Origin of the sequence: Micromonospora sp. C97 (assembly GCF_018070385.1) — a bacterium.
GTDB lineage: Bacteria > Actinomycetota > Actinomycetes > Mycobacteriales > Micromonosporaceae > Micromonospora > Micromonospora parva.
In genome coordinates this window covers 57,672-115,342 of sequence record NZ_JAGPXU010000001.1, presented here as the reverse complement: position 1 = coordinate 115,342, position 57,671 = coordinate 57,672, and the positions used below count along the sequence as shown (strand labels likewise).

At 70.8% G+C, this 57,671-nt stretch carries 47 protein-coding genes and 1 pseudogene (2 of these 48 cut by a window edge); 27 read left to right on the top strand and 21 right to left on the bottom strand.

The annotated features are described in order from the left end of the window. Positions 1–27: the 3' end of a discoidin domain-containing protein gene (locus KBX26_RS00470; RefSeq protein WP_210864389.1), read on the top strand. The gene continues 4,008 nt to the left of window position 1, outside the view; the window shows 27 of its 4,035 coding nt (coding positions 4,009–4,035); the start codon falls outside the window, past its left edge; its stop codon occupies positions 25–27. A 58-nt stretch (positions 28–85) separates the two neighbouring features. Here KBX26_RS00470 and KBX26_RS00465 read toward each other — a convergent pair whose 3' ends face one another. Continuing rightward, a complete protein-coding gene (locus tag KBX26_RS00465) occupies positions 86–781 on the bottom strand; it encodes an NAD(P)-dependent oxidoreductase (protein WP_210864388.1) in 696 nt (231 codons plus the stop codon). 64 nt (positions 782–845) lie between these two features. Here KBX26_RS00465 and KBX26_RS32645 point away from each other — a divergent pair, with 64 nt between their 5' ends. From KBX26_RS32645 to KBX26_RS00430, 7 genes are all read left to right on the top strand, one after another. Continuing rightward, on the top strand, positions 846–1,427 hold the full coding sequence (locus KBX26_RS32645) for a TetR family transcriptional regulator (RefSeq protein ID WP_210864387.1): 582 nt from the start codon (positions 846–848) through the stop codon (positions 1,425–1,427). Positions 1,428–1,506: 79 nt separating this feature from the next. Further along, entirely contained in the window at positions 1,507–3,183 is a 1,677-nt protein-coding gene (locus KBX26_RS00455) for an ABC transporter substrate-binding protein (protein WP_081884111.1), read from the top strand. 6 nt (positions 3,184–3,189) lie between these two features. Beyond that, a complete protein-coding gene (locus KBX26_RS00450) occupies positions 3,190–4,146 on the top strand; it encodes an ABC transporter permease (protein WP_030337089.1) in 957 nt (318 codons plus the stop codon). Continuing rightward, positions 4,143–5,030, top strand: a complete 888-nt coding sequence (locus tag KBX26_RS00445) for an ABC transporter permease (protein ID WP_030337087.1) — start codon at positions 4,143–4,145, stop codon at positions 5,028–5,030. The genes KBX26_RS00450 and KBX26_RS00445 overlap by 4 nt, the downstream gene beginning before the upstream one ends. Next, positions 5,027–6,034 carry an ABC transporter ATP-binding protein gene (locus KBX26_RS00440; RefSeq protein ID WP_210864386.1) on the top strand — a complete coding sequence of 336 codons (1,008 nt, stop codon included), beginning with the start codon at positions 5,027–5,029 and terminating at the stop codon, positions 6,032–6,034. Before KBX26_RS00445 ends, KBX26_RS00440 begins: the two co-directional genes overlap by 4 nt. Continuing rightward, the gene (locus KBX26_RS00435; RefSeq protein ID WP_210864385.1) at positions 6,031–7,032 is read left to right on the top strand and encodes an ABC transporter ATP-binding protein; all 1,002 of its coding nucleotides are present in this window, start codon (positions 6,031–6,033) and stop codon (positions 7,030–7,032) included. The genes KBX26_RS00440 and KBX26_RS00435 overlap by 4 nt, the downstream gene beginning before the upstream one ends. Beyond that, entirely contained in the window at positions 7,029–8,819 is a 1,791-nt protein-coding gene (locus KBX26_RS00430) for a gamma-glutamyltransferase family protein (RefSeq protein ID WP_030337084.1), read from the top strand. The genes KBX26_RS00435 and KBX26_RS00430 overlap by 4 nt, the downstream gene beginning before the upstream one ends. Positions 8,820–8,842: 23 nt before the next feature. Here KBX26_RS00430 and KBX26_RS00425 read toward each other — a convergent pair whose 3' ends face one another. After that, the gene (locus KBX26_RS00425; RefSeq protein ID WP_036412443.1) at positions 8,843–9,523 is read right to left on the bottom strand and encodes a GntR family transcriptional regulator; all 681 of its coding nucleotides are present in this window, start codon (positions 9,521–9,523) and stop codon (positions 8,843–8,845) included. 70 nt (positions 9,524–9,593) lie between these two features. Here KBX26_RS00425 and KBX26_RS00420 point away from each other — a divergent pair, with 70 nt between their 5' ends. Beyond that, positions 9,594–10,310 (top strand): YoaK family protein, encoded by a 717-nt coding sequence (locus tag KBX26_RS00420; protein ID WP_210864384.1) that lies wholly within the window; start codon positions 9,594–9,596, stop codon positions 10,308–10,310. A gap of 169 nt (positions 10,311–10,479) precedes the next feature. Next, positions 10,480–14,346, top strand: a complete 3,867-nt coding sequence (locus KBX26_RS00415) for a S8 family serine peptidase (RefSeq protein WP_210864383.1) — start codon at positions 10,480–10,482, stop codon at positions 14,344–14,346. 52 nt (positions 14,347–14,398) lie between these two features. Here the strand turns inward: KBX26_RS00415 and KBX26_RS00410 are convergent, their stop codons facing one another. From KBX26_RS00410 to KBX26_RS00390, 5 genes are all read right to left on the bottom strand, one after another. Then, positions 14,399–15,364: a helix-turn-helix domain-containing protein gene (locus KBX26_RS00410; RefSeq protein ID WP_210864382.1), complete on the bottom strand. Its 966-nt coding sequence runs from the start codon at positions 15,362–15,364 to the stop codon at positions 14,399–14,401. Between the two features lie 112 nt (positions 15,365–15,476). Beyond that, a complete protein-coding gene (locus KBX26_RS00405; protein WP_210864381.1) occupies positions 15,477–16,103 on the bottom strand; it encodes a response regulator transcription factor in 627 nt (208 codons plus the stop codon). After that, a complete protein-coding gene (locus tag KBX26_RS00400; RefSeq protein WP_307857717.1) occupies positions 16,100–17,341 on the bottom strand; it encodes a histidine kinase in 1,242 nt (413 codons plus the stop codon). Before KBX26_RS00400 ends, KBX26_RS00405 begins: the two co-directional genes overlap by 4 nt. A gap of 5 nt (positions 17,342–17,346) precedes the next feature. Further along, a complete protein-coding gene (locus tag KBX26_RS00395; protein WP_030337073.1) occupies positions 17,347–17,799 on the bottom strand; it encodes an ABA4-like family protein in 453 nt (150 codons plus the stop codon). Continuing rightward, positions 17,796–18,719, bottom strand: a complete 924-nt coding sequence (locus KBX26_RS00390) for a hypothetical protein (protein WP_210864380.1) — start codon at positions 18,717–18,719, stop codon at positions 17,796–17,798. The genes KBX26_RS00395 and KBX26_RS00390 overlap by 4 nt, the downstream gene beginning before the upstream one ends. A gap of 166 nt (positions 18,720–18,885) precedes the next feature. On the opposite strand from KBX26_RS00390, the gene KBX26_RS00385 reads away from it, so the two are divergent. Beyond that, complete coding sequence (locus KBX26_RS00385; RefSeq protein ID WP_030337071.1) at positions 18,886–19,635, top strand: glyoxalase; 750 nt, start codon at positions 18,886–18,888, stop codon at positions 19,633–19,635. A gap of 188 nt (positions 19,636–19,823) precedes the next feature. Further along, entirely contained in the window at positions 19,824–20,996 is a 1,173-nt protein-coding gene (locus KBX26_RS00380; RefSeq protein ID WP_051708823.1) for a beta-propeller fold lactonase family protein, read from the top strand. A gap of 94 nt (positions 20,997–21,090) precedes the next feature. Here KBX26_RS00380 and KBX26_RS00375 read toward each other — a convergent pair whose 3' ends face one another. After that, positions 21,091–21,393, bottom strand: a complete 303-nt coding sequence (locus KBX26_RS00375) for a helix-turn-helix domain-containing protein (protein ID WP_210864379.1) — start codon at positions 21,391–21,393, stop codon at positions 21,091–21,093. Positions 21,394–21,455: 62 nt separating this feature from the next. On the opposite strand from KBX26_RS00375, the gene map reads away from it, so the two are divergent. Further along, the gene (gene map / locus KBX26_RS00370) at positions 21,456–22,229 is read left to right on the top strand and encodes a type I methionyl aminopeptidase (protein WP_030337068.1); all 774 of its coding nucleotides are present in this window, start codon (positions 21,456–21,458) and stop codon (positions 22,227–22,229) included. 8 nt (positions 22,230–22,237) lie between these two features. Here map and KBX26_RS00365 read toward each other — a convergent pair whose 3' ends face one another. After that, entirely contained in the window at positions 22,238–22,582 is a 345-nt protein-coding gene (locus tag KBX26_RS00365; protein WP_030337066.1) for a DUF1330 domain-containing protein, read from the bottom strand. A gap of 126 nt (positions 22,583–22,708) precedes the next feature. Between KBX26_RS00365 and KBX26_RS00360 the strand changes: the two genes are divergently transcribed. The 4 genes and pseudogenes from KBX26_RS00360 to KBX26_RS00345 all read left to right on the top strand — a co-directional run bounded on the left by KBX26_RS00360 (position 22,709) and on the right by KBX26_RS00345 (position 27,238). Beyond that, the gene (locus KBX26_RS00360; RefSeq protein WP_030337064.1) at positions 22,709–23,527 is read left to right on the top strand and encodes a helix-turn-helix domain-containing protein; all 819 of its coding nucleotides are present in this window, start codon (positions 22,709–22,711) and stop codon (positions 23,525–23,527) included. Between the two features lie 184 nt (positions 23,528–23,711). Continuing rightward, positions 23,712–24,404: pseudogene (locus KBX26_RS00355) on the top strand (CDP-alcohol phosphatidyltransferase family protein); the annotation flags it as partial. A gap of 305 nt (positions 24,405–24,709) precedes the next feature. Beyond that, entirely contained in the window at positions 24,710–26,383 is a 1,674-nt protein-coding gene (locus KBX26_RS00350) for a sulfatase-like hydrolase/transferase (protein ID WP_247680063.1), read from the top strand. Positions 26,384–26,416: 33 nt separating this feature from the next. Further along, on the top strand, positions 26,417–27,238 hold the full coding sequence (locus KBX26_RS00345; RefSeq protein WP_210864377.1) for an FkbM family methyltransferase: 822 nt from the start codon (positions 26,417–26,419) through the stop codon (positions 27,236–27,238). Positions 27,239–27,284: 46 nt separating this feature from the next. Here the strand turns inward: KBX26_RS00345 and KBX26_RS00340 are convergent, their stop codons facing one another. After that, positions 27,285–31,484 carry a DUF11 domain-containing protein gene (locus tag KBX26_RS00340; protein WP_210864376.1) on the bottom strand — a complete coding sequence of 1,400 codons (4,200 nt, stop codon included), beginning with the start codon at positions 31,482–31,484 and terminating at the stop codon, positions 27,285–27,287. Between the two features lie 169 nt (positions 31,485–31,653). Next, positions 31,654–32,154 carry a VWA domain-containing protein gene (locus KBX26_RS32005; protein ID WP_374224175.1) on the bottom strand — a complete coding sequence of 167 codons (501 nt, stop codon included), beginning with the start codon at positions 32,152–32,154 and terminating at the stop codon, positions 31,654–31,656. A 38-nt stretch (positions 32,155–32,192) separates the two neighbouring features. Between KBX26_RS32005 and KBX26_RS00330 the strand changes: the two genes are divergently transcribed. From KBX26_RS00330 to nrfD, 7 genes are all read left to right on the top strand, one after another. Next, positions 32,193–32,612, top strand: coding sequence for an ASCH domain-containing protein (locus tag KBX26_RS00330; protein WP_210864375.1), 420 nt, complete (start codon positions 32,193–32,195; stop codon positions 32,610–32,612). A gap of 70 nt (positions 32,613–32,682) precedes the next feature. Continuing rightward, positions 32,683–33,447, top strand: coding sequence for an ABC transporter ATP-binding protein (locus tag KBX26_RS00325; RefSeq protein ID WP_030337046.1), 765 nt, complete (start codon positions 32,683–32,685; stop codon positions 33,445–33,447). Then, the gene (locus KBX26_RS00320; protein WP_210864374.1) at positions 33,444–35,309 is read left to right on the top strand and encodes a hypothetical protein; all 1,866 of its coding nucleotides are present in this window, start codon (positions 33,444–33,446) and stop codon (positions 35,307–35,309) included. The genes KBX26_RS00325 and KBX26_RS00320 overlap by 4 nt, the downstream gene beginning before the upstream one ends. Before the next feature lie 164 nt (positions 35,310–35,473). After that, positions 35,474–36,271: a PrsW family intramembrane metalloprotease gene (locus tag KBX26_RS00315; protein ID WP_210864373.1), complete on the top strand. Its 798-nt coding sequence runs from the start codon at positions 35,474–35,476 to the stop codon at positions 36,269–36,271. Positions 36,272–36,414: 143 nt separating this feature from the next. Next, positions 36,415–39,690, top strand: a complete 3,276-nt coding sequence (fdh, locus tag KBX26_RS00310) for a formate dehydrogenase (protein WP_210864372.1) — start codon at positions 36,415–36,417, stop codon at positions 39,688–39,690. A 3-nt stretch (positions 39,691–39,693) separates the two neighbouring features. After that, on the top strand, positions 39,694–40,737 hold the full coding sequence (locus tag KBX26_RS00305; RefSeq protein WP_210864371.1) for a 4Fe-4S dicluster domain-containing protein: 1,044 nt from the start codon (positions 39,694–39,696) through the stop codon (positions 40,735–40,737). Continuing rightward, positions 40,734–41,807, top strand: coding sequence for an NrfD/PsrC family molybdoenzyme membrane anchor subunit (gene nrfD, locus KBX26_RS00300; protein ID WP_210864370.1), 1,074 nt, complete (start codon positions 40,734–40,736; stop codon positions 41,805–41,807). Before KBX26_RS00305 ends, nrfD begins: the two co-directional genes overlap by 4 nt. Positions 41,808–41,899: 92 nt before the next feature. On the opposite strand, the gene KBX26_RS00295 is transcribed toward nrfD, so the two are convergent. The 8 genes from KBX26_RS00295 to KBX26_RS00260 all read right to left on the bottom strand — a co-directional run bounded on the left by KBX26_RS00295 (position 41,900) and on the right by KBX26_RS00260 (position 50,280). Beyond that, a complete protein-coding gene (locus KBX26_RS00295; RefSeq protein ID WP_210864690.1) occupies positions 41,900–43,459 on the bottom strand; it encodes an OFA family MFS transporter in 1,560 nt (519 codons plus the stop codon). A 272-nt stretch (positions 43,460–43,731) separates the two neighbouring features. Further along, positions 43,732–45,312 (bottom strand): MDR family MFS transporter, encoded by a 1,581-nt coding sequence (locus tag KBX26_RS00290; RefSeq protein WP_210864369.1) that lies wholly within the window; start codon positions 45,310–45,312, stop codon positions 43,732–43,734. A 72-nt stretch (positions 45,313–45,384) separates the two neighbouring features. Continuing rightward, positions 45,385–46,005 (bottom strand): TetR family transcriptional regulator, encoded by a 621-nt coding sequence (locus KBX26_RS00285; protein ID WP_210864368.1) that lies wholly within the window; start codon positions 46,003–46,005, stop codon positions 45,385–45,387. 76 nt (positions 46,006–46,081) lie between these two features. After that, a complete protein-coding gene (locus tag KBX26_RS00280; RefSeq protein ID WP_210864367.1) occupies positions 46,082–46,909 on the bottom strand; it encodes an alpha/beta fold hydrolase in 828 nt (275 codons plus the stop codon). Continuing rightward, positions 46,906–47,781, bottom strand: coding sequence for an SDR family oxidoreductase (locus tag KBX26_RS00275; protein WP_210864366.1), 876 nt, complete (start codon positions 47,779–47,781; stop codon positions 46,906–46,908). The genes KBX26_RS00280 and KBX26_RS00275 overlap by 4 nt, the downstream gene beginning before the upstream one ends. Beyond that, positions 47,771–49,264, bottom strand: a complete 1,494-nt coding sequence (locus KBX26_RS00270) for an NAD(P)/FAD-dependent oxidoreductase (protein ID WP_210864365.1) — start codon at positions 49,262–49,264, stop codon at positions 47,771–47,773. Before KBX26_RS00270 ends, KBX26_RS00275 begins: the two co-directional genes overlap by 11 nt. Continuing rightward, the gene (locus KBX26_RS00265) at positions 49,265–49,564 is read right to left on the bottom strand and encodes a DUF4873 domain-containing protein (protein WP_030337027.1); all 300 of its coding nucleotides are present in this window, start codon (positions 49,562–49,564) and stop codon (positions 49,265–49,267) included. Next, positions 49,561–50,280, bottom strand: a complete 720-nt coding sequence (locus KBX26_RS00260; protein WP_210864364.1) for a TetR family transcriptional regulator — start codon at positions 50,278–50,280, stop codon at positions 49,561–49,563. Before KBX26_RS00260 ends, KBX26_RS00265 begins: the two co-directional genes overlap by 4 nt. A 48-nt stretch (positions 50,281–50,328) precedes the next feature. Here KBX26_RS00260 and KBX26_RS00255 point away from each other — a divergent pair, with 48 nt between their 5' ends. Next, positions 50,329–51,225 (top strand): diiron oxygenase, encoded by an 897-nt coding sequence (locus KBX26_RS00255; RefSeq protein WP_210864363.1) that lies wholly within the window; start codon positions 50,329–50,331, stop codon positions 51,223–51,225. An 83-nt stretch (positions 51,226–51,308) separates the two neighbouring features. Here the strand turns inward: KBX26_RS00255 and KBX26_RS00250 are convergent, their stop codons facing one another. Further along, positions 51,309–51,812 (bottom strand): winged helix-turn-helix domain-containing protein, encoded by a 504-nt coding sequence (locus KBX26_RS00250; RefSeq protein ID WP_245233752.1) that lies wholly within the window; start codon positions 51,810–51,812, stop codon positions 51,309–51,311. Between the two features lie 302 nt (positions 51,813–52,114). Between KBX26_RS00250 and KBX26_RS00245 the strand changes: the two genes are divergently transcribed. Beyond that, a complete protein-coding gene (locus KBX26_RS00245; RefSeq protein WP_307857715.1) occupies positions 52,115–56,497 on the top strand; it encodes a S8 family serine peptidase in 4,383 nt (1,460 codons plus the stop codon). A 74-nt stretch (positions 56,498–56,571) separates the two neighbouring features. Here the strand turns inward: KBX26_RS00245 and KBX26_RS00240 are convergent, their stop codons facing one another. Then, positions 56,572–57,078, bottom strand: coding sequence for a winged helix-turn-helix domain-containing protein (locus tag KBX26_RS00240; protein WP_210864361.1), 507 nt, complete (start codon positions 57,076–57,078; stop codon positions 56,572–56,574). A gap of 268 nt (positions 57,079–57,346) precedes the next feature. Here KBX26_RS00240 and KBX26_RS00235 point away from each other — a divergent pair, with 268 nt between their 5' ends. Further along, on the top strand, positions 57,347–57,671 hold the beginning of the coding sequence (locus KBX26_RS00235) for a phosphatase PAP2 family protein (protein WP_210864360.1). 653 nt of this gene lie beyond the right edge of the window; the window shows 325 of its 978 coding nt (coding positions 1–325); the start codon lies at positions 57,347–57,349; its stop codon lies beyond the right edge, outside the window.

Here is a 57,671-nt window from a genome sequence, read left to right as displayed (position 1 = left end):
GTGACCGCGCAGGCGTACAACTCCTAGGAGGACGGTGGGAAGCGGCGCTGAGCGGGCCGCTTCCCACCGGGGCCCGGCCGTCGGGTCACTTCTTCTTCAGCACGGCCTCGCGCCAGATCAGACCCGCGATGCTCGGCCTGACCGCGGTGGTGACCACCGCCATCGCCCGCCGGACGTACCGCTCGTCGGTCAGCTGCGCCAGCATGCTCGCCGCCAGGTCCGCGCGTGCCGTGAAGAGGCCGTCGGCGACGTCCTCGGCCACCTGGTAGCGGGTGACGGTCGGGTGGTCGAACAGCCCGGACGGTCGGGCGATGGTCCAGTCCAGGTCGCTCTCGCGGACGAGGGACTCCATCCGCCGCATGTCCTCGTGCGCGGTGCGGCCCGCCCTGCGGTTGAACAGCGGGTCCAGCACGTTGTTGAAGAAGAACTCGCCGGTCGGTCGCCAGGTGGGGTCGAGCACGCTGGAGCTGACGGTGATCAGGCGCTTGACCCCGTGGCGGTGCATGGCGGCCAGGATGTTCGCGTTGCCCGTCGAGTAGACGGTGATCGGCTTCGGGGTGAGCGGGACGCCCAGGCTGGACAGGACGGCGTCGCCGCCGGCCACCGCCCGGTCGACGGCCTCCGGGTCGGCGACGTCGGCGCTGACCACGGTGAGGCCGGGGCGCGGTGGCCCGGCGGGCGGGCGGCGGGTGACAGCGACGACCTCGTGGCCGGCGGCCAGAGCCTGTTCGGTGATCTGACGGCCGGTGGGGCCGGTGGCGCCGAAGACGACAGTGCGCATGTGTTCGCTCCTCGCTGGGGTTGACGGCGTTGACCGTGCCAGCGGGGAAGCGCAGTATTCAACCGTGTTGAATAAAACTCGGGGCCGGCCCCGCGGCAACCCCCACACCAAGGCCCGCATCGGGCGGGCCGCCCGCGAGCTGTTCCTGAAGCACGGTTATCCGGGCACCACCCTGCGGGCCGTCGCCGCCGCCGCTGGCGTCGACGTGGCGCTGATCAGCTACCACTTCGGCTCCAAGCAGGGCCTCTTCAGTCAGTCACTGAACCTGCTCTGCGTTGATCCCACCGCTCTCGACCAGGCGTTGCGGGGCAACCGGGAGCAGTTGGCCGACCGTCTGCTGGACTCGGTCACCGGCCTGTGGGACGCCGCCGGGCCCGCGCAGAACCGGATGGCGGTGCAGGATGACGCCACCATGCGCGCCCTGAGGGACTACCTGGACGGTGAGCTGCGCCTCCGCATCGCTGAATTTATCGGCGGGCCGGACGCGACGCGACGGGCCACCGCAGCGGTCGGTGTGCTGGGTGGGCTGATCTTCACGCGGTACCTGAACCCGATCCGCTCGGTCGGTGCGCTGTCCCCGGCCGATGTCCGGCGGGTCTTCCGGCCGGCGCTGCGCGCGGCCCTGTACGGCCGCACGCCGGCCTGAGAAGCCCCGTCACGGAGGTCTTGCGGCGGTCATCGTATACAACATACGCTCCCCGAATCGCCCACTTGAGGAGCTCTCCATGACGAACCTCTCCGTCCGCGAAACGACACTGCCCCGCCGTCGGGTGCTCCGGGCCGCGGTGGCGGCGGTTGCCGTCGTCTGCACGGCCGTCGCCTGCTCACCGGTGTCGAACAGCGATGGCGGCAACCCGTCCGGCGGCGACCAGTCGGCCGGCCAGGACGCCTTCGGCACGCCCGCGGACCCCGCCTCCGTGAAGCAGGGCGGCAACCTGGTCATCGCCCTCTCCGCCGAACCCGACGCGCTGGACCCGACACTGTCGAGAAGCCTCTACTCCCGCTACGTCTTCCAGGCGATGTGCGAGAAGCTCTACGACGTCAACGAGCAGGCGCAGGTCGTACCGCAGCTCGCGACTGCCCTGCCCACCACGAGCGACGACGGCCGGACGGTGACCATCCCGCTGCGGCCCGGCGTGCGCTTCGCGGACGGGACGGCGTTCGACTCGGCCGCGGTGAAGGCCACCCTGCAACGCCACCTCACCAACGCCCGGTCGGCGCGCAAGAGCGAACTCGGCCCCATCGACGGCGTCGACACCCCGGACGCGCAGACCGTCGTCCTGCGACTGAAGCAGCCGTTCGCGCCGCTGCTCGGCGCCCTCGCCGACCGGGCCGGCATGATCATGAGCGCGCAGGCACTGCAGGCCCGGGGGGACGACTTCGCCTCGGCGCCGGTCTGCGTCGGTCCCTTCAAGTTCGCCAAGCGGGTGCCCCAGAACTCGATCGAGGTGGTGCGGGACCCGAACTACTACGACGCCAGCAAGGTGCACCTGGATGGCATCTCGTGGCGGATCCTCACCGACGCGAGCATCCGGGCCGCCAACCTGCGCTCCGGTGACGCGCAGGTGGCCGACTCCGTCTCCACCCAGGACGTCGCCTCGCTCCGGCAGGACGCCGCGGTCTCCGTCCTTCAGTCGCAGTCCCTCGGATACCAGGGCCTGACCATCAACGTCGGCAACGTCGACGGTGTCGGCACCACTCCCAAGCCCATCAACCGCCCGCTCGCCCAGAACGCCAAGGTGCGGCAGGCCTTCGAGCACGCCATCGACCGCAAGGCCCTGGTCGACGCGGTCTTCAACGGTGAGCACGCCGTCGCCTGCTCGCCGATCTCGCCAGCGAGCACGTTCTCGTCCCCCGAGGCGCAGACCTGCCCGGCGCACGACCCCGCCAAGGCCAAGCAGTTGCTCGCCGAGGCCGGAGTGCAGACGCCGTACGAGGTGACGATGCTCGCCTCGAACACCCCTGACACGCTGCGCCTGGCCCAGGCGTTGCAGTCCATGGTCAAGGACGGCGGATTCGACCTGAAGATCAACCCGGTGGAGTATTCCTCGCTCCTCGACGAGCAGGACCGCGGCAACTTCGAGCTGCTGCAACTGGGGTGGAGCGGACGGATCGACCCGGACGCCAACATCACCAACTTCGTCGGCACCGGCGGCAGCCAGAACGTCGCCGGCTACCGCAACCCGCAGCTCGACACGCTGCTGACCCAGGCCCGCCAGGCCGGTGACGTCGAGCAGCGCCGCAAGCTGTACGGCCAGGCGGTCACCCTGCTGCAGCAGGACGACGCCCTGATCTACCTCTACCGGCAGCGCAACCTGACCGCCGTCAGCAAGCAGGTTCAGGGTTTGCAGGTCTACCCGGACGGCGTCATCCGGGCGGCCTTCGCCGGCTTCGGCAAGTAGGTCGTCGTGGCCCGATATCTGCTCACCCGTGCCTGGCAGTCGGCAGTGACCCTGCTGTTGTCGACGATCGTGGTCTTCGTCGGCGTACGGGCGCTCCCCGGTGACCCGGCCCTCGCGCTGGCCGGCGAGGACCGGTCGCCGGAGGCCCTGGAGGCCATCCGTCGGCACTACGGGCTGGACCAGCCGCTGCCGGTGCAGTTCGCCCAGTACGTGGAGCGGATGGCGCAGGGCGACTTCGGCGTGTCGATCCGCACGGGCACGCCGGTCTCGTCGATGCTCACGACCGCGCTGCCGGTGACCGTCGAGCTGTCCGTCCTGGCGATCCTCATCGCGTCGGCCCTCGGCGTCGGCGCCGGGGTGCTCGCGGCGGTCCGTCGTGGACGGCCGGCGGAGTGGCTCGCCAACGGCCTGGCCCTGATCGGCCTGTCGGTGCCGCACTTCTGGCTCGGGCTGCTGGCGATCCTCTACCTGTCCGTGGCGACCGGGCTCTTCCCCGCCTCCGGCTTCGTGCCGATCCTGGAGGACCCGGTGGACAACCTGCACCACATCGTCCTGCCCGCGGTGATCCTCGGCACCGGCCTCGCCGCCATCATCATGCGGCAGACCCGCTCGGCGATGCTCGACTCGCTCTCCTCCGACTACGTGCGGACGGCGAAGGCGAAGGGGCTGCGACCGCGCGCCGTCATCACCCGGCACGCCCTGCGCAACAGCCTCATCGTGGTGGTGACCGTCGTGGGCCTGCAACTCGGCGGGCTGATCTCCGGCGCGGTCGTCACCGAACAGATCTTCGGGCTGCCGGGCTTCGGCAAGATGACCATCGACGCGGTGTTCCAACGGGACTACCCGGTGATCCAGGCCGTCGTCCTGCTCACCGCGGCGGCCTACATCGTGATCAACCTCTTCGTGGATCTGCTCTACTCGGTCATCGATCCCCGCATCCGGGTGACGGGAGATCCGGCATGACCGTCCTCACCGTACCGATGGCGGAGACCGGCACCGCCAGCGTCACCCGGCGTACCCGCGTGCTGCGGCGGCTGCGCCGCAACCCGCTCGCCGTCGTGAGTTTCGTCGTGCTCGCGCTGGCGGGCGTCATCGCCGTGCTGTCGCCCTGGCTCGCGCCCTACTCGGTCGACCAGACCGACTTCGCCCGTACGTTCGCACCGCCCGGCACCGCCGGGCACCTGCTGGGCACCGACGACCTCGGCCGCGACGTCCTCTCCCGCATCATGCTCGGTGCCCGGGCGTCGTTGCAGGTGGGGCTCCTCGCGGTGGCCACGTCCCTGGTCATCGGGGTGCCACTCGGGCTCGCGGCCGGCTACTTCCGGGCCTGGGACGCGGTGATCTCCCGCTTCACCGACCTACTGCTGGCGTTCCCGTTCCTGATCATGGCGGTGGGGCTGGCGGCCATCCGGGGCGCCAGCCTCGGCAACGCCGCGGTGGCCATCGGCATCGCCCAGATCCCCGGGGTGATCCGGGTGGTCCGCTCGGACACCCTGCGCCTCAAGTCACTCGACTTCGTGGCGGCGGCCGTCGTCGACGGCGCGAGCGACCTGTGGGTGCTGGCCCGGCACATCCTGCCAAACGCGACGTCGGTGATCCTGGTGCAGGCCACCGTCGCCATCCCCGCCGCGATCCTCGGCGAGGCGGTGCTGTCGTTCCTCGGCCTCGGCATCCAGCCCCCGGCGCCCAGCCTCGGCACCATGTTGGCCACCGCGCAGCAGTTCGCCGCCCGCGCACCGTGGGCCGCCGTCCTGCCCGGCGTCGTCATCATGGGGCTGGCGCTGGCGTTCAACGTCTTCGGTGACGCCCTGCGCGACGCCCTCGACCCGAAGGGAGACCGACGATGACCACGGCCGGAGCGCCCGTGCTGGAGATCCGCGACCTGTCGGTGTCGTTCCCCACCGAGACCGGCACCGTCTCGGCGGTCGACGGTGTCAGCCTTGACCTCGCGCCCGGCGAGATCGTTGGGATGGTGGGCGAGTCGGGGTGCGGAAAGAGCGTCACCGCGATGAGCATCGCCGGGCTGCTACCGGGCAGCGCCCGGGTCACCGGCTCGGTGCGCCTGGACGGCACCCAGCTGATCGGGGCCCGCGAGGTGGCGCTTCGCCGGGTCCGGGGCCGGGAGATCGCCTACATCTTTCAGGAACCGATGACGTCGTTGAACCCGGTGCTCACCGTCGGGAGGCAGATCGGCGAGGTGCTCCAGGTCCACGAGCGGATGTCCCGGCGGGCGGCGCGGGCGCGCGCCGTCGAGCTGCTGACGCTCGTCGGGATCCCGTCCGCCGCCCAACGCGTCGACACCTATCCGCACCAGCTCTCCGGCGGCATGCGCCAGCGCGTGATGATCGCGATGGCGGTGGCCTGCGGCCCGAAGGTGCTGGTGGCCGACGAGCCGACCACCGCACTGGACGTCACAGTGCAGGCCGGCATCCTGCAGGTGCTGCGGGACCTGCGCGACCAGCTCGGCACGAGTGTCCTCATCATCACCCACGACCTCGGCGTGATCGCCGACATCGCGGACCGCGTCGTCGTCATGTACGCGGGACGGGTGGCGGAACGGGCACCGGTGGACGACCTGTTCGCCCACCCCCGACACCGGTACACCGCCGGTCTGCTGTCGGCGTCGCCGCAGCCGGGCCGGCACGCCGGGACGGACCGGTTGACCGAGATCCCCGGGCTGGTGCCCGTCCTGGCCAGCCAACCCGACGCCTGCACCTTCGCGGATCGCTGCCCGGCCGCCGACGAGCGGTGCCGCACGGCCGCCCCGCCGCTGGCGGGGGTCGGTGGCACCGACCACGTCGCGGCCTGCTGGCACCCGTGCGAGACGGCCCCTCAGGAGGCGAACCGATGACGCCGCAGCCGAACGCCCTGGAGATCACGGACCTGGTGATGCACTTCGGCCCGGTGCGTGCCGTGGACGGGGTGTCGCTGACCATCCCGCGCGGCCGGGTCACCGCCCTGGTGGGGGAGAGCGGCTCCGGAAAGTCGACGGTGGGCCGCTGCGTGGTACGCCTCGTCGAGCCGACAGCGGGAACGGTGCGGATCGCCGGCACTGACGTCACCCACCTGTCCCGACGGCACCTGCGCCCCCATCGCGGCGCGGTGTCGATCGTCTTCCAGGACCCGGCCGCGTCCCTGGACCCGCGCATGCTGGTGGGTGAGATCGTGGCCGAGCCGCTGCGGCTGGCCGGCAAGCGGATGTCCCGGCGCGAGCGGGAGGCCCGCGTCGCTCCCCAACTGGAACGGGTGGGACTGCGCGCCGAGGTGGCCCGTCGCTATCCCCACGAACTGTCCGGCGGGCAACGCCAGCGGGTCAGCATCGCGCGGGCACTGATCTCCGAACCGATGCTGCTCATCGCCGACGAACCGACCAGCGCGCTCGACGTGTCGGTGCAGGCGTCGGTGCTCAACCTCCTCGCCGACCTGCAACGCGACATCGGGTTCGCCTGCCTCTTCATCACCCACGACCTCTCCGCCGTCGAGTACCTGGCCGACGAGATCGCGGTCATGTACCTGGGGCAACTCGTCGAACGGGGCAGCCGCGAGCGGATCTTCGCCCGGCCCGCCCACCCGTACACGCAGGCGCTGCTGTCCGCCGCGCCGGTGGCTGATCCGGTGCGTCAGCGCCACCGTCAGCCGGTGCTGCTCGGCGACGACCTGCCGTCCGCGCTCGACCCGCCGTCGGGCTGCCGGTTCCGGACCCGGTGCCCGCTCGCCTTCGACAGGTGCGCGACCGAGGTGCCGGCGCAGACCGCGATCGGCGACGGCATGGCCGCGTGCCACCTGGTCCAGCCGGACGGCACCGGCCCCGACGTTCGCACCGCAGATCCCAGTGAGGTGTTGTCATGACGTTCACCACCCGACCCACGTTGCAGGGCACCTTCGGCATGGTGTCCTCCACCCACTGGCTCGCCAGCCAGGCGGCGATGGGCATCCTCGAACGCGGGGGAAACGCCTTCGACGCCGCGGTCACCGCCGGGTTCGTCCTGCACGTCGTCGAGCCGCACCTGAACGGGCCGGGCGGCGAGGTGCCGGCCATCGTGGCCACCGCACAGGACCCCCGGCCGAAGGTGCTGTGCGGGCAGGGGCCGGCACCGGCCGGCGCCACCATCGCGCACTTCCGGTCCCTCGGGATGGACCTCATCCCGGGCGCCGGCCCGCTCGCGGCGGCCGTGCCCGGCGCCGTGGACGCCTGGCTCCTGCTGCTGCGTGAGCACGGCACGCTCACCCTCGCCGAGGTGCTGGAACCGGCCATCGGCTACGCCGGCGCCGGGCACCCGGTGGTGGGCCGGGTCGGTGACACAGTGGCCGCCGTCCGGTCGTTGTTCGAGGAACACTGGCCCACGTCCGCCGCGCTCTGGCTGCGCGACGGCCGGCCACCGGCCGCGGGGGAGTTGGTCACCAACCCGGCGTACGCGGACACGCTGCGTCGGCTCGTCGAGGCGGGACAGGCTGCCGGCGTCGACCGGGAGGCCCAGATCGAGGCGGCGCGCCGGGCCTGGAGCACGGGTTTCGTCGCCGAAGCGATCGACGCGTTCAGCCGGCGACCGTTCCAGGACTCCAGCGGACGCCCGCACGCCGGGCTGGTCACCGGCGACGACCTGGCCGCGTACTCGGCGAGCTGGGAGGCGCCCGCCACCCTCGACTGGCACGGCTACTCGGTGGCGAAGACCGGGTTCTGGGGTCAGGGCCCGGTGCTGCTGGAGTCACTGGCCACACTGGACGCGCTCGACGACCCGGGCGCGTACGACCCGGGGACCGCAGCCGGCGTCCACGCCCAGGTCGAGGCGCTCAAGCTCGCCTTCGCCGACCGGGAGGCCTGGTACGGCGACGACGTCGACGTGCCCGCCAAGGCGCTGCTCTCCCCGCAGTACGCGCGGGAGCGGGCCGCCCTGATCGGCGACCGCGCGTCGGCGGAGCTGCGGCCGGGGCGTCCGGACGGTGCGCAGCCGCGCCTGCCGGCCCACGTCCGACCCGGTGCCGTCCGGCGTACCGGGTCGACGGATGCCGCGACGGGGGAGCCGACGGTGCAGTCGGACGGGGTGACCCGGGGCGACACGTGTCACGTGGACGTGGTCGACCGCTGGGGCAACATGATCTCCGCGACGCCCAGCGGCGGCTGGTTGCAGAGCTCCCCGACGATTCCGGAGCTCGGTTTCCCGTTGGGCAGCAGGTTGCAGATGTTCTGGCTGGAGGAGGGGCTGGCCTCGTCGCTGGCACCGGGCCGTCGCCCGCGGACGACGTTGAGCCCGACGATGGTGCACCGCGACGGTGAGCCGGTGCTGGCGTGCGGCACCCCCGGTGGCGACCAGCAGGACCAGTGGCAGTTGCCGTTCCTGCTGCGGCACCTCGTGGGCGGTCAGAGTCTGCAGGAGGCCATCGACGCGCCGGCGTGGCACACGGTCAGCCTGCCGGGGTCGTTCTATCCACGCGACATGCAGCCGGGTGTCCTGGTGGTGGAGGACCGGCTCGACGAGGGCGTGCTGGCGGCGCTGCGGGCGTACGGGCACGAGGTGCGGGTCACCGACGGGTGGAGCCTGGGCCGGCTCTGTGCGGTGACCCGCGACCCGGCCACCGGGCTGCTGGCCGCCGGTGCGAACCCCCGGGGGATGCAGGGTTACGCGTGCGGCCGGTAGCGGGTGCCGCGGCCACCTGAGCGTCAGCGGGCGGCGTAGCCGCCTTCGGCGTTCTCGTAGGCCGCGGCGGAGGCCGCGTCGAGGTGGTTGAGCGCGGCCCGCTCGGCGCGGTCGCCGTCGCCCGACTCGATGGCGTCGACGAGCTGGATGTGCTCGGCCCACGAGTGGGGGGCCCGTTCGGCCGCCCCGAGCCGGAAGATCCACTGCACATGGAGGTAGAGCGACTTGGCGATCGACGACAGCCAGGGGTTTCCGCTGATCTGCAGGATGCGCAGGTGCAGCGTGCTGTTGAGCTCGGCGACCCGGGCCAGGTCCTGTCGCTGCGTCGCCTCGCGGCCCTGGTCGAGCAGGGCGCGCAGGGACGCCACGTCGGCGGCGGTGGCCCGCTCGGCGGCCAGCCGGGCGGCCAACGCCTCCAGCCGCTCGCGTACGGCGAACATGTCGGCGATGGTCCCGCTGCTCGGTGAGGCGACGACAGCTCCCCGGCGGGGGAGGATCACCACGAACCCCTCCGCCTCGGCGACCCGCAGCGCCTCCCGGACGGGGTTGCGGGAGACGCCGAAGTCCTCGGCGAGCCGGTCCTCGGTGAGCCGTTCCCCGGGAAGGTAGTCGCCGTCGATGATGGCGGTCCGCAGCGCGGCGAGGACCTGATCGCGGAGCGGCAGGTGTTGCGCGCCGAGCTTGTCCCGTAGGTCTTCAGCCACCTGGTCGCCTCTCCGTGAACGTGTCCGGACAAAGTGTATACGAAGAACAATCACCGGAAGGTGGCCGACAGTGTCGAGCACAGCGCCCCGCGTCACCCGCCCCCACGTCGCCGCACACCCAGACGATCGACTGCTGCGCCGGCGGCACGCGCTCGTCGTCGTCCTCACCTTCCTGACCGGAAGCGCCGACGCTCTCGGGTTCCTCGCCCTCGGCGGCGCGTTCGCCAGCGTGATGACCGGCAACATGGTCCTGCTCGGGCTCTCGGCGGGCCGGGGCGAGGCCGACCTGGCAGTGACGTCGGGCTGCGCCATCGTCAGCTTCATCGTCGGTGTCCTCGCGGGCGCCCGCGTCGTCGGCTCGGCGCAGCCCGACGACCCGGTCTGGCCACGACGGGTCACCTGGGCGCTGGTCCTGGAGCTGTCGGTGTTCGTGGTGTTCGCCGTCGTCTGGGAGGTCACGCTGCACGCCCCCGACGCGCGCGTGCACCTGGCGCTGCTGATGCTGTCCGCTGTCGCGTTGGGCGTGCAGAGCAGCGCCATCCAACGCTTCGGCGTCTCCGGCCTGTCCTCCACGTACCTGACCGGCACGCTCACCAGCCTGATCGCCGGGGTCGCCGCCCGCAGCCCGTGGGCCGGCCTGCGGCCCAAGGCGCAGGTGCTGCTGGCCCTGATGGTCGGCGCGGCGGTCGGCGCCCTGGTCGCCCTGCACCTGCCGGTCGTCGCCCCGGCCCTGCCGCTGGTGCCGCTGGTGCTCGTCATCGTCGTGTCCGCGCGGATGCGGGGCTGACCGTGGTGGTGGCCCGCCGGTGTCGGTGGGGCCAACGCGGGATGGCGGAGACCCGCCATGTCCGTGCTCCGCCAGTGATCTTGCGGGTCAACCGGATGCCCGTCGCCCGAGAATCGGCGACGGCGGTGTCGGCCCTCCCGGGCGACCGCCCGAGGGAGGGACGTACGTCATGCTGAGACCCAGACCGCTGACACGTCGAGCCATGGGCGCCGTCGGCGCGGCGCTGGCCATCGTGCTCGCACTGCCGACCGGCGCCGCCGTGGCCGCGCCCGCACCGGGCAACGGCGCTGCCGACCCACTGCGCAAGGTGGACCCGCTGGTGCTCGGCTCGGCCCGCGCCGGCACCAACGCCAGCTTCTTCGTCGAGCTGACCGACGAGGCCACGCTGAACCAGAGCGACCTGGACCGGGTCGCGCGGGCCGCCGGTGGCCGGGCCGGGCGGGTCGCCCGCACCACCCGGGTCTACCAGACCAAGCTGGCCCATGCCGAGAAGACCCAGCGTGGGCTGCGTGCCCTGCTGCGCGAGCGGCACGCCGACTTCACCCCGTACTGGATCGCGAACATCATCGAGGTCACCGGCGACCTGAAGCTGGTGACCGAGCTGGCCGGCCGGGCGGACGTCGCGCGGATCACCGCGATCGGTGGGACCGCGCTCGCGGAGCCGGTCCGCACCGCCGGCGCCGCCGCCGACGACCCGCAGCTGCCGTGGAACCTCACGTCGCTCGCCGCCGACAAGGTCTGGCGCGAGTACGGCACCCGCGGCGAGGGCATCGTCGTCGGCAGCGTCGACTCCGGTGTGCAGTACGACCACCCGGCCCTGGTCCGCCAGTACCGTGGCAACGACGGTGACGGCACCTTCACGCACGACTACAACTGGTACGACCCGACCGGGATCTGCCTGCCGTCGACGCCCTGCGACAACTTCGGGCACGGCACCCACACGGTCGGCACGATGGTCGGCGACGACGGCGACGGGCGGATCACCGGTGTGGCCCCGGGCGCCAGCTGGATCGCGGCCAAGGGGTGCGAGGCCAACTACTGCAGCAACAGCGCGTTGCTCGCCGCCGGTCAGTGGATGCTCGCACCGACCGACCACAACGGCGAGAACCCCCGCCCCGACCTCGCCCCGGACATCATCAACAACTCCTGGGGCGGCCACGACGGTGACCCCACCTTCTACGACACCATCATCGACTCCTGGGTCGCCGCCGGCATCTTCCCGGTCTTCGCGGTCGGCAACGAGGCCAAGGAGCTGCCCGAGCCGTGCGGCTCGGCGGGGCACCCGGCCACCAACCCGCTGGCGTACGCCGTCGGCGCGACCGACTCCACCGGTGTGATCGCCGACTTCTCCAGCCGTGGGCCGGGCCGCGAGGACGCGGTACGGCCGGACATCACCGCCCCCGGGGTGGGCATCCTCTCGTCAGTGCCGGGCAGCGACTGGGGCATGAGCGACGGCACCTCCATGGCCGCGCCGCACGTCGCCGGCGCGGTCGCCCTGGCGTGGTCGGCGGTGCCGAACCTGCGCCGCGACCTGGCGACCACCCGGGAACTGCTGGACCGCACCGCGCACGACGTCAACGACCTTCAGTGCGGTGGCACCCCGGCCGACAACAACGTCTACGGCGAGGGTCGGCTCGACGCGTACGACCTGGTGACCCAGGCCTCGACGGCGCAGCTCGGCGGCGTCGTGGTGCACGCGAAGCTGAACGGGACCGTGCTCTCCGGTGCGAAGATCACCCTGACCTCCGCGCTGGTCACCCGCACCGCCCGCACCGACGCGCGCGGCACCGTCCAACTGGGTCGGGTCCCGGCCGGGGAGTACACCCTGACCGCGTCGTTCTTCGCGCGGCGGACCGTACGGCAGAGCATCACCGTGTCGACCAGCGGCACCACCAACCTGACCGTGGACCTGTCCGAGCCCGCGCCGTGGCAGGCGATCCAGGGTCGGGTCACCGACCCGGCGGGCAAACCGGTCGTGGGCGCCCGGTTGGCGCTCGCCGGGGAGACGTTCCCGGCATTCGTCACCGACGCCGACGGTCACTACACCGGGATGCTGCCCGAGGCCGACTACGACCTGCTGGTCGAGTACGGCCGGTGGCTGGCACCGAAGACTGTCGCGCTGAGCGTCGACGGGCCGCAGACGGTGGACGTGGCGCTGGCCGCGAAGGCCGACCGGCACGGCTACCAGGCGGGGACGGCCACCGCGCAGTGGGTCGACGGCGGCAGCGTGCTCGCCCTCACCGGTGACACCGCGAGCCGGGCCGTCGACCTGCCGTTCCCGATGACCTTCTACGGCAGCACCTACCGTCGGCTCACCGTGCACACCGACGGTTACCTGACCTTCGGCGTCGACACGAGCACCTCGGTCGGCGACAACGGTCCGCTGCCCGCCCCGGCGGTCTCGGCGCCGGCCGTCTACGCGTTCTGGGACGACCTGATCCTGGACCACGCGTCGACGGTGCGTACCAGGGTGTCCGGCACCGGCACGGCCCGACAGTTCGTGGTCAGCTGGAACCGGGCCGCGCTCAAGAGCGCGCCGAAGAACCGGATCGACGTGCAGGTACGCCTCGGCGAGAACGGCACCGTCACCATCCAGTACCGCAAGCTCGCCACCACCGCGGAGGGGGCCGGCGGCTCGGCGACCGTCGGCATCGAGGACGCCACCGGCCGCGACGCGCTGACCTACTCGCGCGACGAGCAGGTGCTCGACGCGGGCGACGCGGTCACCTTCCGGGTGGCCGGTCGGGGCCTGCTGCGGGGCACGGTGCGCGACGCGAACGACCGTCAGCCGCTGGCCGGCGCGACGGTACGGGTCGAGTCGGCCGACGCCCCGCAGCCGATCATCGCGACCACCGACGCGGACGGCTTCTACCAGCTGGAGGCGCCGGCCGGGCCGGTCACGGTGACCGCGCTGCAACCCGGCTACGACCTGCCGGGGAGCACCGTCGACGTGGTCGAGTCGACGGTCGTCACGCACGACCTGGCGCTGCGTACGCCGCTGCTGCTGGCCAACAGGAACGCGATCTCGGTGACCGCCCGGGCCGGAGCGACCCGCACCGCGACGGTGACACTGACCAACCGGGGTGACCTGCCGGCCACCTGGCTGGCCCGGGAAATCAACTCGCCCACCCCGCCGACCGGCATCCCCGGCCGGCAGCTCAGCTCGTTCCCGCTCAAGGAGCTCTACAACGCCTACGGCGTCGGCTACCGCAACGGCGAGTTGATCGTCTCCAACTCGTACCTGTTCGGGCAGATGCAGCGCTTCAGCACCGACGGCCGGTCACTGGCCAAGGGTGTGCTGCCGATCGACGGCTGGCCCTCGGACATGGCGTACGTGGCGAGCCGGGACCTGATGTGCGCGCCGAAGATGTCGTTCATCGGGGACCTGCCGATCGTGTGTTTCGACCCGGACACCCTGGAGGTGAAGGAGACCATCACCGGGCCGTGGGCCGGCAAGCTCTACTACGGGCTGGCCTACCGCGCCTCGGACGACACCTTCTACCTCAGCGGCGACAACCGCATCCGGCACCTCGCCGGGTTGTCGCACCCGCAGCCCGGCTCGGTGCTGGGGGAGTGCACCCCGCCCATCCCGTGGATGACCGGCCTGGCCCTCAACGAGGAACACAACGTGTTGTGGGGCATCAACCAGGACTCCAAGGAGTCGATCTGGGCGCTCGACCCGGCCACCTGCCAGCCGCTGGCCTCGGTGCCCGATCCGGACCCGAACCCGCTCAGCGGGGCCGGGCTGGACCTGGACGAGCAGGGCAACCTGTGGGTGCTCGGTAACGCGACCGGCCGGCCGTACGGCGCCAAGGTCTATCACGTCGACGGTTCGCTGCCGGCGTACAGCGACGTGCCGTGGCTGTCCGCCGCCACCGCCGGCGAGGTGCCGGCCGGGGCGAAGGGCACGCTGGCCGTCACTGTGGACACCACCGGCCTGGCGCCGGGCACGTACGTCGCCACGCTGCTGGTCACCAACAACGGTGCCAAGGGCGCGTCCACCCCGGTCACCGTGTCGGTGACGGTCACGAAGTGAGCACCGGGGCCTGCCGTCACCTCCCGTGTCGGCAGGCCCCCCACCGCCGGGTTCAGAGCCAGTCGTGGCGGGCGATGAACCAGCCGAGCTGCATCCGGGTGGCGCTCCCGGTCGCGTCCATCAACTGCCGCAACCGCCGCTGCACCGTCCGCAGCGAGATGCCCAACTGGGAGGCGACCGCCTTGTCCGGCAGCCCGGTCATCAGCAGGGACAGGATCTGCCGGTCGACGAGGGTGGGCGTGCTCTGCCGCTCGACGTCGTCGACCACCTCGCTGGCCGGGGCGAGCCGCAGCGGCGTGGCCCGGTCCCAGACCTCGGTGAACAGCGCCACGAGCACCTCCACCCAGGTGGCGCCCCGGACCACCAGTGCCCACGGTTCGGTGCTGTCGGCGCGGGCGGGGAAGGAGATCAGGGCGACCCGGCGGTCGGCGACGGCGAGCTTGCCGGGCACGTTCGCGGCGACCCGTGCCTGTTCACCGGCGGCGACGAATTGGCCGATGTGGGCGGCCGCACCCGGCCGTTCCAACCCCCGCCGGTCGTACACCACCCGGAAGGCGACGCCCCGGCCGAGCATCTCGATTTCGGTCGGGTTGTCCTGCAGCACTGCCGCGTACGGCGGGCGGTCGAAGCCGAGCACCTCCTCCTGCGCCCCGCGCAGGAACTGGTCGAACGCCTGCATGATCGCGGGAACGCCGACCACCAACTGGACGTCCTGGTCCATCGGGTCCGCCGGGCGTTGCTGCCGCAGCCAGTCCCACAGGCCGACCCGCGCCTCCTGAAGCTCGCGCATCCGCTGGTTCAGCAGCGACTCGATGGCCAGGTCGGGTGGGGCGGCACCGGCGCGGCCGGCGACCACGCGGACCAGCCCGGCCCGGGTGAGGGCGTCGAGCGCGTGCTCCAGCTCGGCGACCGTGGCCGCGACCCGTGGTGCCAGCTCCGCAGCGGTCCCGGCACTGCCCCGGACCAACTCCAGGTAGACCTTCTCCTCCAGCTCGCTCAGACCGAATGCGCCCAGCAACAGACCACCACACCCGCCTCGGGCGGCCCGCCGTTCGTGCGGCTCCGCTCCAGCTGATCTTGGAGCGCTCCCAGCGGCACGTCAAGAGGCGCGAGCGGACGGCTTCCGCGCGTCAGACGCCGCGAGCGAACAGCGCCAGACGGACCCGGTTGGGGCTGTCGGTCTTGGCCATCAGGCTGGTGATGTGGGTCTTGACCGTGGTGACGCCGATGTGGAGCCGGTCGGCGATCTCGGTGTTGGACAGACCCTCGGCGACCAGGTCGAGCACGTCGCGTTCCCGGGCGGTCAGACCCGGCAGGGCCGGTGGGGAGTCGGGGCGGGCGTGCACCGCGCGCTGGACGAGGCGACGCAGCACCTCCGGGCTGAACGGGCTGTCACCGACGGCGGCCCGGCGGATGCCGTCCAGCAGCTCGATGGGGGGCGCGTCCTTGAGCAGGAACCCGCACGCCCCGGCGGTCAACGCGGGGTACAGATGGTCGTCGTCGCCGAACGTGGTCAGCACCAGGATGCGGGTGGTGGGACGGTCGGCGAGGATCCGGCTGGTCGCGGTGATCCCGTCGACACCGGGCATCCGCAGGTCCATCACGACGACGTCGGGGACGAGCCGCCCGGCCAGCGCAATCGCCTCGCGGCCGTTGTCGGCCTCCCCGACGACCTCGATGTCGGGTTGGGCGTCGCAGAGCATGCGCAGCCCGGCCCGGATGAGGTGCTGGTCGTCGACCAGCAGCACCCGGATCACGCCGGCTCCGGTGCGGGGGAGCCGGCGGACGCCGCGCGGTCCCGGGGCAGCGACCGGGTCGACGGCTCGGTGGCGTTGGCCGGGAGCACGGTCCGCACCCGCCACCCCGTTTCCGTCGGGCCGGCATCCAGCCGGCCGCCGAGGACCTCGACCCGCTCGCGCATTCCGGTGATGCCGTGCCCGCCGCCGGCCGGCACGCCCACCGGCACCCCACCACGGCCGTTGTCGCTGACCTCCCAGTGCACCGCGCCGTCCCGGACGGCGACCACGAGGTGCGCGAGCGCGGACGTTCCCGCGTGTTTGGCCACGTTGGTCAGCGCCTCCTGGGTCAGTCGCAGCACCGCCATGCCGCGCACCGCGTCGAGGGAACCGATCGCCGGGTCGAGGTCGGCCTCCACGGTGATACCGGCCTGGCGGGCCCGGTCGATGGACGCGCCGAGCGCCGCCGGCAGCGCGGTGGGCTCGATGGCGGTCAGCGCCGCGTCGCCGCGTACCCCGTCGGGGTTGCGCAGCACCGCGACCAGCCGGCGCAGCTCCGCGAGGGCCGCGGTGCCGGTGCCGTGCACGTCGTCGAACACCTCGGCCACCCGGGGGTCCGGGTCGGTGAGCACGTGCCGGGCCACGCCGACCCGCAGGACCATCGACGCCACGTGATGCGCGACGACGTCGTGCAGCTCGCGGGCGATGGCGCTGCGTTCGTCGGCGCGGGCCGCGCGGCTCTCCGACTCGTGCTGGCGTTGCTCGGCCAGGGCCCGTTCCACGGCCTGCCGGCCCAGCTCCCGGTTGGCGCGGATGACCAGGCCGAGCAGCACCGGCACGCCGACCTCCACGGCGAGCCCGACGACCCCGGAGGCGAACCGGCGTGGCGGGTCGCCGATCGAGTCGGTCAGGTCGACCACCACCAGCAGCGCGGTGGCCAGCCAGATGGCCCGGGGGCCGCGCGCCCGCATGGTCATCTCGAGCAACGCCCAACTGGCGCCGACCTGGTTGATGGTGAAGTCGTCGATCAGGCTGATGGCGACCGCCAGCAGGGCGGCCTGCGCCACCATGTTGACAACCGGTCGACGGTGCGCCGCCAGCGCCATCGCGAACGCTGGCACCGCGAGGACCCACTGTGCCGTCGTGGGCGTGCTGGTGGAGTGCGGGACGACGAGCAGGTAGCACAACCCGGTGAGGTCGAGCAGCACCATCCGCACGAGTGTGTCCCGCAGGTCGAACAGTCGCACCAGCCAGCTCACGACGGTCAGCCTAGGCGCTGCGGGCCGGTGGCGGCGGTCGCCGGCCGCCGCCACCGGGTCCGGACCGCGAGGTAGGCGGCCAGGCCGAGCGGTCCGAGCAGGATGGTCAGCAGCAGCACTGGAGCCATCACCAGCGCCGGCACCCCCCGTTCCCTGCTGTCCAACCACGCCCACCGCCCGACGAACAGATCGAACGCGATCATGTGCGCCCAGCCCGCCGCCGCCCCGTCGGAGGTGCCGAGCAGGTCGCGCACCCCGGTCAGGGTCGGCGACGCCACGGCCGGCAGCACGTCACCGAACGCCGGAAGGACCAGCAGCGCGTAGATCAGCACGACCGGCAGCACGATCAGCGGCGAGGCGATGATCCGGGCGGTCCACGACCAGCGGGGCAGCAGGATCATCAGCGCCCAGAACGGCGCGGCCACCGCGAAGGTCAGGGCGAACAGCGTCGCGGTCATGCGGCCAGCGCCACATCAGGGCGGCGGCGGGCCAGCACCAGGCCGGCCGCGGTCGCCGTCGCGAGCACCAGCGCCGCGACCGCGACGAGCGTGGCGGCGTCCGGGCGCAACAGCGGCTGTCCGCGCAGGGCCTGCCAGGTCAACAACACAGTGAGTACGCCGTACGCGCCGCCCGCGACGACCAGCAGCCGGGCGCGGGTGCGCTCGTCCAACCGGGTGGCGAACCGGCTCAGCAGGATCGCCAGGATCGGCAACGCCTGCAGCGCGTGCAGCCCCACGAAGTGCCCGATCCGCAGGTCACCGCCGGTGGTGCTCCAGCCGACGATCGGCAACCCCGGCCCGCCGTCGAGCACGCCGACGCTGTGCGCCCCGCCGATTCCCTCGATCCCCGGGTCCTGCATGGGCAGCGCCATCGGTACCGCCGCGAGCATGCCCAGCAGGGACAGGCCGAGCCCCCACCCGACGGCCGTCAGAGCCGCCCGGTCCGGGATCCGCCGGATCAGCACCACGATGCCGACCACGAGGTGCGCGAGGAAGAGCATCATGATCGCCGCGCCCATCGCCGCGAACAGCGCGGTGTTCAGGGGAGTGGTGTCGTTGAAGTGGCTGGTCTGCCCGCGTACCACCTGACCGACGATCACCAGCATCTCGATCACCGCCATCGCGACGATGACAGTGAAGGCCCACTCGGCGGCCCGGCTGCGACGCGGCAGCAGGGAGAGCATCCAGGCGAGCGTCGCGCCGTACAGCACGAAGGACACCGCGAACTTGAACGGCTTGAGCCAGATCGGCGCTCCGGTGAGGACGCGCGGGTCGACAAGGATGCCGACCGCCGCGACGACGGCGAGCACCGCCATCGCGGAGACGAAGACCATCATTGGGCGATTCCAGTGCGTCGCCCGGCGCAGCAGGGTTGTCATGCCTGTAGATGTTCGTGGCCGCGCCCGCCGGTCGCGTCCGACCCCGAGCCCTGGTCGCGGCCGGTGGTCGGAGCCCGTCTCCTCCCCGGGTAGGAGACGAAACCCGTCGAAGCCGTCCGACGGTGCTGGCACAATGGCCGGCCTGTCGACCGGACGGGGAGCGACCATGACCACCAATGCGGACCGTGTCCAACCGAACGAGACCGCAGTGCCGCTGCTGCACTGTGCCGACCCGGAGCAGACACTGGCGTTCTGGCGGGCGCTCGGGTTCGAGGTGACCTACGAGCAGACCAGGCCGTACGTGTACCTGGCGTTTCGGTGGAGCGGCTTCGACCTGCACTACGGGCCGGCGCCGAAGGATCTCGACCCGGCGAGAGAGCACTCCGGCGGCTGCCTGGTGTTGGTGGACGCGGTCGCCGCGTACCACGAGGTGTTCACCGAGGCGATGCGCCGCAGCTACGGCAAGGTGCTGGTCAAGGGCCTGCCGCGGATGACCCGTTACCGGGCCGGAGCGTCGCGGTTCAGCATCGTCGACCCGTCGGGCAACACCATCACCTTCATCCAGCGGGATGAGCCGAAGGACGTGGAGTACGGCGGTTCGAAGGAGCTTGCGGGGTTGGCCCGGGTGCTCGACAACGCGCGGATCCTGCGCGAGTTCAAGCTGGACGATCAGGCGGCCTACCGGGCGCTCGACTCGGGGATGCGCCGCCGCGCGGAGGACGCGCCGGTGGTCGAGCAGGCGATGGCGCTGGCCGCCCTGATCGAACTGGCGACCGTGTTGGACAAGGACGATCGGGTGCCGGAGTGGGGCGAGCGCCTCCGCGCGCTGCCCCTGCCTGCGGAGCAGCGGACGCCGGTGCGGGAGTACGTCGCCGACCCGGCCGTCCTGGAACCGTGGTGGCCTGACGCCAGCTGAGCGTCGGCCTCAGCGGGCGTAGGTCGCGGCGGGGTAGCTGACCCCCGGTGGGTGCGTCTGGTCATTCCATGGAACGGCACGAAATTACCGCTTTAGGGTAAGTATGGCGATCTGCGATAGCTGGTCCGATAACTTTCGAAAGAGAGGAAAACTCGTATTCCTCCCTTCGGATGCATGAGGAGTCAGTGATGAAGCGCAGTGTCGCACTCGCGGCAGCCCTCCTGGCAGGTCTGACCAGCATCGGATCGATCCCCGGGACCGCCCTCGCCGATGGCGGTGGCCCTGGGTACCACGACGACCGCAAGGGGGGTGATCACCACCACGGCGACGAGGGCGCGGTCTTCGTCCAGACCAACAAGGCCGAGGGCAACACCATCAAGGTGTACGACCGCGACGAGGACGGCCGTCTCACCAAGGCGGGTGAGTACGAGACGGGCGGGCTGGGTGGCTTCACCATCGGCGCGCCGCTCGACGCGCTGGCCTCGCAGGGTTCCCTGACCTATCACAAGGGGCTGCTGTTCGCCGTCAACGCCGGCAGCAACACCGTCACTGTCTTCCGCGTCGAGGGCACCAGGCTGCACAAGCTCCAGGTCATCTGGTCCGGTGGCCTGCTGCCGGTCAGCGTCGCGGCCCGTGGCGACCTCGTCTACGTCCTCAACGCCGGTGGCGAGGGCTCGGTGCAGGGCTTCGAGCTGCACAAGGGTCGGCTGTCCCGGATCGAGGACGCCAACCGGTCACTCGGGTTGCACAACGGCAACCCGCCCGCGTTCGGCACCGCCCCGGCCCAGGTCAAGATCGACCCGGACAGCGAGTTCGTGTTGGTGTCGACCAAGGCCGCCAACGTCATGTTCAGCTACGAGATCGGACGCCACGGCAACCTGTCGCGCACCCCGGTCATCAGCGACGCGGGCAACACCCCGTTCGGCTTTACCTTCGACACCGACGACACGCTGCTGGTCACCGAGTCCGGCGCGAACGCGGTGAGCCGGTTCGAGCTGGAGGACGACGGGGCGCTCGACCAGATCGGGCCGTCGGTGCCCAACGGTCAGCAGGCGACGTGCTGGATCCAGCGCGTCGGCGACTACTTCTTCGCCGCCAACGCCGGCACCTCCACCATCAGCTCCTACCGGGTCAACGACCACGGCAAGCTCGAACTCGTCAAGGGCGTCGCCGCCGACACCGGCGGCGGGTCGATCGACATGACCACCAGCGACGGCTTCCTGTACGTGCAGAACGCCGTCGCCGGCAACGTGCAGGGCTACGAGGTGGGCAAGGACGGGTCGCTGACACTCGTCACCACAGTGGAGGGCCTGCCGAAGTTCGCCGACGGCATCGGCATGGAGGGCATCGCCGCCTCCTGAGCGCACCACCCGCTGGTCCCGGTCGGTCATCGACCGGGACCAGCGCCGTGTGGTCGGTCACCGGTCGACCCGTCCCGTTGAGGTGGGGCCGAGACTACGAGGCCAGTCGCTCGCCTGCGACGTGTGCCGGTCGGGGGAGGTCGGCGGCGGCGTCCGACGTGTTGATCTCCGACCAGACGGCGTCGAGGGAGAGGCCGAGCACGTCGGCGATCGCCGCGATGGTCGGGAAGGCGGGGGTGGCTATCCGGCCGGACTCGATCTTTCGAAGGGTCTCCGGCGAGACGCCCGCGTCGAGCGCGGTGAGGAGCATCGAACGCTCTCCGCGGGCGCGACGCAGCAGGGCGCCGAGGCGCTGTCCGCGTTCGACCTCCGCGGGAGTGAGTGGCAACCTGACCATGCTCCGATTCTAGTACCGGGATAATATGGCCGGGATACTTATTGGTTCGTGGAAGGCGTTGCATGATCGAGATCCTGAGCCCCGCCGACGTGCTGCGCGCGAAGGAGACCGGCGCGCTGGTCGCCGGCATCCTTCAGACACTGAAGAGCCGCTGCGTGGTCGGCACCAACCTGCTGGACATCGACCGGTGGGCCCAGGCCATGATCACCGAAGCCGGGGCGCAGTCCTGCTACGTCGACTACGAGCCGTCCTTCGGGCGCGGCCCGTTCGGCCACTACATCTGCACGTCGGTCAACGACGCGGTGTTGCACGGGCTGCCGCACGACTACCCGCTCGCCGACGGCGACCTGCTCTCGCTCGACCTCGCCGTCTCACTGGGGGGAGTTGTCACGGATTCGGCCATCAGCTTCATCGTCGGCGACGTCCGGCCCCCGGAGAGCGTCGCGCTGATCGACGCGACCGAACGCGCGTTGCAAGCCGGGATCGCCGCCGCCGGCCCCGGCGTACGCATCGGTGACATCTCGTACGCCATCGGCTCTGTCCTCGGCGCGGCGGGCTACTCGATCAACACCGAGTTCGGCGGCCACGGCGTCGGGTCGACGATGCACCAGGACCCCCACATCTCCAACACCGGGCGCCCCGGGCGCGGATACCGGCTGCGCCCGGGGCTGCTGCTGGCGCTGGAGCCATGGGTCATGGCCGACACCGCCACGCTCGTCACCGACCCCGACGGCTGGACCCTGCGCAGCGCCACCGGCTGCCGGACCGCGCACAGCGAGCACACCATCGCCATCACCGACGACGGCGTCGAGGTGCTCACCCTGCCGAGGTCCTGACCCCGACGTCAGTGACCACCGGCCCGGCGGATCGCGGCGGCCATCTTCGACGAGTCGTGGTCGGCCTCCACCCCCTCGACGAGGACCAGCTCGCCCGCGAGGTGCCTCGTCCGCAAGGGCTTGATCTCCTGGTACGCGCTGGACTGGTACCAGGAGCGTGCCCGGATCAGGTCCGGAAACTCGACGACGACCAGATCGCCCGACCAGTCGCCCTCCAGCACCTCGATGGGCCCACCGTGGACGATGAACCGGCCATCGAAGGGCAGGAGGGTGGCCTGGATGCGCTCCAGGTATTCCAGCACCTCGGCATGCATGGGTGCCTTACGCAGATGAGCAAGCGCGTACGCGGTCATGACTCTCCGTTCGTTTCGGTCGGGTGGTTCCCCGCATCCCAGGAGATGGTCGCGCGCGCCGGTACGCGCTGTCGATTACGTCGCAGGTAAAGCGGCGCACACAGGTGAGGTCACTACGGTCAGGGTGTGACGACAGTGGCCCGACCGGAGCGACCGCTGGGGGACCTCCTGCGCGAGTGGCGTCGAACTCGTGGAATGAGTCAGCTCGACCTGTCGATCGAGGCGGGGGTGTCGGCCCGGCATCTGAGCTTCGTGGAGACCGGGCGATCCCGACCGAGCCCCGACCTGATCCTGCGGCTGGCGGAGCAGCTCGACATTCCGCTGGCTGAGCGCAACACCATGCTGCTCGCCGCCGGATACGCCCCCGCCTACCCCAGCCACCAGCTGGCCGACCCGGAACTGGCCCCGCTGCGGGCAGCCGTACGGCAGATCCTCGACGGACACGGCCCGTACCCCGCGGTGCTCGTCGACCGACAGTGGCACCTCGTCGAGGCCAACCCCGCCGTCGCGCTGTTCACCGCCGGCGTCGACCCCCGCCTCCTGGTCCCACCGGTCAACGTCCTGCGGCTCACCCTGCACCCCGGCGGTTTGGCCCCGCGCATCGTCAACCTCTCCCAGTGGCGGGGCCACCTTCTCGGACGGTTGCGCCAGCAGGTCCTGGCAACCGACGACGCGGCCCTGTCCGCCCTGCTCCAGGAGCTTCGTGGCTATCCCGGCGGTGACGATGTCGCGGCACCGGAGGACGACACCCTGTCGCGTGTCGTCATCCCCCTTCGCTACCGCCACGGCGACCGGGATTTGTCCTTCGTCAGCACGACCACCCTCTTCGGCACCCCGCTGGATGTCACCGTCTCCGGGCTGGCCGTCGAGGCGTTCTTCCCGGCCGACCCGGTCACCACCGCCACGCTCCACGCCCTCGGCTCGTCCGCGACCGGCGTGACCTGACCTGAACACGTCGTCGCGTCCGGGGCGTCGTCGGCGGCGACGGCCTGCACTCACCGGCGACGACTAATCCGCATCCGACGGGGCACGTCCGTCCGTATACATGGTGAGGCTCGTTCAGAATGAACCGATCGGTCATGTTTTCCGTGATGACGGTCAGGGTCCCCCCCAAAGTCACGGAGGCGCGATGTCAACGGTTCGAACGGGTCCGGTCATCGGGCTGCTCGCGCAGATCGGTGTGCTGGCGGTGCTCGCGCAGACGGTCGGCCTCGGCCCGGCCGGGTGGGCGGCCGGGCTGGTCTACGGGGTGGTCCTGTGCGCCCTGCTGAGTCGGGGGATGACCCGCGCGGGCGCTCCTGATCTGAGCCCTGCCGACCGGGTGACCCTGAGCCGGGCGATCCTCGCCGGCGGCGTGACGGCCCTGGCCGCGGACTCGTTCACCCGACCGGCACCGGTCGCGGTGATGGTCGTCCTCACCAGTGTGGCGCTGGCCCTCGACGCGGTGGATGGATACACGGCCCGCCGCACCGGGACGTCCAGCGAACTCGGCGCGCGCTTCGACATGGAGATCGACTCCTTCCTCGTCCTGGTGCTCTGCCTGTACGTGGCCCCCTCGACGGGTGCCTGGGTGCTCGCGATCGGCGCGATGCGGTACGTCTTCGTCGCCGCGAGCTGGGTGCTGAGCTGGATGCGCGGCTCGTTGCCCCCGCGCTACTGGCGCAAGGTCGTCGCCGCGGTCCAGGGCGTGGTGCTGACGGTGGCGATGGGCGATGCGCTGCCCGGTCCGCTGACGACAGTCGTGCTGGTGGCGTCACTGGCGCTGCTGGTCGAGTCGTTCGGGCGGGACGTCAGGTGGCTGTGGACGACCCGTCACCTCCGCCGCGCCGTCGCCAACGACGCGGTCGACCAACAGACGAGCGTTGCACACGGGTCGGACGCGATGGTGCACGCGGGCAGCCAGCCGAGCCACAGCGCCGTGAGCGCGGGCGCGGGGCTGACCGGTCTGGGCCACGGCAGGACGGATGGGCTGCCCTGGCCGGAACACCGGCCGGTCGCCGTGGCCCGACGCGGGATCGCCCGCGTCTGAGCCGCCCGGATGCCGCGCCCAACGAAGATCATGGAAGGATGCCCGGGTTGTCGCTCTTGACGCGCGTACGTCAGCTGCCGAGCCAGGGACGGAGGGCGATGAGGGGCGAACTGCCGGACCCCGCCGCCACGGGTGCCACCGCCACCGACGGCACCGCACCCGAGGGTCGGCCGCGCCGCTCCATCGTGGGGCGACTGGTCACCCTGCTGGCCGTGCTGCTGGTGCTGCTGGTGCTCACCCTGCCGTACGACTTCGGCCGGTTCAGCCCCGGTGCGTTCGTGCGGATCCCCCTGGAGGCGCTGCTCGCCGTCGCCCTCCTGCTCGCCCTGCCGCCGCGCGGAAGCCGGTGGGTCGCCACCCTCGCCGGGCTGGCCCTCGGCCTGCTCGGTCTGCTCAAGCTGTTCGACCTGGGGTTCACCGCCTCGCTCAGCCGGGCCTTCGACCCGGTGCTCGACTGGGCGCTGCTCGACGAGGGGTTCGCGTTCCTCAGCGAGTCGTACGGCCGGCCCACCGCCATCGGCGTGGCAATTGCCCTGGCGGTGGTGGCGGTGGGCCTGCCCACCCTGGTCACGCTGTCGATGCGGCGGTTGCGCGGGCTGGTGATCCGGCACCGCGCCGGGACCACCCGGACCGTGGCGGCGCTGGTGGTCGTCTGGGTGGTCTGCGCCGCTTTCAACGTGCGGGTGGTCGAAGGCGTGACGGTCGCCGACACGTCCGCGACCACGCTGACCAACGGCCACGGCTTCCAGGTGCGCCTGCGACTCGACGACCGGGAGAAGTTCGCCGCGCTGCTGCAGGACGACCGGTTCGCGCAGACCCCCGGCGACCAACTCCTCACCGCGCTGCGCGGCAAGAACGTGGTCATCTCCTTCGTGGAGAGCTACGGCCGCGACGCCGTCGAGGACCCGGAGTTCGCCCCGCAGGTCGGTGCGGTCCTCGACGACGGGACCAATCGGCTGAACGCGGCGGGGTTCGCCGCGCAGAGCGGCTTCCTCACCTCGCCGACGTTCGGCGGCGGCAGCTGGCTCGCGCACGACACGCTGCTCTCCGGACTGTGGGTCGACAACGACCAGCGTCACCGCACCCTGCTGGCGAGTGACCGGATGACCCTCAACGGCGCCTTCCGCCGGGCCGACTGGCAGACCGTGGGGGTGATGCCCGCCGTCAGCAAACCGTGGCCGGAGGGCTCCTTCTTCGGCTACGACCGGTTCTACGACGCCAGGAAGCTCGCGTACCGGGGACCGAAGTTCAGCTTCGGCACCATGCCCGACCAGTACACCCTCGCCAGTTGGCGGCGCCTGGAGCAGGCGACGCGCGACGGCAAACCGACGATGACGGAACTTGCGCTGGTGTCGAGCCACGCGCCCTGGACGCCCGTCCCCGACCTGGTCGACTGGGCCGCCATCGGCAACGGGGCGATCTTCAAGGGGACCGCCAAGGATTCCGACGACAAACGACGCAACACCGAGCAGATCCGCGCCGACTACCGGCACTCCATCGAGTACACGTTGAGCGCACTGATCTCCTACGTGCAGACCTACGGCGACGATGACCTGGTGTTCATCTTCCTCGGCGACCACCAGCCCGCCGCCGTGGTCACCGGCGAGAACGCCAGCCGCGACGTCCCGATCACCATCATCACCCGGGACCGGGCCGTACTGGACCGGATCTCCGGGTGGGGCTGGCAGGACGGGCTCAAGCCCGGTCCGCAGGCGCCCGTCTGGCGGATGGACACCTTCCGGGACCGCTTCCTGACCGCCTTCGGGCCGTAGGCCCGGCCAACCCCACGGACTGGACACACACAGATGACGGCTGGCACCGACACCAGGATCGCCGCGCTCAGAACCGACCCCGCGATGTCCCACCTGCACCGATCGCTGGATGTCTACTACGGCGACGCCGAGCGCGACGCACGGATGGACGCCTTCTACTCCCGGTTCGTCACCGAGGGCGATCTCGTCTTCGACGTCGGCTCACACGTGGGCGACCACATCGCCAGCTTCCGTCGCCTCGGGGCGCGGGTGGTCGCCGTGGAGCCGCAGCCGCTGTGCCTCCGCGCCCTGCGGACCATCTACGCCGACGACGACCAGGTGACGCTCGTCGAAGCGGTCTGCGGCGCGGCCCCCGGCAGCACCCGCTTCCACGTCAACTCCGCAAATCCCACAGTGTCCACCGCCTCGCCCGACTTCGTGCGCGCGGCGGAAGGCGCGGGCGGGTGGGAGGGCGAGGTGTGGGACACCGACATCGAGGTCCCGGTGGTCACCGTCGACGCGCTCATCACCGAGTACGGCGAGCCGACGTTCGCGAAGATCGACGTGGAGGGTTTCGAGGACGAGGTGCTGGCCGGGCTGACCCGCCCGCTGCCCGCGCTCTCGTTCGAGTTCACCACGATCGCGCGACCGGTCGCCTCCCGGTGTCTCGACCGGCTGACCGCGCTCGGCTTCGACGGCTTCGACGTGGCGTTGGGCGACGACAAGTCGATGACGTTCCAACGCTGGGTCTCCGCGACCGACATGACCACCCACCTCGCCGCGTTGCCGCACGACGCGAACTCCGGCGACGTGTACTGCGTGTCCCGTGGCCGGTTGCGACAGCTACCGCCGCCTCACGACGCGAAGCGGCGGTAGCCAGGCTCAGAAGGGGCCACCGTTCGTGACTGCCGGCCGCCAGGGGTCAGGGCTCGCGGCGGGTGCGTAGGCGTATCAGGGCCAGGCCGCCGACCAGGAGAACACCGAGGGCAGCGACAGAGGCTCCAAGTGTGGCGATGGCTGTCAGACGTCCACCCGTGACGGGCATGGGCGGAACCGGCCCGGTGAGGACCACTGTCGAGGAGCAGCTCGGTGTGCAGTCCAGGTCGGACACACCAGTGGGCGGGGTGAGGGTGGCCGTGTTGGTGAGGTCGCCGGCGGTGCCCTTCGGCACGGTTCCGCTGATCGTGTAGGTCACTGTGCCGCCAGCGAGGACGGTGATGGTGTCGTTGATGTCACCGGTGCCGGACGTTGTGCAGGTGCTTCCGGTGGATGGTTCGCAGGTCCAGGTGAATCCGGCCAGTGGTGTGGGCAGGGGGTCGGTCAGTGTCGCGCCGATCGCGTCGGACGGTCCCCGGTTGGTCACTGCCACTGTGAAGGTCACCGGTTCACCTGGCACGTAGTGGCTCGGGGTTGCGGTTTTCACCACTGCCAGGTCGACCGCGGGGGCGATGGAGGTGACCACTGTCAATGAGCAGTTCGGGGTGCAGTCCGGGTCGATCGCGCCGGCGGGTGGGGTGAGGGTGGCGGTGTTGGTGAGGTCGCCGGTGGTGCCGGAGGGCACGGTTCCGCTGATCGTGTAGGTCACGGTCCCGCCCGAGAGGACGGTGATCGTGTCGTTGATGGTGCCGGTCCCGGACGCGGTGCAGGAACTTCCGGTGGACGCTTCACAGGTCCAGGTGAAGCCGGCCAGTGGTGCGGGCAGTGGGTCGGTCAGGTTCGCGCCGACGGCGTCGGATGGTCCGCCGTTGGTGACCGTGACCGTGTAGGAGAAGGGCGCGCCTGGCACGTACGGGCTCGGGGAGGCGGTCTTCACGATGGCCAGGTCCACTGTCGGCGCGGCGGGGGTGACGACTGTCGAGGTGCAGTTCGGTGTGCAGTCCGGGTCGGTGACGCCGTCTGGTGGGGTGAGCGTGGCGGTGTTGGTCAAATCGCCAGTGGTGCTTGAGGGGACTGTTCCGCTGATCCTGTAGTTCAGTGTGCCGCCGGCCAGGACGGTGATGGTGTCGTTGATGGTGCCCGTGCCGGAGGCGGTGCAGGAACTTCCGGTGGACGCTTCACAGGTCCAGGTGAAGCCGGCCAGTGGTGCGGGCAGTGGGTCGGTCAGGTTCGCGCCGACGGCGTCGGATGGTCCGCCGTTGGTCACCGTGACCGTGTAGGAGAAGACTGCGCCTGGTACGTAAGGGCTTGGTGTCGCTGTTTTGACGACGACGAGGTCCACCGTCGGGGCTGCGGGCGTGACCACTGTCGAGGAGCAGTTCGGGATGCAGTCCGGGTCGATCGCGCCGGCGGGTGGGGTGAGGGTGGCGGTGTTGGTGAGGTCGCCGGTGGTGCCGGAGGGCACGGTTCCGCTGATCGTGTAGGTCACGGTCCCGCCCGCGAGGACGGTGATGCTGCCGGTGCCCGAAGCGGTGCAGGTGCTTCCGGTAGCTGGCGCACAGGTCCAGGTGAATCCGCCCAGCGGTGCGGGAAGCGGGTCGGTCAGGTTCGCGCCGACGGCGTCAGAGGGTCCGCCGTTGGTGACGGTGACCGTGTAGGAGAAGGCTGCGCCCGGCACGTAGGGGCTTGGGGACGCGGTTTTGACGACGACGAGGTCGACCACTGGTCCGGCGGGGGTGACCACTGTCGAAGAGCAGTTCGGTGTGCAGTCCGGGTCGGTGACGCCTTCCGGCGGGGTGAGCGTTGCGGTGTTCGTCAGGTCGCCGGTGGTGCCCGACGGGACGGTGCCGCTGATCGTGTACGTCACTGTCCCGCCGGCCGGGACGGTGATGGTGTCGTTGATGCTGCCGGTGCCGGAGGCGGTGCAGGAACTTCCGGCGGACGGCTCGCAGGTCCAGGTGAACCCGGCCAGTGGTGCGGGCAGCGGGTCGGTCAGGGTCGCGCCGACGACGTCGGACGGGCCGCCGTTGGTCACGGTGACTGCGTAGGAGAAGGACGCGCCCGGAACATACGGGCTCGGGTTTGCGGTCTTGACCACCGCCAGATCCACCGTCAGCGTCGCCGGAGTCACGACGGTCGATGAGCAACTAGGCGTGCAGTCCGGATCTGAGACGCCCTCCGGTGGGGTGAGAGTGGCCGTGTTGGTGAGGTCGCCGGTGGTGCCCGACGGGACCGTTCCGCTGATCGTGTACGTCACCGTTCCGCCCGCGAGGACGGTGATCGTGTCGTTGATGGTGCCCGTTCCGGACGCGGTGCACGCGCTGCCAGGGGATGGTGCACAGGTCCAGGTGAATTCGGCCAACGGCGGGGGCAGGGGATCGGTCAGGTTCGCGCCGACGGCGTCGGAGGGCCCGCCGTTGGTCACTGTCACCGTGTAGGTCAGCGGCGTGCCTGGCACGTATGGGTTGGGGGTTGCGGTCTTCACGACGGCCAGGTCGACCACTGGTCCGGCGGGGGTGGCCACAGCCGATGAGCAGTTCGGGGTGCAGTCCGGGTCAGTCGCGCCGGTGGGCGGGGTGAGCGTGGCCGTGTTGGTCAAATCGCCGCTGGTTCCGGAGGGCACGGTTCCGCTGATCGTGTACGTCACTGTCCCGCCCGCGAGGACGGTGATGGTGTCGTTGATGCTGCCGGTGCCGGACGCGGTGCACGCACTGCCGGCGGACGCCTCGCAGGTCCAGGTGAACCCGGCCAGCGGTGCGGGCAGCGGGTCGGTCAGGGTTGCCCCGACCGCATCGGACGGTCCGCCGTTGGTCACTGTCACCGTGTAGGAGAAGGGTGCACCCGGCACGTACGGGCTCGGGTTTGCGGTCTTGACCACCGCCAGATCCACCGTCAGCGCAGCCGGGGTCACGACCGTCGACGAGCAGTTCGGTGTGCACTCCGGATCCGAGACGCCGTCTGGTGGGGTGAGCGTTGCGGTGTTGGTCAGGTCGCCCGTGGTGCCCGACGGCACGGTCCCGCTGATCGTGTACGTCACGGTCCCGCCCGTGAGGACCGTGATCGTGTCGTTGATGCTGCCGGTGCCGGACGCGGCGCACGCACTGCCGGCGGACGCCTCGCAGGTCCAGGTGAACCCGGCCAGCGGTGCGGGCAGCGGGTCGGTCAGGGTTGCCCCGACCGCATCGGACGGTCCGCCGTTGGTCACTGCCACCGTGTAGGAGAAGGGCGCGCCCGGCACGTAGGGACTTTGCGACGCGGTCTTCACCACAGCGAGGTCAACAGTGGGGATGACGGTGAGGGTGGTGGAGCCGGGCGGGTTGATCCCGACGATGGTGGGGAAGTTGCTCTCGCAGCCGGGGATCGTGGAGCCGTCCGGGGCGACGCATCCGGTGTTGGTGTACGAGCCGACCACAGTGCTGGTCACCTGGACGGAGATCGTGCAGGAGGCGACGTTCAGGTCCAGGTTGCCGGCGAAGTCGACGGACGTGGCGCCGGCGGGAGCGGTCACAGTGGCGTCCGAGCACGTGGTGCTGTTGACCCCGGTGGCGGTCACATTGGCGGGAAGGGTGTCGGTGAAACTCATCCCGTTCTTGGCTTGCAGATCGTCGGTGTTGGTGATGGTGAACGTCAGCGTGGACGTCTGCCCCTGCCCGATGGTGGTGGGGTTGAAAGCCTTGTCGAGTTGGGGGGTGACGTCGACGATCTGCGGAAGGTCGAACGCGACGTCGTTGCCGATGCCCGTTGCGGTCGCGTTGTAGAGGCGCAGGCCCAGGGTCGGTGTATCAGCCACCGACAATTGCAGTGCCAACGATTGCAGCTTGGCTATCCAGGTGTTGTTGACGATCTCGGCGCCGGGATCCGTGCATGGGCTCAGGTTCTGTGCGAGCACCGTCGGGACGCCGTTGAGAAGCAGCTCGAACCGAAGTCGCGCCCGCTGGGCGGACGGAACGGTGCAGTTCCTCTCAGCGAAGATCGCCGAGACCGAGTAGAAGTGGCCACCGATCGCCGGAATGGTGTTGTTGTCGGTCTCCAGTTGGTATCCGGGAAGCTGCGCGCCGGTCACGCTGTTGGTGTACTCGGTGAGTACCTGGTTCGTGGCGGCCTCCCCGGGGCTCTGCCCCTGAAACAGCCCCATGTCACGGGCCATCTCCTGTAGCCGGCCCCATGCGTCTGAACGACCGCACTGGTCGTTGTTGGTGACCGGCGGGTCGCCACCGTTGGGCGGCAGCGGCGACGTCTGACGCATGATCCAGCCGTTGCACGCGCCCGCGCCGGGGCTCCACGCGGGATCCGCCGTATAGGTCTCACCGTCCGCGCCGCTGCCACCCGGCCCCGGCACGTAAACGGAACCTGGCGATCCGGTGTAGGAACCAATGCGAATCGGCGCCGCAGCCGCGCTCTCGTTGGAAAAGTCCTCAGTGAAAATCGGGGTGCCGGGCTGAGGCGTTCCGGGCAGGCCCGGCACGGTCGCCAATGCGGGTTGGCTTGACGCCACAACCACCAGCGTGGACGACGCGGCAAACGCGCCGACCGCCGCCAGCGCTGATGTGAACCATCGGCGTTCCCCGCGAACCATATTCGTTTCCCCCGGTCATGCGGCCTGCAGGAGTCGCAGTAGTGGCGTTCCGACCGCGCCTGACGATCTCAAATCGCGAACGCCAGACAGAATCACCCGATACGTGGTCACCCAATCGAGTGAGGGAATGATGGCCGAATGCAATGACCGGGATGTGCAGGGAATTCGACGCGCGGCGGCTCAGCCGGGCCATCACGGCGGCCAGCTCGGCCGGCGGATCGGCGTCCCAGCCGTCCGACCCGATCACCACCACCGCCCCGCGGGTCGCCTCCGCGTGGTGGGAGGTGAGCAGGGCGCGCAGATTCGTGGCGATCCGGGTGCCCCCGTACCGGTCGGTCACCGCAACAGCCCCTCCGATGATCCGGGTAGCCTTCGCGGATGGACCTCGATGATCTTCCGCTCGCCGAGTTCGCGTTTCCGGGGCCACTGCGGGACAAACTCGTGGGCGCGATCCTGTCCGGGGCGAAGACCTCGACGACCGGTCTGCTGATCGGCTACCAGCGCGCCAACGAGCCGCTGCCGACGGTGGGCCAACTGTCCGCCGTGGTGGACTCCGCCGGTCGGCGGGTCGCGGCCATCGAGCTGACCGACGTACGGGTGATCCGGCTCGCCGACGTCGACCTGGCACACGCCCTTGCCGAGGGGGAGGGCGACGAGTCGGTGGCCCAGTGGCGCGCGGGACACGAGACGTTCTGGCACAGCGCCGCCGTGCGCGCCGAACTGGGCGACCCCGACTTCACAGTGGACGACGACACCCTGGTCGTGACCGAACGCTTCCGGCTGGTGCACGTCGTCTGAGCGACCGGAGCCGCCGCGCACCGGTCCGCGACGGGCCACACGGTCGTGCAAGGTCACCTATGCTCGGCGCGTGATCCCCCCGGCACTCGAGATCCGTGGCCTGGTCAAGACCTTCGCGGCGCATCGCGCGGTGGACGGCGTCGATCTGACCGTCCACCCCGGCACCTTCCACGGCATCGTCGGTCCCAACGGCGCCGGCAAGTCCACCACCATCGGGATGGCCGTCGGCCTGGTCACCCCGGACTCCGGCGAGATCCGGATCCTCGGCCACGACGCGCTGCGCGAGCGCGGCGTGACCCGCGCGCTGACCGGCGTACTCCCCGACGGCCTCGACTTCCCGGAACGCCTCACCGGTGCCGAACTGCTGCGCTACAGCGCCGGCCTGCGCGGGCTGTCCCGGGCCGCGGCCACCGACCGGGCCGCCGAACTGATCGACGTGCTCGGCCTGACCAAGGGCGCCGGCACACCCCTGGCCGACTGTTCCACCGGCACCCGCAAGAAGCTCGGCCTCGCCCAGGCGCTGCTGCACGCGCCCCGGCTGCTCGTGCTCGACGAACCGTTCGAGGCGGTCGACCCGGTGTCGGCGGCCACCATCCGCCGGGTGCTGCGCCGGTTCGTGGCCGGCGGCGGCACCTGTGTGCTGTCCACCCACTCGATGCTGCTCGTCGAGCAGATGTGCGACGACGTCACCGTGATCCACCAGGGCCGGGTGGTCGCCGCCGGGCCGGTCGCCGAGGTCGCCGCCGGCAGCAGCCTGGAGGACCGGTTCGTCGAGTTGGTCGGCGCCGAAACCTCCGGCAGCGCCGGCCTGGACTGGCTGACCGGGGCACGATGAGCGCGCAACCCTCCCTCGCCCCGCTGGCCGACACCCTCGGCGCGATCGCGGTGCCGGCCCGGATGCGCACGACGATGCTGCGCCGCTCGCTGCGCGAGCACCCCGGGCCGACCGTGGCCGCCCTGGTCGGTCTGCTGGCCGCCGCCTGGCTGATCCGGTACGCGCTGCGCGGCGACCAGCACACCCTCGGCCTGCTCGCCGGTGCCTGGGTGCTCGGCTGGATCGTCCTGCCGCTGCTGCTCGGCGGCGGGCGCGGCCGGGTCCGCCCGGCCCACCTGCGGTTGGAGCCGATCGGCGGGGTCCCGGCCGCGATCGGTCTGCTCGCCGCGTCGGCGATCGGCATCGGTCCGGCCGTCTCGCTGGTGGCGCTCGCCGCGCTGCCGGTGCACGCCGCCCGGCACGGCACCGTCGCGGTCCTCGTCACCGCCGGCGGCGCGGTGCTGCTCTGGCTGTTCGGGCTGATCGGTTCGGCCATCGCGCTGGAGGTCGTCGGCCACGCCGGTGGTCCCGCCGGGGCGCTGCTCACCGGCGTCTTCACCGGCACAGCGATGGGTGTCGCGGGGTCGCTCTGGGCGGTCTTCCCGTGGGTGTCGGTCCTGCTCGTGGCAGCGCCGCAGGAGGTGGTCCGGGCGATGGCGTACGTGCCGAGCGGTTGGCCGATCGCCGCCGTGACCGGGCCAACCGGGCGAGGGGTGGGCATGATGGCGGCCCTGGTGGGCATCGTGGCGCTCTGCGCCGCCGCGTACCTCATGCTTGTCCGAAGGGTGATCGCTGCTGGCGTGCCGTTCCGGCCGCGCCGGACCACCGCGGCGTCGCCCGCCGCACCTGACCGCGAGTGGCTGGGCTGGGTGCCGGCCGCGACGCGGGCGGTCGTCGGCCGCGAGCTGCGGGCCTGGACGCGGCATCCGCTGCGGTTGCAGTATCTGGCGTTCGCGGTGGTGTACGGGGCGCTGCTCGCCGGACTGCCGCTGCTGTCCGACGTGGATCTGCTGCTGCCGTGGGCCGGGCCGCTCGCCGTGCTCGGCGCGGCGGCCATGTCGGCCGGCCTGGTCGGGCTGGACGGCACCGCGTTGTGGCTGCCGCTCACCACGCCCGGCGGCGAACGAGCCGAGGTCCGGGGACGGGCCCTGGCCTGGCTGGTGCTGGTCACCCCGATCGGGGTGCTGCTCACCGTCGCCGGTGTCCTCCTCGCACCGGACGTCGACCCGCTGGCCGCGCTCTGCACCCTGCCGGCTCTGCTCGGCGCGGGCGCGTCGGTGCCGGTGTGGGTGTCGCTGCTGCGGGTACGGCCGGTGGCCGACCCCCGGCACCCCACCGCGGCCGACAACCCCACGGACATCGTCAGCGTGCTGGTCGCCACCGGGTCAGGGCTGGTGGCCGCCGCGCCGGTGCTCGCCCTGGTGATCTGGGGTCCGTCGGGAGTGACGCCGCTGCTGCCACTGGTCGGGCTGCTCAGCGGCGCCGCGGCCTGGCGAGGCGGCATCTGGTTGGCCGACGAACGTCTCACCCGACGCGGGCTCGACGTGCTCGCCGCCGCCGGCCAGCGCAGCCGGCCCACGGACACGGTGCTCCCGCCGACCTGGGACGCACAGTGGTTCCGGGAGAACAAGCTGACCGCGTGGGCGCTGGGGTTGCTCACCGTGGGGTGGATCCCGGTCATCCCGCAGGGGGTGATGCCGTTGGCGTTCGGAATCGACAGTGGGTGGATCGTGGCGGGCCACCTGAGCGGGGGTGCGCGCACCGCCGTGGGGTTGGCCATGATCGGCCTGGGTGTGGCAATGCTGCTCGCGGGCCTGGTGCTGTGGGATCGCCGGCCGCAGCCAGGCGGCAGTGCCCACCCTGCTTCCGGGCAAGCGGAGTAGGCGGGGTTTGGCACGTCGATCGGTGGCAGCTCAGCGGGGCAGCGCTCGGCGTGTCGAACAGCTCAGCTGCCAACGATCGAGGGAGCAGCGCTGCCGCCGGGACGTCGCCAGGATCTCAGTGCCGTTGTTCGTCTTCGTAACCTTGGTCCGACAGACTGCGCGGTATGCGTGATGGTTGGCGCCGGTGGGCGTGGGTCGGGGTGTTCGTCGTCGGGCTGATCCTTTATCTGGCGGTGCTGCGCACCCTGGTCAGCACCAAGAATCCGAACTTCGTACCGGCGTTGATCCTGCTCGGGGCGACGCTGGTGCCGTTGACGTTCCTGACGTTCGCGCAGGCCCGTACCGGGCGGTGGCAGGTGCCGGCGTCGGTCCTGGTGACGTCGGCGTTCTTCGGTGGTGTGATCGGCACTGTGGTCGCCGGAACGCTGGAGTACGACACCCTGCGGGGGCTCGGCACCCTGCCGATGCTGTTCGTGGCGTTGATCGAGGAGTCGGCGAAGTTGGTCGTCCCGGTGATCCTGGTGTTCACGGTGGTGGCCCAGCACCGGCGTCGGGTGCCCTCGGACGGGCTGATCATCGGGGTCGCGGCCGGCATGGGTTTCGCCGCGCTGGAGACGATGGGCTACGCCTTCACCGCGCTGCTGAGCTCGCAGGGCAACATCGGCGCGGTGGAGCAGACCTTGTTCATCCGTGGGCTGACCGCGCCGGCCGGGCACACCGCCTGGACCGGGCTCACCGCTGGCGCGCTGTGGGCGTTGCTGGCGAGCCCGAGTGTCGGTCGGATCTTCGGGTTCATCGGCACGTTTCTGGGTGTCGTCGCCCTGCACACCCTCTGGGACACGTTCTCCGGCTCGCTGGTCTTCGTCGTGGTGGCGATCATCAGCATCGGCTGGTTGTTCTGGGCGCTGCGCCGCTACCGCACCTTCGGCGAGCACCCGGTCGGCGAGTTGCAACCGCACTAACCATCGCCGTACTTCATGCCGCGCCCGGCCGGCACGAACAGCTGGGGCAGGCATGACTGTTGGTGATCCCGCTGCGACCGGACCGGCACCTCATCTACCGTCAGAGTGTTCATATATGGCGGATTGGTCGGGAAGGTGCGGCGATGGGGGTGCGCAGCTGGTTCGCGGGTTGGCCGGTGTACCGCCAGCTCACCGGCACGGACCCGCTGGGCCGGGGTGCCGCCGCGAAGTCGGACGGGTCCCGCGCGCTGACTGCCCGTACCGATACCGCTGACAGCGTTGCGCGGTCGGTGTGCCCGTACTGCGCGGTGGGGTGTGGTCAGCGGGTGTTCGTCAAGGACGGGCGGGTCAGTCAGATCGAGGGTGATCCGGACAGTCCGATCTCGCGGGGTCGGCTCTGCCCGAAGGGTTCGGCCAGCAAGAGCCTGGTGACCAGCCCGCTACGGCAGACCACGGTTCGCTACCGCCGCCCGTACAGCACCGAGTGGGAGGACCTGGACCTCGACACCGCGATGAACATGATCGCCGATCGGGTCCTGGCCGCGCGGGACGAAACCTGGGAGGACGTCGACGCCGAGGGTCGACCGCTCAACCGGACGCTGGGCATCTCCAGCCTGGGCGGGGCGACGCTCGACAACGAGGAGAACTACCTGATCAAGAAGTTGTTCACCGCGATGGGGGCGCTTCAGATCGAGAACCAGGCCCGTATTTGACACTCCTCCACCGTCCCCGGTCTGGGGACCAGCTTCGGTCGTGGCGGCGCCACCCAGTACCAGCAGGACCTGTCGAACTCCGACGTCATCGTCATCCAGGGTTCGAACATGGCCGAGGCGCACCCGGTGGGTTTCCAGTGGGTGATGGAGGCCAAGCGCCGAGGGGCGAAGGTCTTCCACATCGACCCTCGCTTCACCCGGACCAGCGCGCTGGCCGACGCGTACCTGCCGATCCGGGCCGGCACCGACATCGCGCTGCTCGGCGGGGTGATCCGCTACATCCTCGACAACGAACTGGACTTCCGGGAGTACGTGGTCTCCTACACCAACGCCGCGACGATCGTGACCGAGGAGTTCGTCGACACCGAGGACATGCACGGGCTCTTCTCCGGTTTCCAGGAGGAGAACGCCTCGTACGACCAGACCAGTTGGCGCTACGAGGGCCAAGGCCAGAACCAGACGACCCGGGACACCGAGACGCAGCGGGAGACCGGGGCCGGGCTGGAACACGAGTCACACGGCGCCCCCGTCGGCGGCGAGACCGAGCGTGACGAGACGTTGCAGCACCCGCGCTGCGTCTACCAGATCCTCAAGCGGCACTACGCCCGCTACACGCCGGAGATGGTGGAACGGGTCTGCGGCATCCCACAGGAGAAGTTCCTCGAACTGGCCCAGGCCTGGACGCAGAACTCCGGCCGGGACCGCACCGGCATGCTCGTCTACTCGGTGGGGTGGACGCAGCACAGCGTGGGTGTGCAGTACATCCGAACTGGCGCGATCATCCAGCTGTTGCTGGGCAACATGGGTCGCCCGGGCGGCGGGGTGATGGCCCTGCGCGGGCACGCCAGCATCCAGGGGTCGACCGACATCCCGACACTGTTCAACCTGCTGCCCGGTTACCTGCCGATGCCGCACCACGCCGACCACCCCACCCTGACCGAGTGGGTGGACAGCATCGCGCACCCCGGGCAGAAGGGGTTCTGGGGCAACGCCCGCACCTACGGCGTCAACCTGCTCAAGGCGTACTGGGGAGATGCCGCCACCGCCGAGAACGACTTCTGCTACGGCTACATGCCGCGGATGACCGGTGATCACGGCACCTACCAGCAGGTGCTGAACATGATCGACGGGAAGATCAAGGGGTACTTCCTGCTCGGGCAGAACCCGGCCGTCGGGTCGGCCCACGGTCGGGCCCAGCGCCTCGGCATGGCCAACCTCGACTGGCTCGTCGTCCGGGACCTGTTCGAGATCGAAAGCGCCACGTTCTGGAAAAACGCGCCGGAGATCGAGACCGGGGAGATCGTGCCCGAGGAGTGCCGTACCGAGGTGTTCTTCCTGCCCGCGGCGTCGCATGTGGAGAAGGAGGGCACGTTCACGCAGACGCAGCGGTTGTTGCAGTGGCGGGAGAAGGCCGTCGAGCCGCCGGGCGACGCCCGCTCCGAGCTGTGGTTCTTCTACCACCTCGGGCGCATCATCCGGGAACGGCTGGCGGCGTCGACAATGCCGCGCGACCGGGCGCTGCTCGACCTGACCTGGGACTATCCCACCCACGGTCCGCACGCGGAGCCGAGCGCCGAGGCGGTGCTGCGCGAGATCAACGGGTACGACGTGGCCACCGGCCGGCCGCTGGCGTCGTTCACCGAGATGAAGGACGACGGCTCCACCGTCGGCGGCTGTTGGATCTACACCGGGGTGTACGCGGACGGCGTCAACCAGGCCGCCCGGCGCAAACCCGGCGCGCAGCAGTCACTGGTGGCGCCCGAGTGGGGTTGGGCGTGGCCGGCGAACCGGCGGATCCTCTACAACCGGGCCTCCGCCGATCCGGACGGCAACCCGTGGAGTGAGCGCAAACGCTACGTGTGGTGGGACGCGGACAAGGGCGAGTGGACCGGTTACGACGTGCCGGACTTCGAGAAGACCAAACCACCGTCCTACCGACCGGAGCACGACGCCGCAGGCGTGGCGGGCATCGCCGGCGACGACCCGTTCATCCTTCAGGGCGACGGCAAGGGCTGGCTGTACGCGCCCACCGGCGTCCTGGACGGGCCCCTGCCCACCCACTACGAGCCGGTGGAGTCGCCGGTGCGTAATCCGCTCTACCGGCAGCAGGCCAACCCGACCCGGAAGGTCTACACGCACCCGATCAACACGTTGAATCCGAGCCCGCCGCAGGAGCACAGTCAGGTGTTCCCGTACGTGTTCACTGTCAGCCGGCTCACCGAGCACCACACCGCCGGCGCGATGAGCCGCAACGTGTCGCCGTTGGCCGAGTTGCAGCCCGAGATGTTCGTCGAGGTGTCGCCGGAGCTGGCTGCCCTGCGAGGGCTGAGCCATCTGGGCTGGGCCCATCTGGTGACCAGCCGCGCGTCGGTGGAGGCGAAGGTGCTGGTGACCGACCGTGTCACGCCGTTGCGGGTGGACGGCCGGATCATCCACCAGGTCTGGTTGCCGTACCACTTCGGTTTTGAGGGTCTGGTGACCGGCGACTCGGCCAACGACCTGTTCGGCATCACCCTCGACCCCAACGTCCTGATTCAGGAGAGCAAGGTCGGCACGTGCGACGTCCGGCCCGGACGACGCCCCAGAGGCCAGGAACTGTTGGACCTCGTCGTCGACTACCGACGGCGGTCGGGGAACCTCGTGCACCGTTACCCACCGATGGTCACGACCGACGTCGCCGACAGCGCCAGCGACCAGGAGGCCTGACCGATGCCCCACGCCAACGCCCTGTACGGGCCGCTGGACCCCGCACCGGACGCGGGCTACGAGGACGCGCCGCCGCGGATGGGGTTCTTCACCGATACCAGCGTCTGTATCGGGTGCAAGGCGTGTGAGGTGGCCTGCAAGGAGTGGAACGGTGTGCCGGAGAGTGGGCTCGACCTGCTGGGCATGTCGTACGACAACACCGGCGCTCTGACCGCGAACTCGTGGCGCCACGTCGCGTTCATCGAACAGCCCCGCTCGGTGGGCTGGGCGACTGCGGCGTTCGAGGACAACCCGGACGGGCCGGCGGTCAGTCCGCTCACGGCTGCCGTCGGCGCGCGTACCGAGACCGACACCGGTACGGATCCGGGTCTGCCCACCGGTTCACCGGGGGCGGCGGCGCGGATGTCGGGTGGCCCGGAGTTTCTGGGGATGCCGGGTGCGCAGCCGCCGGGGCGGGGTTCGGGTGCGGAGGGTCGGACGGATTTCCGGTGGTTGATGATGTCGGATGTCTGTAAGCACTGCACCCATGCGGCGTGTCTGGATGTGTGTCCGACGGGTTCGTTGTTCCGGACGGAGTTCGGGACGGTGGTGGTGCAGGAGGACATCTGCAACGGCTGCGGTTACTGCATCTCCGCCTGCCCGTACGGGGTGATTGACCAGCGTAAGGACGACGGTCGGGCGTGGAAGTGCACGTTGTGCTACGACCGGTTGGGTGCGGGCATGACGCCGGCGTGTGCGCAGGCGTGTCCGACCGAGTCGATCCAGTACGGGCCCCTCGACGAGTTGCGGGAGCGCGCCGCCGCGCGGGTGGCGACGCTGCACGAGCGGGGGGTTGCGGAGGCGCGACTGTACGGGCACGACCCGAACGACGGTGTGGGTGGGGACGGGGCGTTCTTCCTGCTGCTGGACGAGCCTGAGGTGTACGGGCTGCCACCGGACCCGGTGGTGACCACCCGCGACCTACCGGCCATGTGGAAACGCGCCGGCCTGGCGGCGATGACGATGGCGGTCGCCGCGGCGGTCGCGTTCCTGGGTAGGCGGCAATGACCGACGAGACACCATCGAACGAGTCGGTCGGCGCCCGGTTCCGCGAGTTCCAGGCCGGCCTCGACCAGCCCGACGGGAAGCGCCACCGGCAGCCCGGCCGGCGACGCGGCGACGGCGGTGAGCAGCTCACCGTGCCGCCGGCCGACTTCGCCTCCTACTACGGCCGGCCCGTGCTGAAGCCGCCGGTGTGGAAGTACGACATCGCCGGCTACCTGTTCACCGGTGGCCTCGCCGCCGGAAGCGCGCTGGTCGGCGCGGGCGCCCAGCTGACCGGACGACCGGGGCTGCGCAAGGTGGGCCGGTGGACGGCGCTCGGCGGCGTCGCCGCCAGCACGTACCTGCTGATCCACGACCTCGGCCGGCCGACCCGGTTCCATCACATGCTCCGGGTGGCCAAGGTGACCTCGCCGATGTCGGTCGGCACCTGGATCCTCGCCGCGTTCGGGCCCCTCGCAGGCGTGGCAGCGGTCGCCGAACTCGCACCGCTGCTCCCGCGGCATGGTGTGCTCGGCCTCGCCCGCCGGATCGGACCGCCCGTCGGGAACGTCGCCGGACTGGCCGCCGCGGCCACGGCACCGGCGCTGGCGACGTACACCGGGGTGCTGCTCGCCGACACGGCCGTGCCGTCCTGGCACGACGCCTACCCCTCGCTGCCGTTCGTCTTCGCCGGCAGCGCGCTCGCCGCCGCGTCCGGGGTCGGACTGATCGCGGCACCGCCCTCGGAGACCGCCCCACTACGGCGACTCGCAGTGGCCGCGGCGGCCGTCGAGTTCGGTGGGGGGCACCATCTGGAGCGGCAGGGCCTCACCGGCGAGCCCTACACGCACGGACGCAGCGGCCGGCTGGTCAAGGCGGGACGCGTCCTGCTGACAGTGGGCACGGTCGCCGCACTGGTCAGTCGACGCAGCCGGGTCCTGTCGGCGCTCTCCGGCGCCGCGCTGGTGGCGTCGTCGATCGCGACCCGGTTCGGTGTCTTCGAGGCGGGACGGGTCTCGGCGCGCGATCCGAAGTACACGGTCGTGCCCCAGCGGGAGCGGCTCGACGAGAGCCGGTCGACGACCCCACTCTGAGCGGACCGACGAGGAAGGCGCCCCCCGACGGGGCGCCTTCTTCGGATCCGAGGAGAGGTGTGGGCGCGACGGGCCACCGCCGGCGCGGCCGGTCAGCCGGTGAACAGCTTCGCGGCGGTGATGGCGGTCTGGACGATGCCGTACCCGAGGAGCACCGCGACCAGCAGCCACGACAACCACAGTCGTCCGGTCTGGCTACCGACTCGTGGCGGCGCGGGCGGCTGGCTCTGCGGCCCGATGGCCACCGGTTCGGTGATGGTCGCCTTCGCCACTGGCGACGTCGGACCCCGGTTTGGTTCGTGGAACCGCTCGGGCACCGAACGGACCAGCAGGTTCGCGATGAACCCGATGGCGAGGACGCCGACCATGGTGAACAGCGCGGGCCGGTACGCCGCCGCGGTGAGTGTGCCGGGCTTGCCCTGCGTGTCGAGGATCCCGTTGACGATCAGCGGGCCGGCGACACCCGCGGCCGACCAGGCGGTGAGGATCCGGCCGTGGATCGCCCCGACCTGGAAGGTGCCGAACAGGTCACGCAGGTAGGCCGGCATGGTGGCGAAGCCACCGCCGTAGAAGGAGATGATCGCGGCGGCGATCAGCACGAAGACCGCTGTCGCGGAGTGCCCGGCCACGGCGAGCAGCAGGTACAACACCATGCCGACGCCGAGGTAGACCATGTAGATGGGCTTGCGGCCGATGAGGTCGGACGTCGTGGACCAGACGAACCGGCCCGCCATGTTGAACAGCGACAGCACCCCCACGAAGCCGGCCGCCGCCGACACCGAGACCGTGGTGGCGGTCCCGTTGTCCCGGAAGAAGTCCTGGATCATCGGGCTGGCCTGCTCCAGGATGCCGATGCCCGCGGTGACGTTGCAGAACAGCACGATCCACAGCAACCAGAACGAGCGGGTACGCACCGCGTTCGACGCCGACACGCTCGCCGTCGTCACCAGAGGTTTGGCGGCGACGCTCGCCGGGTCGAACCCGGCGGGCCGCCAGTCCGGTGCCGGAACCCGGACGTTGAACGGGCCGAACATCATGATCACGAAATACCCGATGCCGAACGTGACGAAGAGCGCCACGAGGGCGCTGCCCGACGCCACGGCGGCCGGGTTGTCGGGGTTGTAGCCGGAGTCGTAGAGGGAGAGCAGTTGGCGCGCGAGCGGGCCGGCGACCAGGGCGCCACCGCCGAACCCCATGATGGCCAGCCCGGTGGCCAGGCCGGGGCGGTCCGGGAACCACTTGATCAGTGTCGAGACGGGTGAGATGTAGCCGATGCCGAGCCCGATGCCGCCGATGACGCCGTACCCGAGGTAGAGCAGCCAGAGTTGTTGCGTCGCGATGCCGAGCGCGCCGACCAGGAACCCGACGGCCCAGAAGCAGGCGGAGGCGAACATCGCCCGGCGCGGCCCGTTCTTTTCCACCCAACGGCCACCCACCGCGGCGGACGAACCCAGCATGACGATGGCGATACTGAAGATCGCCCCGATCGCCGTCTGGCTGCTGTCGAAGTGCGCGATGAGGGAGTTCTTGTAGACGCTCGTCGCGTAGACCTGACCGATGCACACGTGCACAGCCAGTGCCGCGGTCGGGATGAGCCAGCGGCTGTATCCCGGGGGAGCGACAGTGTGCCGAGGATCGAAGACCGAGAGCATGGGCATCGTCCACACCTCCTGCGGCTGAGCGACGTTGCGGAGCTGTCCGACCCGGCAGTTGGCCGAGCGGCGCCGCCGCAGTGGCGGCCGGGCGCACGTCTGGCGATCAGCCGATTACCGGCTCTACCTCACGTTACGTGGCGACTTGTGCACGTCATGTGATTACCGAAAAACGCGGGGATGGCGACGTCGGCGCCCGCGGGTGAGGCCGGAAGGGGGCACGAAGCGGGGGCGGGCCCTCCGGCCCGCCCCCGACTGCTCTGTCGTGCCGCTCAGTGCATCGCGGCCTTTGCGGCCGCCTCCTCCTGGGCGCGTCGTTCGTCCCCGCTGACGGTGTGCAGCGGCTTCTCCTTGATGAACAGCACGACGATCAGCGCCAGCAGCGCGAACGGCGCGCCGACCAGGAAGAGGTCCGCGGTGGCGATGCCGTACACGTCCTGCAGGATGCGTACCACCGGTTCGGGCAGGGTGGACAGGTCGGGCACCTCCGTGGAGCCACCACCGGCGGTGGCCGCCGGGCCGAGACGCTCGGTCGTCAGTGAGGTCACCCGGCTCGCCAGGACCGCGCCGAGGGCGCTGACCCCGATCGCGCCGCCCATGCTGCGGAAGAACGTCAGCACCGACGTGGCGGCGCCGAGCTCCTGTGCCGGCACGTCGTTCTGCGCGGCGAGCACGAGGTTCTGCATGAGCATGCCGACGCCGACGCCCAGCACGGCCATGTAGATCGACAGCACGACGACGCTGGTGTTGGCGTCGATGGTGCCCAGCAGCAGCATCCCGGCGGTCATCACCGCGGCGCCGGCCACCAGGTACGCCTTCCAGCGGCCGTACTTCGTGATGAGCTGGCCGGCCACCGTTGACGAGACCAGCAGACCGAAGATCATCGGGAGGCTCATCAGGCCAGCGACGGTGGGCGACTTGCCCAGCGAGATCTGGAAGTACTGGGACAGGAAGACGGTGCCGCCGAACATGGCGACGCCGACCAGCACGCTGGCGATCGTGGCCAGGGAGACCGTCCGGTTGCGGAAGATGTCCAGCGGGACGATCGGCTCCGCCGCCCGCGACTCGACGACCACGGCCAGGGCCAGCAGAACCAGACCGCCGGCGACCATCAGGGCCGTCCAGCCGGAGGCCCAGTCGAACTTGTTGCCGGCCAGGGACGACCAGATCAGCAGGGTGGAGACGCCCGAGGTGATGAGCACGGCGCCCAGCCAGTCGATCGTCGCCTTGCGGCGGACGACCGGCAGGTGCAGGGTGCGCTGGAGCAGGGCGATGGAGATGATGCTGAACGGGACGCCGATCAGGAAGCACCACCGCCAGCCCAACCACGACGTGTCGACGAGCAGGCCGCCGATCAGCGGACCGGCGATGGTGCCCACACCGAAGACCGCGCCGAAGATGCCGGCGTAGCGGCCCAGCTCACGCGGCGGGATCATCGCCGCCATGACGATCGTGGCCAGCGCTGTCATGCCGCCGGCGCCGATGCCCTGGACGACCCGGCTGAGCAGCAGAACCTCGACGTTCGGCGTGAAGCCCGCGATGAGCGAACCGACCACGAACAGTCCCAGCGACAGCTGGATCAGCAGCTTCTTGCTGTACAGGTCGGCCATCTTGCCCCACAGCGGCACCGTCGCCGTCATGGCGAGCAGTTCGCTGGTGACGATCCAGGTGTAGACGGTCTGGCTGCCGTTGAGATCCGCGATGATCCGCGGCAGCGCGTTCGCCACCACTGTGGAGGCGAGGATGGCCACGAACATGCCGACCATCAGGCCGGACAGGGCCTGGAGAACCTCCCGACGCGACATGCGCGTGCCGACGCCGGCGGTGTCGGCGGGCGGGACGGTGGTGGTCATTGACGCTCCCTTGTCGGGTTTCTGGCGCAGCGCTGGCCCCGCAGCTGATGCGGCGGGGCAGAGACTGGCGGGTCAGGAGGGGGACGGCGGATCCGGCAGGCCGGCCGCGATCGCGGCGAACGCCTCATCGACGAAGTCGTGCAGCGGCCGGGTGTCGTCGTCGGCGGCCCAGCGCAGCATGGCGGTGCGGAAGGCGGCACCGGCGACAGCGATGACCAGCGGCGGGTGGCCGTGGTCGAGGCCGACGCCGAGGCGGGTGGCGACGATCGCGACCATGGCCTGCTCGGTCGCGCTGTTGCCGGCCACCAGCCGGGGCAGCAGCACCGGGTTCTGGGCGATGACCGTCAGTCGCAACCGCCACAACTCCCGGTCGGCCTGGATCGTGTCGACCGACTCGTCGAGGGCGACCCGCACGGCCTGCAGCGCCGACACCTGTGCGGGGGCGGCCGCCAGACGCGCCACGACCGGGTTGCCGTCGAGCGCCGGATCGTCGGTGAGGGCCTCGTCCTTGCAGGTGAAGTAGTTGAAGAAGGTCCGCGAGGAGACGTCCGCGGCCTCGCTGATCTCCTCCACCGTCACGTGCTCCAGGCCGCGTTCGGCGACCAGCCGCAGCGCGGCGGCGGTCAGCGCGGCCCGCGTCTGTGCTTTCTTGCGGTCGCGACGCCCGGTGGCGGCGTGGTCGGTGTCGGTCACGCGAGCGAGGCTAGGAGCGAAGTTGCACAGACTGCAAGTTTTTAGCGTGTGAAGTGATCTTCCTGACTCGGGACCGTCAGACGGCGACCGACGGATCCGGCCGGTCGCCGCGGGGGACGGCGCCGGTGGTCTCCAGGATGAGTGCGGCGACCAGGTCCGGGTCGTCGCTCATCGGCACGTGACCGCAACGGGGCAGCGTCACCACCCGTGCCGCCGGCAGGCCCGCCCGGACGCGCTCGGCCTGGTGAACGCCGAAGATCCGGTCGCGGTCGCCCCAGCCGACGGTCACCGGCACCGCCGGGTCGGACAGTCGATGGCAGTCGAAGCGGTAGTCGCGGGCGGCTCTGGCCACCGCGTTGAAGCCGCGTCCACGGCGTAGGGCGAGCGCGTCGCCCAGCGCGCGCTCGACGTCCAGCAGCGTCGGGCGGGCCATCAGCGGCGCGAAGCACAACGCCCGCAGGTACGCCGAGCGCAGCGCGACCCGCATGATCGGGGTGGGCAGGTACGAGTTGGCCCGGAGCATCCGGAGGATGGCCAGCGCCCGGCGGCGCTCCGCCGGGGTGAAGAAGCCGGCGGGGGAAAGGGCGGTGGCCGAGGCGACCGCCCCGGCGGCGGCGAGTTCCAGGGCGATCGCCCCACCGAGGCTGTAGCCGGCGACGTGCGGACGCGTCAGCCCCCACCCGGTCAGGACCGGCAGGACCCCGGCCACGGTGGCGGCCATGTCGGCGGGCATGCCGGTGCCGGGCACCGGCGAGTTCCCGAACCCGGGCAGGTCGAGCGCGATCACGTCGTGGTGGGTGGTGAGCCGGTCGAACACCGGCTCCCACGCCTGATGACGGTGACCGATGCCGTGGACGAGCACGAGCGGCTCCCCGCTGCCCGCCCGGCGGAAATGAACTGTCATGACCGCCGCCCTCCCACCGACGTCCTGCCGAAGGACCGCCCGAGCTGGCGCACCTCGTCCTCCATCTGGTCGACCATCGTCCGGCCGCCGAACCTGGTGATCAACGCGTCCGTCAAGCCGCTCAGCACCACTGGTCGCAGCGCCTGCACCACGGCGAGCGACCGTGGGACGTACACCTTGCGTCTGCGGCGCTCGACACCGCGCAGCAGGGCCTCGACGCACTGCTCGACCGGGACGACCGTGGACAGCGGCCGTGGCAGCCGGCGCAGCGTGCTGCGGAACGACGCCAGGTCGTCACGGATGTCGCGGACCAGGTCGGTGTCGATCCAGATCGGATGCGCGGTGCCGACGGTGACGCCCTGTGCGCGGGTCTCCAGGCGCAGCACGTTGGCGAACTGCTCCACCCCCGCCTTGGACGCGCAGTAGGCGGCCATGCCGGGCATCGCCGTGAAGGCCGCGGCGGACGAGACGATCAGGACGTGACCACGGGCGGCGGTGACGTGGGGCAGCGCCGCGCTGACCGTGCGGATCGCACCGCAGAGGTTCACCTCGACGGTACGGACCAGCGCGTCGACCGGTCCCACGGCGACGGTGCCGAGGTTCGCGATGCCCGCGTTGGCCACGACGACGTCGATGCCACCGAAGCGGTCCACGGTCGAGGCCACGGCGGCGTCCAACGCCGCCTGGTCGGTGACGTCGCACTCGTACCAGTGCGCGTCGAGGTCGGCGCTGAGCCGCTCGAGCAGCTCGCCCTCCAAACCGACGAGGGCGACCCGGGCCCCGCGGGCGACGGCCTCGCGGGCCAGTTGCGCCCCGATGCCGCGCGCCGCGCCGGTGATGAGAATGGTCTTGCCGGCCAGGTCATAGCGCATCGGCATGCTCCCGTTCCGAGTCGTTGGGGGTGCTGCCGGCCGAAGCGGTCCGGTAGTCGGCCGGGCGGAAGCGGCGCAGACGCATCCGGAAGCTGGTGGCGAGGCCCGGCCAGACGGTGGTGTTGCGGCCGGTGGCGTCGAGATACCAGCTCGAACAGCCGGTCTGCCAGACGGTGCCGGCCATCTTCTGGTCGATCCGCTCGGTCCAGCGCTGTTGCGCCTGCGCGGTGGGCTCGATGGCCTGGATGCCCGTGGCCCGCATGTGCCGCAGGGCCGCGAGGACCAGGCGCAACTGCGCCTCGATCATCAGCACCACCGAGGTGTGCCCGAGCCCGGTGTTCGGGCCGAGCAGGAAGAACAGGTTGGGGAAGCCGGCGATGGTGGTGCCCCGGTACGCGTGCATGCTCGGGGTCCAGGCCTCGCTCAGGCTACGTCCGGCACGGCCGTGGATGCGCCGCACGACGGGGGAGTCGGTGACGTGGAAGCCGGTGCCGAAGATGACCGTGTCCGCCGCGTGGTGCACACCGTCGTCGGTGACGAGGCCGTCCGGCACGAGCCGGGCGATGCCGGCGGTCACCACGTCGACGTTGGGCCGGGTGAGCGACGGCCAGTAGTCGTTGGAGATCAGCACCCGCTTGCAACCCATCGTGTACCGGGGGGTGAGCTTGTCCCGCAGGTGCTGGTCGGGGACCTGCCGGCGCAGCGTACGCAGTGACAGCCGGGAGGCGAAGCGGTTGAGCGCCGGGTACAGGAAGCCCAGGCCCAGGCTCTCGCGGAGCAGATAGAGCCGTGCCCGGGCGAGGCGTTGCGCGCCGGGCACTGTGCGAAACGCGGCCTGCTCGACAGCGCTGATCCGGCGCGACAGCCTCGGCATGATCCACGCGGGGGTGCGCTGGAAGAGCGTCAGCTTCTCGACCGTCGGCTGGATCTGGGGCACGAACTGGACGGCGGAGGCGCCGGTGCCGATCACCGCGACGCGGCGGCCGGTGAGGTCGTGATCGTGCCGCCACCGCGCCGAGTGGAACACGGTGCCGGCGAACTCGTCGATCCCGGGCAGGTCGGGGATGGCCGGGTCGCTGAGCGGGCCGGCCGCACAGATCAGGACCCGGGCGGTGTGCTCGCCGCCGGAGGTGCGCAGCAGCCACCGTTGGCGCTGATCGTCCCACCTCGCCTCGTGCACCTCGTGGCGCAGCCGCAACCTCGGGCGGATCCCGAAGCGGTCGACGCAGCCGCGCAGGTAGTCCCAGATCTCCGGCTGACCGGAGAAGGTGTTGGACCAGTTCGGGTTGGGCGCGAAGGAGAACGAGTAGAGGTGCGACGGGACGTCGCAGGCGCAGCCGGGGTAGCTGTTGTCCCGCCAGGTGCCGCCGACGTCGTCACCCCGGTCGAAGACGAGAAAGTCGGTGAAGCCGGCCCGCTGCAGGCGGATGGCGGCGCCCAGGCCACCGAAGCCGGCGCCGATGATGGCAACGTCTGTCTCCATTCACTCCTCCGTGGGCTCGGTTGCGGCGGCTGGGTCGGGCTCGGGCGGCCAGGGCGGATCGCCCACGCCGGTGACGCGTACGCCGCCCCACGGGTCGACCTCGGCCAGTCGGGCGGGTCGGACCCGGTCGGCGATGCGCACCTCGACGTCGCGCCGCCCGCGGCGCAGCAGGTGGGTCACCAGTGGCGCCGGTTCGATCCGCCCACCCCAGTGGAAGCGACCGTCGACCGGCTCCCACCGCCCGCTGAGGTGCACCCGGACCGAGATGCCCTCGACACCCGCCGGGCCGTGGTAGGTCACGGCACGATCCGTTCGTGGGCGCGGGTCAGCTCGGGCGGCAGGTCGGCGCTGGCGCGTACCCCCTCGATGCCGCTCCACAGCAGAGTGGTCAGGTAGTCGGTGAGGGCGGCCCGGCTGATCGGCTGGCCGTGCGTGGTCCACCAGTCGCCGACCGCCTGCACGAAGCCCACCAGGCCGTACGCCCACGGCTCCGCCGGGCCCGCGTCCAGCCCCAGCGCCCGTAGCCGGTCACCGATCACCCGGGCCAGCCCGGCGGCGACCTGCCGGCTGGTGCCGGCGACCACCTGGTGGATGCCGGGTTGACCGGACGGTCGCATCAGGAACCGGTAGAGCGTGGGCTGTGACTCGATCACCCCGAGGTACGCGTCGATCGTCGCCTCGACCAGGTCACGTTCCTCGCGGACCTGCTCGATCGCCGGCGCGATGGCGTCGACCACCCGGGCCGCCACCACCTCGCTCACCGCGACCCAGAGCTGCGACTTGTCGGCGAAGTAGCGGTACAGGACCGGTTTGCTGACGCCCGCGGTGGCGGCGACCTGTTCCATGTCGACGTCCGGGCCGTGTCGCAGCAGCGCCTGCACGGCGGCGCCGACCAACTCCTGCCGTCGGTGCTCACGATGATCTGCCCAGCGGTCCCGGCGGCCGTTGCCCTTCGCTTTCGGATCGTCGGCCGGAGGTGGGTCGGATGCATTGACATCAGTGAGCGGCGATTGCATGCTACTACTCGTAACAGTTACCGGCCGTCACGTCAATATGGAGGAGTCATGGAGGCCGCACCGGCGAAAACCGAGCGCGCGGCGGTCGCCGAGCGACTGCTCACGTCCACACTGCGGACCAGCTACGACCCCACCGTCGAGATCGACTGGGACGCCCCGCACATTCCCGGCGCCTACTGGCTGCCCCCACAACGCAGCAGCCTCTACGGCACGCCGTTGTGGGAGCGGCTCAGCGAGGAGCAGCGCGTCGAACTGACGAGGCACGAGGTGGCCAGCGCCGCCAGCGCCGGGCTGTGGTTCGAGACGATCCTCATGCAGATGCTGATCCGGGAGTACTACCGCGCCGACCCGACCAGCCGCCAGGCCCAGTACGCGTTGACCGAGGTCGCCGACGAGTGCCGCCACTCCATCATGTTCGGCCGGTTGATCGAGGCGACGGGTTGCCCGGTCTACCGCGCGAGCACTGTGGACCACCACCTCGGGCGCTTCCTCAAGGCCACCGCCAGCGGCCCCCGGATGTACGCCGCGATCCTCATCGCGGAGGAGATCCTCGACGCGTTCCAGCGCGAGATCATGGCGGACGAGTCGCTCCAACCGTTGATCCGGATGGTCTCCCGCATCCACGTCGTGGAGGAGGCGCGGCACGTCCGGTTCGCCCGCGAGGAGTTGGCCGCCGCGGTGGCGGCCACCGGCCCGGTGGGCATGGCGTACGCCCGGCTGTTGGTCGGCCGCGCCGCCTACACGATCGCCAACCGCCTGGTCCATCCCGACGTGTACGCGGCGGTGGGTATTCCACCGGCGGTCGGTCGTGCCGCCGCCCGCGCCAACCCGCACTGGCGAGCCACCCTGCGCTGGTCGGCGGCGCGGGTGCACGCCAACCTGGCGGGTGTCGGCCTGGTGGCGGGGCCGGGGCGTCTGCTGTGGGCCCGGGCCGGGCTGATCTGACCGGTCGTCACCCGGGGCGACAGCGTGGGGGTCCGGGGTTGTTGCTGATCTTCCGGTCGAGATCGGTTCAGGCGACGTCGCTGTCAGGCCCGTTCGACCCGGGCCTGCTGGTGATCGGTCAGCCGTAGCCCCACCCCGCGCACCACGTCGATGGTGGCCCCGGTGCCCAGGTCGGTCAGCTTGCGGCGCAGTCGCTTCACCAGCGACTGCACGTCCGCCTTGCGTTCGCGCCCCTCGTCACCCCAGACCGACCGGTGCAGCTCGGCGTAGCTCCACACCCGGGCCGGCTCGGTGATCAGGCAGGTCAGCAGGTCGTGTTCCAGCCGGGTGAGGTCGATCTCCCGATCTCCGCAGCGGGCGCTGGAGCGGGCGGAGTCGATCACCAGGGTGGCGACCGGCGCCGGTTCGGACGCGGCGGCGACCTGCTGCGGAGCGGCGATCAGCCGGCGCAGCTCGTCGAGGTCGGCGACCAGCAGCAGCGGCGCGATGCCGTCGAGAAGCTCCGCGAGCCGGATGCGCTCGGCCGGCGACGGGGTGACCGCGATCAGCAGCGGGAACGGCTCGTCGGCCGCATCACCCCTGTTCACCGTTGCCTCGTCCTTGGCCACCGCACCACCCGGGATCGATGGGCATCCCTGCCCAGCTCTCGTCACGGTTCTGACAATGATTGGCAAGCGCGCCGCCGGCCACTGCGACTCTTAGCGACAAGTTGCTCACGGCAAGTTCTTGATCGTCCGTTCTTCTCGATCATAGTGTCCACTCGGGCAACCGGCGTGACCCGCGCGGTGCATGGGGAGGTCCACCATGGCCCACTACACCCTGGGTCGTTCTGAGGGAGGCAGCACCTATGTTCAGACGTCCACAATGGCGGCGCGCAGCCAGATCGCTGGTGAGCGCCGGTGCGGCGACGATCCTCGCCGCGACATGCCTGGCCACCATCGGTTCGGGCGCGCAGGCCGCGCCGGGCGGTGCGATGGGGGCGGGCACCTCGACCGGGGACAAGATCCGACCCGAACTCGCCAAGCAGCTCCAGGCCAAGAGTGAAGGGGACTTCTGGATCCGGTTCAAGGACCGGGCGGACCTGAGCAAGGCCAGCGCCATCAAGGACTGGTCGAAGCGCGGCACGGCGGTGGCGGACGCGCTGCGCAAGACCGCCGCGGCGAGCCAGGGCAAGATCCGGGCCGACCTCGACAGCTCGGGCACGAAGTACCAGACCTTCTGGGCCACCAACGCCATCAAGGTGAACAGCGGCTCGCTGGCGATGGCGCAGAAGTTCGCCGGCCACTCGGAGGTCGAGGGCCTCTACGCCCCGGTCGCGTACAAGGTGCCGGAGACGACGAAGGGCGCCGACGAGAAGACGGTGAACGCCCTGGAGTGGGGCATCGCCAACATCAACGCCGACGACGTCTGGTCCCAGTACGGCGTCAAGGGCGAGGGCATCACCATCGCGAACATCGACACCGGGGTGCAGTTCGATCACCCGGCGCTGGTGAACTCCTACCGGGGCAACAACGGTGACGGGACCTTCGACCACAACTACAACTGGTTCAACGCCGCCAACGCCACCGGGGCCTGCGCGACAGCTCCCTGCGACGGCGACGGTCACGGTACGCACACGATGGGCACCATGGCCGGCTCCGACGGCGCGAACCAGATCGGTGTCGCCCCCGGGGTCAGGTGGATCGCGGCGAACGGGTGCTGCCCCAGTGACGCCGCCCTGATCGAATCCGGTCAGTGGATGCTGGAGCCGCTGGACCTCAACGGTCAGAACGCGGACGCGAGCAAGCGACCGAACATCATCAACAACTCGTGGGGCACCCGGGACCCGTCCAACGAGCCGTTCATGGAGGACGTGACGAACGCCTGGGCCGCGTCCGGCATCTTCGGCGTCTGGTCCAACGGCAACAGCGGACCGGCCTGCCAGACCAGTGGCTCGCCGGGCAGCCTCGCCAGCAACTACTCCACCGGCGCGTACGACATCAACAACAACGTCGCCGGCTTCTCCTCCCGCGGCGCCGGGCAGAACGGCGAGATCAAGCCCAACATCTCCGCGCCGGGCGTGAATGTCCGGTCGAGCATCCCGGGCAGCGCCTACGGCAGCATCAGCGGCACCTCGATGGCCGCGCCGCACCTCGCGGGCGCGATCGCGCTGCTGTACTCGGCGGCGCCGTCGCTGGTCGGTGACGTCAACGCGACCCGCGCACTGCTCAACGGCGCCGCGATCGACAAGGCCGACGACCAGTGCGGTGGCACCGCCGCCGACAACAACGTCTACGGCGAAGGCCGACTGGACGCCCTCGCGCTGCTCAACGCCGCCCCGACCGGCGACATCGGCACGCTGGCCGGCACCGTCACCGACGCGACCTCCGGCGCCCCGATCGCCGGCGCGACGCTGACGCTCACCGGCCCGTCCGAGCGTGAGCTCACCACCGGTGCCGACGGCAAGTTCTCGACCCAGCTGCCCACCGGTGACTACCAGGTCGCCGTCGCGGCGTTCGGGTACGGCGGCACCACCACGACGGCAACCATCGCCAAGGGCACGACCACGACGCTCAACGTCGCCCTCACCGCGGTGCCGAGTGTCAACGTCACCGGAGCGGTCACCGACGGCTCCGGCCACGGCTGGCCGTTGTACGCGAAGGTGACAGTGACCGGCGTGTCCGGCGTCTACGACTACACCACCCCGTCGAACGGCCGCTACAGCATCAAGCTGCCGGCCGGGCAGACGTACACCCTGACGTACGAGTCGCAGTACCCCGGCTACCAGACCGTCACCAAGCAGGTAGTGGTCGGCTCGAGCAACGTCACCGCCAACGTCGCCGTGCCGGTGGACACCACCGACTGCACCACCGCCGCCGGGTACACGTTCGGCTCCGACGGTGAGTACGAGACCTTCGACGCCACCACCACGCCGGCCGGCTGGACCGTCGTGGACAACGCGGGCAGCGGTCAGGTCTGGAAGTTCACCGACGACGGCAACCGGGGCAACCTGACCGGCGGCAGCGGCAACTTCGCGATGATCGACAGCGACGACTACGGTGCGGGCACCAGCCAGGACACCTCCCTGGTCAGCCCGGTGGTCGACCTGACCGCCGTCACCGCCCCGGTGATCCGGTTCAACCAGGACTTCAACCAGCTCAACGACGACACCGCCGACGTCGACCTGAGCATCGACGGCGGTGCCACCTGGACCAACGTGCTCCGGCAGGAGACGGACGTCCGGGGACCGAAGCTGACCGAGATCCCGATCCCGCAGGCCGCCGGTCAGGCGCGGGTGCAGGTCCGGTTCCACTACTACGACGCCTCGTACGAGTGGTGGTGGGAGGTCGACAACGTCCTGATCGGCAGCCAGGTGACCTGCGTGCCGGTCGACGGTGGTCTGGTCGTCGGCAACGTCCGTGACAAGAACGACGGCAGCTACGTCAACGGCGCGACCGTCACCAGCAAGGACCGGCCCGCCGAGAAGGCCGTCACGGTGGCGACCGCGGACGACCCGGAGCTGGCCGACGGCTTCTACTGGATCTACTCGTCGCTGACCGGCGAGCACCCGTTCACCGCGTCCGCCGGCAACTACGTCAGCCAGACCAAGACTGTCGACGTCGAGGCCGACTGGGCGACCACCGCGAACTTCCAGCTCGCGGCCGGCCGGCTGTCGGTGACGCCGACGCAGCTCAGCGCCACCCTCCAGATGCCCAACGGCAAGACCAGCAAGACGTTCACGGTGACCAACACCGGCGGCGCGCCGGTCGAGGTGAAGTTCGGTGAGCGGGACAACGGGTTCGAACTCCTGCGGGCGGACGGCTCCACTGTCACCCGGCAGCAGGTGCTCGGGTCCGGCGGCGCGCCGGAGCAGCGGCTCACCGTGCCGACGTCGTTCGCCGCCAAGGCGTCCGGCAAGGAGGCCAAGGCCGCTGCCGCTGCGGTCGGCCCGAACGCGGCGCCGTGGACCGACATCGCCAACTACCCGGCCACGATCATGGACAACCGGGTGGTGAACCTGGACGGCAAGGTGTACTCGCTCGGTGGCGGCAACGGTGAGGCGTCCACCACCAAGAACTACGCCTACGACCCGGCCGCGCAGACCTGGACGGCGATCGCCGACCTTCCGGGCGCCCGCAACGCCGTGACCGCCGGCGTGGTGAACGGCAAGATCATCGTCAGTGGTGGCTGGGGCGACGCCGGCCCGGACTCCGCCACCTGGTCGTACGACCCCGGGGCCAACACCTGGACCGAGCTGGCCGACAACCCGGCGCCCCGGGCCGCGGCCGGTCAGGGTGTCGTCGACGGCAAGCTGTACGCGGTCGGTGGCTGCACGACCGCGTCCTGCACGCCGATGTCGAACAGCGTGGTCCGGTACGACCCGACCAGTGACACCTGGGAGACGATGGCCAACTACCCGAAGTCGGTGGCCTTCGCCTCCTGCGGCGGGATCGACGGCGTCCTCTACTGCACCGGCGGCAACGACGGTTCCGCCGCGCAGAAGTCCAGCTACGCCTTCGACCCGGGTGCCAACACGTGGACCGCCATCGCCGACGCGCCGACCGACAACTGGGCCAGCGCGTACGCCGTCGCCAGCGGCAAGCTGCTCGTCGTCGGTGGTTCGCAGGGCGGGGCCATCAGCAACGCCGGCTTCGCCTACGACCCGGCCGCCGGTTCGTGGTCCAACCTGCCCAACGCCAACACCGCGCGGTACCGCGGCGGCGCGGCGTGCGGCTTCTACAAGATCGGCGGCTCGTCCGGCAGCTTCGACGCGGCTCCCGAGAGTGAGGTGCTCCCGGGCTTCGAGGGATGCTCCGAGTCGGCCGCCGACGTCAGCTGGATGACCGTCGACAAGTCGGAGGTCACCCTCGCACCGGGTGCGAAGGTCACTGTCACCGTCGGTCTGACGGCGAACGTGGACCAGCCGGGCACCTACTCCGGCGCGGTAGCGATCTCCGAGAACACCCCGTACTCGGTCGCGCCGGTCGCGGTGACCATGACCGCGAACCCCCCGAAGACCTGGGGCAAGCTCATGGGTACGGTCACCGGCACCAGCTGCCAGGGTGCGACCTCGCCGCTCGCCGGTGCGGTCGTGCAGGTCGACTCGTGGGCGGCGTCGTACACCTTCGCCACCGATGCCGAGGGCAAGTACGCCTACTGGGTGGACCGCCGCAACAACCCGCTCACGATGATCGTGGCCAAGGACGGCTGGAAGCCGCAGACCCGCCAGACCCGGATCGACACCGCGACCCCCACGGTGGAGAACTTCGGGTTGGCGCCCATCAGGTGCTGACGGCCGAGCACTAGTCGCGTGACGTCCGGCCCGCCTGGTCCTCGACCAGGCGGGCCGGACCGCGCCCGGGGTGATCAGACGGGCGCGAGCCGGAATCCGACGCCGCGTACCGAGTGGATCGTCGCCGCGGCGTTGAGCCTGGCGAGTTTGGCGCGCACCCGGCGGACCACCGAGTGCATGTCCGAGCCCCGGCCGAGGTGCCGGTTGCCCCAGACCTCCAGGTGCAGCCGCTCGTAGGTCCACACCTGCCCGGGGGCGTGCACCAGGCAGAGCAGCACGTCGTGCTCCAACCGGGTCAGGTCGATCTCCTGGTCACGCCACCGCAGCACCCGACGGTCGGAGTCGACCGCCAGGTCCGGTGGCGGGGGTTGCGGGCTCGGCGCCACCTCGGCGCGCGCCGAGGTGGTCGGCGGGGCCGGTGCGGCGGGCGCCTCGACCACCCCGAGAAACTCTCGCGCCTGGTCGACTGTCGAGACGATCAGAAAGGCGTCGCTGCCGCCGAGCAGCCGGGCCAGATGTCGCCGCTCGGCCGGCGAGGATGCGATGCCGATGACCAGGCTGGCGACTGGAATTTCCTGCATGTGCCAACACCTTCCGGTTCCCCACATCACTCCGGATGGATTGTCGTACCGCCGACCGAGACATCGATCGGCGTCCTGACCCTAGTGGTGGCTGATCTCGGCTGGGTAAAACATAGTTGCATGTAAGCATGTGAATCCCGTTGCGCCGGCCAGGCCACCCGACCCCACCGCCGACCATGCGCTTCTCCGGAAGCGGCGGGGGTGGTTGTGACAGAACCAAGACAATCCGAGGACGGTGTACGGACCTGCGGGGGCGAGCATGGTCGCCATGTCCACCGGATCGCTGTACTCCGTCGGGCGCCCGACACCCGGTCCGGCGCGCCCGCTGCCCCACGCCCGCGCGGCGGTGCCGTTGGGGCTCCGACTGCTCGCCGCGGCGCTGTGTGGTCTGCTCGCGCTGACCCTCACCGCCGCTGTCTTCGTGCGGACCTATCCCGGGCAGTGGCTGGACGGGGTGCTCCTGCCGCCCGCCGAATCCGGCGGCGGGTACGAGCAGCGGACAGCGCTCGTGGGCCCGGCCAAGACCGCGCTGGCCACCTTTGGCAACCCGACGCTCATCGCGGCCCTGCTCGGCGTGGTACTGCTGGTGGGTG

Coding starts and splice junctions, on each gene's coding strand:
- KBX26_RS00345 (WP_210864377.1), top strand. CDS start 26,417: ATGACGGCTGGCACCGACACCAGGATCGCCGCGCTCAGAACCGACCCC.
- KBX26_RS00390 (WP_210864380.1), bottom strand. CDS start 18,719: ATGACAACCCTGCTGCGCCGGGCGACGCACTGGAATCGCCCAATGATG.
- KBX26_RS00305 (WP_210864371.1), top strand. CDS start 39,694: ATGCCCCACGCCAACGCCCTGTACGGGCCGCTGGACCCCGCACCGGAC.
- KBX26_RS00365 (WP_030337066.1), bottom strand. CDS start 22,582: ATGACCGCGTACGCGCTTGCTCATCTGCGTAAGGCACCCATGCATGCC.
- KBX26_RS00430 (WP_030337084.1), top strand. CDS start 7,029: ATGACGTTCACCACCCGACCCACGTTGCAGGGCACCTTCGGCATGGTG.
- KBX26_RS00395 (WP_030337073.1), bottom strand. CDS start 17,799: ATGACCGCGACGCTGTTCGCCCTGACCTTCGCGGTGGCCGCGCCGTTC.
- KBX26_RS00435 (WP_210864385.1), top strand. CDS start 6,031: ATGACGCCGCAGCCGAACGCCCTGGAGATCACGGACCTGGTGATGCAC.
- KBX26_RS00440 (WP_210864386.1), top strand. CDS start 5,027: ATGACCACGGCCGGAGCGCCCGTGCTGGAGATCCGCGACCTGTCGGTG.
- KBX26_RS00255 (WP_210864363.1), top strand. CDS start 50,329: ATGGAGGCCGCACCGGCGAAAACCGAGCGCGCGGCGGTCGCCGAGCGA.
- KBX26_RS00295 (WP_210864690.1), bottom strand. CDS start 43,459: ATGCTCTCGGTCTTCGATCCTCGGCACACTGTCGCTCCCCCGGGATAC.
- KBX26_RS00320 (WP_210864374.1), top strand. CDS start 33,444: ATGAGCGCGCAACCCTCCCTCGCCCCGCTGGCCGACACCCTCGGCGCG.
- KBX26_RS00270 (WP_210864365.1), bottom strand. CDS start 49,264: ATGGAGACAGACGTTGCCATCATCGGCGCCGGCTTCGGTGGCCTGGGC.
- KBX26_RS00455 (WP_081884111.1), top strand. CDS start 1,507: ATGACGAACCTCTCCGTCCGCGAAACGACACTGCCCCGCCGTCGGGTG.
- KBX26_RS00315 (WP_210864373.1), top strand. CDS start 35,474: ATGCGTGATGGTTGGCGCCGGTGGGCGTGGGTCGGGGTGTTCGTCGTC.
- KBX26_RS00375 (WP_210864379.1), bottom strand. CDS start 21,393: ATGGTCAGGTTGCCACTCACTCCCGCGGAGGTCGAACGCGGACAGCGC.
- KBX26_RS00380 (WP_051708823.1), top strand. CDS start 19,824: ATGAAGCGCAGTGTCGCACTCGCGGCAGCCCTCCTGGCAGGTCTGACC.
- KBX26_RS00330 (WP_210864375.1), top strand. CDS start 32,193: ATGGACCTCGATGATCTTCCGCTCGCCGAGTTCGCGTTTCCGGGGCCA.
- KBX26_RS00280 (WP_210864367.1), bottom strand. CDS start 46,909: ATGACAGTTCATTTCCGCCGGGCGGGCAGCGGGGAGCCGCTCGTGCTC.
- KBX26_RS00260 (WP_210864364.1), bottom strand. CDS start 50,280: ATGCAATCGCCGCTCACTGATGTCAATGCATCCGACCCACCTCCGGCC.
- KBX26_RS00415 (WP_210864383.1), top strand. CDS start 10,480: ATGCTGAGACCCAGACCGCTGACACGTCGAGCCATGGGCGCCGTCGGC.
- KBX26_RS00465 (WP_210864388.1), bottom strand. CDS start 781: ATGCGCACTGTCGTCTTCGGCGCCACCGGCCCCACCGGCCGTCAGATC.
- KBX26_RS00350 (WP_247680063.1), top strand. CDS start 24,710: ATGAGGGGCGAACTGCCGGACCCCGCCGCCACGGGTGCCACCGCCACC.
- KBX26_RS00340 (WP_210864376.1), bottom strand. CDS start 31,484: ATGCGTCAGACGTCGCCGCTGCCGCCCAACGGTGGCGACCCGCCGGTC.
- nrfD (WP_210864370.1), top strand. CDS start 40,734: ATGACCGACGAGACACCATCGAACGAGTCGGTCGGCGCCCGGTTCCGC.
- map (WP_030337068.1), top strand. CDS start 21,456: ATGATCGAGATCCTGAGCCCCGCCGACGTGCTGCGCGCGAAGGAGACC.
- KBX26_RS00290 (WP_210864369.1), bottom strand. CDS start 45,312: ATGACCACCACCGTCCCGCCCGCCGACACCGCCGGCGTCGGCACGCGC.
- KBX26_RS00240 (WP_210864361.1), bottom strand. CDS start 57,078: ATGCAGGAAATTCCAGTCGCCAGCCTGGTCATCGGCATCGCATCCTCG.
- KBX26_RS00445 (WP_030337087.1), top strand. CDS start 4,143: ATGACCGTCCTCACCGTACCGATGGCGGAGACCGGCACCGCCAGCGTC.
- KBX26_RS00385 (WP_030337071.1), top strand. CDS start 18,886: ATGACCACCAATGCGGACCGTGTCCAACCGAACGAGACCGCAGTGCCG.
- KBX26_RS00275 (WP_210864366.1), bottom strand. CDS start 47,781: ATGCGCTATGACCTGGCCGGCAAGACCATTCTCATCACCGGCGCGGCG.